At 39.8% G+C, this 57,355-nt stretch carries 52 protein-coding genes, 13 tRNA genes, 1 pseudogene and 1 riboswitch (1 of these 67 running past the window's edge); of the genes and pseudogenes, 15 read left to right on the forward strand and 51 right to left on the reverse strand.

Annotated features, from left to right (window positions below):
* Window positions 1-353, forward strand: the 3' portion of a protein-coding gene (locus tag IAE53_RS04430) for an aminoacyl-tRNA deacylase (RefSeq protein ID WP_148423345.1). Its footprint begins 148 nt before the window's first position; only the last 353 of its 501 coding nucleotides appear in the window; its start codon lies off the left edge, out of view; it ends in the stop codon at window positions 351-353.
* Window positions 346-894 carry a hypothetical protein gene (locus tag IAE53_RS04435; RefSeq protein WP_148423344.1) on the forward strand — a complete coding sequence of 183 codons (549 nt, stop codon included), beginning with the start codon at window positions 346-348 and terminating at the stop codon, window positions 892-894. The genes IAE53_RS04430 and IAE53_RS04435 overlap by 8 nt, the downstream gene beginning before the upstream one ends.
* A gap of 22 nt (window positions 895-916) precedes the next feature.
* On the opposite strand, the gene dnaB is transcribed toward IAE53_RS04435, so the two are convergent.
* From dnaB to IAE53_RS04520, 17 genes are all read right to left on the reverse strand, one after another.
* The gene (dnaB, locus tag IAE53_RS04440; protein ID WP_148423343.1) at window positions 917-2,380 is read right to left on the reverse strand and encodes a replicative DNA helicase; all 1,464 of its coding nucleotides are present in this window, start codon (window positions 2,378-2,380) and stop codon (window positions 917-919) included.
* A 1-nt stretch (window position 2,381) separates the two neighbouring features.
* Window positions 2,382-2,834: a 50S ribosomal protein L9 gene (gene rplI / locus IAE53_RS04445; RefSeq protein WP_139968541.1), complete on the reverse strand. Its 453-nt coding sequence runs from the start codon at window positions 2,832-2,834 to the stop codon at window positions 2,382-2,384.
* Window positions 2,835-2,843: 9 nt separating this feature from the next.
* A complete protein-coding gene (locus IAE53_RS04450) occupies window positions 2,844-4,871 on the reverse strand; it encodes a DHH family phosphoesterase (protein WP_188353358.1) in 2,028 nt (675 codons plus the stop codon).
* A gap of 126 nt (window positions 4,872-4,997) precedes the next feature.
* The gene (gene rpsR / locus IAE53_RS04455; RefSeq protein WP_139968539.1) at window positions 4,998-5,282 is read right to left on the reverse strand and encodes a 30S ribosomal protein S18; all 285 of its coding nucleotides are present in this window, start codon (window positions 5,280-5,282) and stop codon (window positions 4,998-5,000) included.
* A 32-nt stretch (window positions 5,283-5,314) separates the two neighbouring features.
* The gene (ssb, locus tag IAE53_RS04460) at window positions 5,315-5,878 is read right to left on the reverse strand and encodes a single-stranded DNA-binding protein (protein ID WP_148423341.1); all 564 of its coding nucleotides are present in this window, start codon (window positions 5,876-5,878) and stop codon (window positions 5,315-5,317) included.
* 31 nt (window positions 5,879-5,909) lie between these two features.
* Entirely contained in the window at window positions 5,910-6,206 is a 297-nt protein-coding gene (gene rpsF / locus IAE53_RS04465) for a 30S ribosomal protein S6 (RefSeq protein ID WP_004911142.1), read from the reverse strand.
* Between the two features lie 179 nt (window positions 6,207-6,385).
* On the reverse strand, window positions 6,386-7,831 hold the full coding sequence (gene pepV / locus IAE53_RS04470; RefSeq protein WP_188353359.1) for a dipeptidase PepV: 1,446 nt from the start codon (window positions 7,829-7,831) through the stop codon (window positions 6,386-6,388).
* Window positions 7,813-8,640: an energy-coupling factor transporter transmembrane protein EcfT gene (locus IAE53_RS04475; protein ID WP_010278733.1), complete on the reverse strand. Its 828-nt coding sequence runs from the start codon at window positions 8,638-8,640 to the stop codon at window positions 7,813-7,815. Before IAE53_RS04475 ends, pepV begins: the two co-directional genes overlap by 19 nt.
* Window position 8,641: 1 nt before the next feature.
* The gene (locus IAE53_RS04480) at window positions 8,642-10,318 is read right to left on the reverse strand and encodes an ABC transporter ATP-binding protein (protein ID WP_148423339.1); all 1,677 of its coding nucleotides are present in this window, start codon (window positions 10,316-10,318) and stop codon (window positions 8,642-8,644) included.
* Between the two features lie 37 nt (window positions 10,319-10,355).
* Complete coding sequence (locus tag IAE53_RS04485) at window positions 10,356-10,919, reverse strand: ECF-type riboflavin transporter substrate-binding protein (RefSeq protein WP_004911153.1); 564 nt, start codon at window positions 10,917-10,919, stop codon at window positions 10,356-10,358.
* Window positions 10,920-10,945: 26 nt separating this feature from the next.
* Window positions 10,946-11,809 (reverse strand): S-adenosyl-l-methionine hydroxide adenosyltransferase family protein, encoded by an 864-nt coding sequence (locus IAE53_RS04490; protein WP_200136069.1) that lies wholly within the window; start codon window positions 11,807-11,809, stop codon window positions 10,946-10,948.
* A gap of 406 nt (window positions 11,810-12,215) precedes the next feature.
* Window positions 12,216-14,024, reverse strand: coding sequence for a DNA helicase RecQ (recQ, locus tag IAE53_RS04495; RefSeq protein ID WP_200136070.1), 1,809 nt, complete (start codon window positions 14,022-14,024; stop codon window positions 12,216-12,218).
* Window positions 14,025-14,050: 26 nt separating this feature from the next.
* Entirely contained in the window at window positions 14,051-14,497 is a 447-nt protein-coding gene (locus tag IAE53_RS04500; RefSeq protein WP_148423338.1) for a Tellurite resistance protein, read from the reverse strand.
* A 34-nt stretch (window positions 14,498-14,531) separates the two neighbouring features.
* The gene (locus tag IAE53_RS04505; RefSeq protein ID WP_148423337.1) at window positions 14,532-15,887 is read right to left on the reverse strand and encodes a Na+/H+ antiporter NhaC family protein; all 1,356 of its coding nucleotides are present in this window, start codon (window positions 15,885-15,887) and stop codon (window positions 14,532-14,534) included.
* A gap of 311 nt (window positions 15,888-16,198) precedes the next feature.
* Window positions 16,199-17,341 (reverse strand): PLP-dependent aspartate aminotransferase family protein, encoded by a 1,143-nt coding sequence (locus IAE53_RS04510; protein ID WP_148423336.1) that lies wholly within the window; start codon window positions 17,339-17,341, stop codon window positions 16,199-16,201.
* A 112-nt stretch (window positions 17,342-17,453) separates the two neighbouring features.
* Complete coding sequence (locus IAE53_RS04515) at window positions 17,454-18,668, reverse strand: MFS transporter (protein ID WP_148423335.1); 1,215 nt, start codon at window positions 18,666-18,668, stop codon at window positions 17,454-17,456.
* Between the two features lie 93 nt (window positions 18,669-18,761).
* On the reverse strand, window positions 18,762-18,908 hold the full coding sequence (locus IAE53_RS04520) for a hypothetical protein (RefSeq protein WP_004911174.1): 147 nt from the start codon (window positions 18,906-18,908) through the stop codon (window positions 18,762-18,764).
* Between the two features lie 186 nt (window positions 18,909-19,094).
* On the opposite strand from IAE53_RS04520, the gene zwf reads away from it, so the two are divergent.
* On the forward strand, window positions 19,095-20,555 hold the full coding sequence (gene zwf / locus IAE53_RS04525; RefSeq protein WP_200136071.1) for a glucose-6-phosphate dehydrogenase: 1,461 nt from the start codon (window positions 19,095-19,097) through the stop codon (window positions 20,553-20,555).
* A 48-nt stretch (window positions 20,556-20,603) separates the two neighbouring features.
* Here zwf and IAE53_RS04530 read toward each other — a convergent pair whose 3' ends face one another.
* On the reverse strand, window positions 20,604-21,533 hold the full coding sequence (locus IAE53_RS04530; protein ID WP_233610673.1) for a D-alanyl-D-alanine carboxypeptidase family protein: 930 nt from the start codon (window positions 21,531-21,533) through the stop codon (window positions 20,604-20,606).
* 95 nt (window positions 21,534-21,628) lie between these two features.
* Between IAE53_RS04530 and IAE53_RS04535 the strand changes: the two genes are divergently transcribed.
* Window positions 21,629-22,066, forward strand: a complete 438-nt coding sequence (locus IAE53_RS04535) for a MarR family winged helix-turn-helix transcriptional regulator (protein WP_148423333.1) — start codon at window positions 21,629-21,631, stop codon at window positions 22,064-22,066.
* Window positions 22,063-22,953, forward strand: coding sequence for a metal ABC transporter solute-binding protein (locus tag IAE53_RS04540; protein ID WP_148423332.1), 891 nt, complete (start codon window positions 22,063-22,065; stop codon window positions 22,951-22,953). The genes IAE53_RS04535 and IAE53_RS04540 overlap by 4 nt, the downstream gene beginning before the upstream one ends.
* A 36-nt stretch (window positions 22,954-22,989) precedes the next feature.
* Here IAE53_RS04540 and IAE53_RS04545 read toward each other — a convergent pair whose 3' ends face one another.
* Window positions 22,990-23,730 (reverse strand): helix-turn-helix domain-containing protein, encoded by a 741-nt coding sequence (locus IAE53_RS04545; protein ID WP_233610674.1) that lies wholly within the window; start codon window positions 23,728-23,730, stop codon window positions 22,990-22,992.
* A 558-nt stretch (window positions 23,731-24,288) separates the two neighbouring features.
* On the opposite strand from IAE53_RS04545, the gene IAE53_RS04550 reads away from it, so the two are divergent.
* Window positions 24,289-24,492 (forward strand): hypothetical protein, encoded by a 204-nt coding sequence (locus tag IAE53_RS04550; protein WP_010278811.1) that lies wholly within the window; start codon window positions 24,289-24,291, stop codon window positions 24,490-24,492.
* A 421-nt stretch (window positions 24,493-24,913) separates the two neighbouring features.
* Here IAE53_RS04550 and IAE53_RS04555 read toward each other — a convergent pair whose 3' ends face one another.
* From IAE53_RS04555 to IAE53_RS04575, 5 genes are all read right to left on the reverse strand, one after another.
* Window positions 24,914-29,377: a glycoside hydrolase family 70 protein gene (locus tag IAE53_RS04555; protein WP_200136072.1), complete on the reverse strand. Its 4,464-nt coding sequence runs from the start codon at window positions 29,375-29,377 to the stop codon at window positions 24,914-24,916.
* Between the two features lie 406 nt (window positions 29,378-29,783).
* Entirely contained in the window at window positions 29,784-30,947 is a 1,164-nt protein-coding gene (locus IAE53_RS04560; protein WP_200136074.1) for a DUF2075 domain-containing protein, read from the reverse strand.
* Window positions 30,948-31,014: 67 nt separating this feature from the next.
* Complete coding sequence (gene ubiE / locus IAE53_RS04565) at window positions 31,015-31,725, reverse strand: bifunctional demethylmenaquinone methyltransferase/2-methoxy-6-polyprenyl-1,4-benzoquinol methylase UbiE (protein ID WP_010278821.1); 711 nt, start codon at window positions 31,723-31,725, stop codon at window positions 31,015-31,017.
* Window positions 31,722-33,167 (reverse strand): o-succinylbenzoate--CoA ligase, encoded by a 1,446-nt coding sequence (locus IAE53_RS04570; protein WP_148423329.1) that lies wholly within the window; start codon window positions 33,165-33,167, stop codon window positions 31,722-31,724. Before IAE53_RS04570 ends, ubiE begins: the two co-directional genes overlap by 4 nt.
* A gap of 48 nt (window positions 33,168-33,215) precedes the next feature.
* Window positions 33,216-33,824, reverse strand: a complete 609-nt coding sequence (locus tag IAE53_RS04575; RefSeq protein WP_234456350.1) for a GNAT family N-acetyltransferase — start codon at window positions 33,822-33,824, stop codon at window positions 33,216-33,218.
* Window positions 33,825-33,889: 65 nt separating this feature from the next.
* Here IAE53_RS04575 and IAE53_RS04580 point away from each other — a divergent pair, with 65 nt between their 5' ends.
* Window positions 33,890-34,753 (forward strand): aldo/keto reductase, encoded by an 864-nt coding sequence (locus IAE53_RS04580; protein WP_148423328.1) that lies wholly within the window; start codon window positions 33,890-33,892, stop codon window positions 34,751-34,753.
* A 126-nt stretch (window positions 34,754-34,879) separates the two neighbouring features.
* Here the strand turns inward: IAE53_RS04580 and IAE53_RS04585 are convergent, their stop codons facing one another.
* Together IAE53_RS04585 and IAE53_RS04590 are read right to left on the reverse strand one after the other, a co-directional pair.
* Window positions 34,880-35,713 carry a hypothetical protein gene (locus IAE53_RS04585; RefSeq protein ID WP_148423327.1) on the reverse strand — a complete coding sequence of 278 codons (834 nt, stop codon included), beginning with the start codon at window positions 35,711-35,713 and terminating at the stop codon, window positions 34,880-34,882.
* Complete coding sequence (locus IAE53_RS04590) at window positions 35,706-36,041, reverse strand: PadR family transcriptional regulator (RefSeq protein ID WP_148423326.1); 336 nt, start codon at window positions 36,039-36,041, stop codon at window positions 35,706-35,708. The genes IAE53_RS04585 and IAE53_RS04590 overlap by 8 nt, the downstream gene beginning before the upstream one ends.
* 326 nt (window positions 36,042-36,367) lie before the next feature.
* On the opposite strand from IAE53_RS04590, the pseudogene abc-f reads away from it, so the two are divergent.
* Window positions 36,368-37,854 (forward strand): annotated as a pseudogene (gene abc-f / locus IAE53_RS04595) (ribosomal protection-like ABC-F family protein).
* 59 nt (window positions 37,855-37,913) lie between these two features.
* On the opposite strand, the gene IAE53_RS04600 reads toward abc-f, so the two are convergent.
* From IAE53_RS04600 to IAE53_RS04620, 5 genes are read right to left on the reverse strand one after another with little or no spacing between them, the layout of a single operon-like run.
* Window positions 37,914-38,681, reverse strand: a complete 768-nt coding sequence (locus IAE53_RS04600; protein ID WP_148423325.1) for an ABC transporter permease — start codon at window positions 38,679-38,681, stop codon at window positions 37,914-37,916.
* Between the two features lie 3 nt (window positions 38,682-38,684).
* A complete protein-coding gene (locus tag IAE53_RS04605) occupies window positions 38,685-39,590 on the reverse strand; it encodes an ABC transporter ATP-binding protein (RefSeq protein WP_010278849.1) in 906 nt (301 codons plus the stop codon).
* 38 nt (window positions 39,591-39,628) lie between these two features.
* Window positions 39,629-40,456, reverse strand: coding sequence for a hypothetical protein (locus IAE53_RS04610; protein WP_148423324.1), 828 nt, complete (start codon window positions 40,454-40,456; stop codon window positions 39,629-39,631).
* The gene (locus IAE53_RS04615) at window positions 40,456-41,358 is read right to left on the reverse strand and encodes an ATP-binding cassette domain-containing protein (RefSeq protein WP_188353364.1); all 903 of its coding nucleotides are present in this window, start codon (window positions 41,356-41,358) and stop codon (window positions 40,456-40,458) included. Before IAE53_RS04615 ends, IAE53_RS04610 begins: the two co-directional genes overlap by 1 nt.
* The gene (locus tag IAE53_RS04620; protein WP_010278859.1) at window positions 41,355-41,720 is read right to left on the reverse strand and encodes a GntR family transcriptional regulator; all 366 of its coding nucleotides are present in this window, start codon (window positions 41,718-41,720) and stop codon (window positions 41,355-41,357) included. The genes IAE53_RS04615 and IAE53_RS04620 overlap by 4 nt, the downstream gene beginning before the upstream one ends.
* A 187-nt stretch (window positions 41,721-41,907) precedes the next feature.
* On the opposite strand from IAE53_RS04620, the gene IAE53_RS04625 reads away from it, so the two are divergent.
* The 4 genes from IAE53_RS04625 (at window position 41,908) to IAE53_RS04640 (ending at window position 46,065) form a co-directional block, all read left to right on the forward strand.
* Window positions 41,908-42,351 (forward strand): CopY/TcrY family copper transport repressor, encoded by a 444-nt coding sequence (locus IAE53_RS04625; RefSeq protein ID WP_010278861.1) that lies wholly within the window; start codon window positions 41,908-41,910, stop codon window positions 42,349-42,351.
* Entirely contained in the window at window positions 42,332-44,401 is a 2,070-nt protein-coding gene (locus IAE53_RS04630) for a copper-translocating P-type ATPase (protein ID WP_148423322.1), read from the forward strand. Before IAE53_RS04625 ends, IAE53_RS04630 begins: the two co-directional genes overlap by 20 nt.
* Window positions 44,402-44,514: 113 nt before the next feature.
* Window positions 44,515-45,243: an MIP/aquaporin family protein gene (locus IAE53_RS04635; RefSeq protein ID WP_148423321.1), complete on the forward strand. Its 729-nt coding sequence runs from the start codon at window positions 44,515-44,517 to the stop codon at window positions 45,241-45,243.
* Window positions 45,244-45,345: 102 nt separating this feature from the next.
* Window positions 45,346-46,065 (forward strand): MIP/aquaporin family protein, encoded by a 720-nt coding sequence (locus IAE53_RS04640; RefSeq protein ID WP_148423320.1) that lies wholly within the window; start codon window positions 45,346-45,348, stop codon window positions 46,063-46,065.
* Window positions 46,066-46,106: 41 nt separating this feature from the next.
* Here the strand turns inward: IAE53_RS04640 and IAE53_RS04645 are convergent, their stop codons facing one another.
* Window positions 46,107-47,000, reverse strand: coding sequence for an RluA family pseudouridine synthase (locus IAE53_RS04645; RefSeq protein ID WP_148423319.1), 894 nt, complete (start codon window positions 46,998-47,000; stop codon window positions 46,107-46,109).
* A gap of 67 nt (window positions 47,001-47,067) precedes the next feature.
* Window positions 47,068-47,156, forward strand: a riboswitch (TPP riboswitch).
* A gap of 69 nt (window positions 47,157-47,225) precedes the next feature.
* Here IAE53_RS04645 and thiT point away from each other — a divergent pair.
* Window positions 47,226-47,780, forward strand: a complete 555-nt coding sequence (gene thiT / locus IAE53_RS04650; RefSeq protein WP_148423318.1) for an energy-coupled thiamine transporter ThiT — start codon at window positions 47,226-47,228, stop codon at window positions 47,778-47,780.
* A 36-nt stretch (window positions 47,781-47,816) separates the two neighbouring features.
* On the opposite strand, the gene IAE53_RS04655 is transcribed toward thiT, so the two are convergent.
* The 3 genes from IAE53_RS04655 to IAE53_RS04665 form a co-directional block, all read right to left on the reverse strand.
* Window positions 47,817-48,287, reverse strand: coding sequence for a MerR family transcriptional regulator (locus IAE53_RS04655; protein ID WP_148423317.1), 471 nt, complete (start codon window positions 48,285-48,287; stop codon window positions 47,817-47,819).
* Window positions 48,288-48,371: 84 nt separating this feature from the next.
* Window positions 48,372-49,433, reverse strand: coding sequence for a glycosyltransferase (locus IAE53_RS04660; protein WP_148423316.1), 1,062 nt, complete (start codon window positions 49,431-49,433; stop codon window positions 48,372-48,374).
* 19 nt (window positions 49,434-49,452) lie between these two features.
* Window positions 49,453-51,648, reverse strand: coding sequence for an LTA synthase family protein (locus IAE53_RS04665; RefSeq protein ID WP_148423315.1), 2,196 nt, complete (start codon window positions 51,646-51,648; stop codon window positions 49,453-49,455).
* A 49-nt stretch (window positions 51,649-51,697) separates the two neighbouring features.
* On the opposite strand from IAE53_RS04665, the gene IAE53_RS04670 reads away from it, so the two are divergent.
* Entirely contained in the window at window positions 51,698-52,141 is a 444-nt protein-coding gene (locus IAE53_RS04670) for a GNAT family N-acetyltransferase (protein WP_148423314.1), read from the forward strand.
* 14 nt (window positions 52,142-52,155) lie between these two features.
* On the opposite strand, the gene IAE53_RS04675 is transcribed toward IAE53_RS04670, so the two are convergent.
* The gene (locus IAE53_RS04675) at window positions 52,156-52,947 is read right to left on the reverse strand and encodes a DUF6681 family protein (protein ID WP_148423313.1); all 792 of its coding nucleotides are present in this window, start codon (window positions 52,945-52,947) and stop codon (window positions 52,156-52,158) included.
* Window positions 52,947-53,339: a hypothetical protein gene (locus IAE53_RS04680; RefSeq protein ID WP_148423312.1), complete on the reverse strand. Its 393-nt coding sequence runs from the start codon at window positions 53,337-53,339 to the stop codon at window positions 52,947-52,949. Before IAE53_RS04680 ends, IAE53_RS04675 begins: the two co-directional genes overlap by 1 nt.
* 270 nt (window positions 53,340-53,609) lie before the next feature.
* On the opposite strand from IAE53_RS04680, the gene IAE53_RS04685 reads away from it, so the two are divergent.
* On the forward strand, window positions 53,610-54,386 hold the full coding sequence (locus tag IAE53_RS04685) for a TIGR01457 family HAD-type hydrolase (protein WP_148423311.1): 777 nt from the start codon (window positions 53,610-53,612) through the stop codon (window positions 54,384-54,386).
* 42 nt (window positions 54,387-54,428) lie between these two features.
* Here IAE53_RS04685 and IAE53_RS04690 read toward each other — a convergent pair whose 3' ends face one another.
* The 14 genes from IAE53_RS04690 to IAE53_RS04755 form a co-directional block, all read right to left on the reverse strand.
* A complete protein-coding gene (locus IAE53_RS04690; protein WP_148423310.1) occupies window positions 54,429-55,634 on the reverse strand; it encodes an MFS transporter in 1,206 nt (401 codons plus the stop codon).
* Between the two features lie 394 nt (window positions 55,635-56,028).
* Window positions 56,029-56,102: transfer RNA gene (locus IAE53_RS04695), tRNA-Ile, on the reverse strand.
* A gap of 22 nt (window positions 56,103-56,124) precedes the next feature.
* Window positions 56,125-56,195: transfer RNA gene (locus IAE53_RS04700), tRNA-Gly, on the reverse strand.
* A gap of 30 nt (window positions 56,196-56,225) precedes the next feature.
* Window positions 56,226-56,298: transfer RNA gene (locus tag IAE53_RS04705), tRNA-Phe, on the reverse strand.
* A 20-nt stretch (window positions 56,299-56,318) separates the two neighbouring features.
* Window positions 56,319-56,392: transfer RNA gene (locus IAE53_RS04710), tRNA-Asp, on the reverse strand.
* A gap of 2 nt (window positions 56,393-56,394) precedes the next feature.
* A tRNA-Met gene (locus IAE53_RS04715) sits at window positions 56,395-56,468 on the reverse strand.
* A 29-nt stretch (window positions 56,469-56,497) separates the two neighbouring features.
* Window positions 56,498-56,587: transfer RNA gene (locus IAE53_RS04720), tRNA-Ser, on the reverse strand.
* Between the two features lie 22 nt (window positions 56,588-56,609).
* Window positions 56,610-56,683 (reverse strand) — tRNA-Ile (locus IAE53_RS04725).
* A gap of 13 nt (window positions 56,684-56,696) precedes the next feature.
* Window positions 56,697-56,770 (reverse strand) — tRNA-Met (locus tag IAE53_RS04730).
* Window positions 56,771-56,799: 29 nt separating this feature from the next.
* Window positions 56,800-56,873 (reverse strand) — tRNA-Pro (locus IAE53_RS04735).
* 67 nt (window positions 56,874-56,940) lie between these two features.
* A tRNA-Arg gene (locus tag IAE53_RS04740) sits at window positions 56,941-57,014 on the reverse strand.
* A gap of 5 nt (window positions 57,015-57,019) precedes the next feature.
* Window positions 57,020-57,103, reverse strand: a tRNA-Leu gene (locus IAE53_RS04745).
* A gap of 5 nt (window positions 57,104-57,108) precedes the next feature.
* A tRNA-Gly gene (locus IAE53_RS04750) sits at window positions 57,109-57,180 on the reverse strand.
* Window positions 57,181-57,188: 8 nt separating this feature from the next.
* Window positions 57,189-57,261, reverse strand: a tRNA-Thr gene (locus IAE53_RS04755).
* Window positions 57,262-57,355 lie beyond the last annotated feature (94 nt).

The following is a 57,355-nucleotide window of genomic DNA, read 5'->3' on the forward strand; positions in this document are numbered from 1 at the left end:
ATATCTACAAGACGTTAGCCGCAGAAGGTGACAAAACCGGTCCAATTGTTGCTGTTCTCCCTATTACATCACATTTATCGTTAAAAAAATTAGCTGTCGCTTCCGGTAATAAAAAAGTTAGCATGTTGCCACTAAAAGTATTGCAAAAAACAACCGGCTACATTCACGGCGCCAATAATCCTGTCGGCATTTGGCAAAACAAGCACTTTCCAATTTTCTTCGAACAAACTGCTCAAAAAGCATCGTACATTTTGGTAAGTGGTGGTGAGTTAGGTCGCTCTGACAAAATTAATCCCGTAGATGTTGCATCGCTGGTTGGTGCCTCATTCGTAGATTTACTAGAAAATGACTGATTGGCTAAATACGGTGGGTGAGCACCTACTTTTTCTCTTTATCCTGCCAATTATTGTTGTTTATTTAGTAGGTATTCTCTCATCTTACTTAACGGATCAACTCAATCGGTGGCTAGGTTATACCCTCACAGCTATTTTAAGTTTTTTTGGCGTCGTCATACACGAATTAAGCCACTTGACTGTCGCCTTGATTTTTCGACATCACATTGTCAGCTTTTGTCTCTGGCAAATCAGTGATGATGGCATATTAGGCTATGTTAATCGCGAATATAATCCAAAAAGCTACTATCAACGACTGGGTAATTTTTTTATTAGTTTAGCACCAATTCTCGGAATATGCCTAACTATTTGGTTCTTGTTATCCTTTGGCTGGGTTACTGGTTGGCACATTAGAAATATCATTATTGTCTTCATTTTAGTCAGCCTGTTGTTAAGATTCCATCTTTCTCAGGCTGATTGGCAAAATTTTTGGCGAGGAACACCTTTCTATTTGGCTCTCATCCTTATCATTTCGACCGTTAAATATATATTTTTCCAATAAAAAAAGCGCAGATGCGCTTTTTTTACCAACCAGAACTCATGTCTGGAACGCCAGCATTCATATCATCACGATACAATGGTGCCATGGCATTAAATTTGAAAGTTGGCTTATTAAACATCAATGTTGCAGTCCCTCGTGCACCAGCACGATTCTTTTCAAAAATTACTTCAATTGGCACGGCTTCTTGTTCTTCACGTGGATCCCCTTCGCCATCTTCACCGTCATCGCGAGAATAATCATCACGATACAGAAAAGCAACAATATCAGCATCTTGTTCGATAGAACCTGAATCACGCAAGTCAGAAAGAATTGGACGTTTATCTGTACGTTGTTCCACGCCACGGCTCAACTGGGCAAGTGCTATGATGGGTGTGCTTAATTCTTTTGCTAATTTTTTAATCGATCTTGATACTTCAGAAACTGCTTGTTGGCGGCTCTCGGTATTATTTGACTCAATCAAGCCTAAATAATCAATGACAACAAGTCCGATTGGGTGTGGATTTAGCACACGATCTTCCGGTGACATTTCATTCAACAAATCCCGTTCAAGTTGATGTAATTTTGCACTAATTTGATTGATTTTAATACCTGCGGTATCGTCCATGTAGATTTGCATTTGTGCCAAAGATTGCATCGCCAATGTGAGTGCTTGCCAATCTTCTTGCGTCATTTGTCCTGTTGTCAAATGGTTAGAATCAATAGATCCTTCACCAGCTAATAACCGACCAACAATATCTGTCGCACTCATTTCCATTTCAAAAATAACGACAGGTACTTGTTCATTTTTTGCCACATTACGCGCAATATTAAGTACAAACGCTGTTTTACCAACTGCTGGACGAGCACCAAAAACAATCATTTGATCATTGCGAAAACCGTGTGTTATTTTATCCATTTCTGGAAATCCTGTGGATAAACCAACAACATCACTGTCATTTTTCACAGCCTCATCTAGATTAGCCTGATATTCGCGAATAACATCTTTAATTTTTCGAAAATCCTCACTACCTCTATTTTCGGCAATGGTATCAATACTACGCGATAATTGATCTAGTAGCTCTTCACTTGGTTCTGCTGCATCATAGGCTAACGACATGCTACGTGTTAACGTATCAATCATTTTGCGTAAAATTGCTTTTTCTCGAACGATATTAGCATAATGTTTTAAGTTGGCTGCAGAAGCCGTCGATTCAGATATTTCTGCCAAATAGGGCATGCCACCAACATTATCAAGTTGCTGCATGCTGTTCAATTTGTCCTGCAATGTCAACATATCAATAGGACGGTTATCCTCAACCAAGGATTGCATTGCCTTAAAAATGGTTTGGTTGGCTTGTCGATAGAAATCGTCCGGTGCCAAAATTGCACTTGCCTCAATCATGGCGTTCTCTGATTTGACATCAAAAAAGATGGCGCCAAGCACTGCTCGTTCAGCGTCAATATCTTGTGGCACCTGCCGATATTCATTTGATACCGGATTATCCATCTTAACCCTCGCTTACATGCACACGCAAGTTGGCTGTCACTTGACGATGAAGCTTAACAGGGACATTCGTATAGCCCAAAGCATGAATTGGTTGGTTTAGTACCATCTTACGTTTGTCAATTTTAATTTGATATTGCTTTTCCAGTCCGGCAGCAATTTGTTTGGTTGATATTGCACCAAATAAACGACCATCTGCACCGGACTTACCAGTCAATTCAACGACTGTCTTCTCGTCCTCGAAGAACTGAGCTAACTTTTGTGCTTCTGCTAATTCTTCCGCAGAGGCTTTTTCTTCTGCCTTTTGGCGGCCCTTAACTGCACCTAAATTCTTGCCCGTTGCCGGCTCAGCTTTTTTATTTTTTATCAAGAAATTATTGGCATAACCATCAGGAACTTCCTTGACTTCACCTTTTTTACCGCGACCTTTAACATCTTCTAAAAATACAACTTTCATTTTAAAACCTCATTCTTCTTTTTGTTCAGTCAATACGTCTAACAATTGTTGTTTCACTTCATCAGTCGTGACGTCAGCAATTTGTGTGGCAGCATTAGATAAATGACCACCACCACCGAGGGCCTCCATCACACGTTGAACATTACGCTCACCAGTTGAACGCGCGGAAATTCCAACACGACCATCTTGACGCTTAGTAATCACAAACGAAGCATCAACGCCGCTAATTTGCAACAGTTCGTCGGCTGCTTGGGCCGTAATCAGCCCCGAATAATTATTCTGGTTCTCACCGGTCACAATCGCATTACCATCCTGAATTTCTGCTAAGTTAATCAAGTGGGTTCGTGCTTTGAAATCCGTAAACTTTTCTTTCATAAACGATTGAATTAGATTACTATCTGCACCATTGGCGCGCAAATAACTCGCTGCATCAAAAGTACGTGAACCAGTACGTAAAGTAAAGTTTTTTGTGTCAATTTGGATACCACCAAGCATTGCTGTGGCTTCAATTTTTGTAATTGGCGCATTTGACTGATCTTGGTACTGCAACAATTCAACCACTAACTCCGAAGTTGATGATGCGTACGGTTCAATATAAGACATTAACGGCTTATCTTTTAGCCCTTGTTCAGCCAGACGGTGATGGTCAATGACAACAACACGGTTTCCTAGTCGCGCCAATAATTGAGGTGCACCTGATATATTGGTGTTAGCATGATCAACTAAAACAAGCAAGGTATTATCACGTACTAATTTAAGCGCGCGTGTTTCATCAATAATTGAATCATTAATATTTGAACCGGGAGCCACAAAGTCAGCAGGACTTTTTCTAAGCTCAGCCAGTAATAATTTGATGTCACTGTATACTTGCTTTTCGTCTATCACAATGAATGCTGGTTTATTTTTAGTTTGGGCCAGTCGCCATACGCCTAATCCAGCACCGACTGAATCAAGATCTGGCATCGCATGACCCGCAATCATAATGTTATCAGCCTGTTCAATTAACTCAGATATGGTCTGCGAAACCATGCGCGCACGAACACGAGTCCGCTTTTCCATAGGGTTGGTAGCACCACCATAAAAACGTGCTGCCGAATCCTCAGCCTTAACGACGACTTGATCGCCACCACGCCCCAGCGCCAAGTCAAGATTAGTTTGCGCTAGTTTTGCCAGCTGATTAATATCTGGCGTGCCATAGGCAATACCAATTGATAAAGTGACCGGTAAGTTTTGTTGGGCCGTTGCTTCACGAATTGCCTTCAAAACACTGAACTTGTCAGCTTCCGCCTCTTCCAAGGCAGATTGATAACCAAACATCACGTAATGCACTGTGTTTAGGCGCCGAATATAGATTTGATGATCTGCTGCCCAATCTGATAATGAGCGCGTGACAAATGTGCGTAACGTTGAGGTCTCTGATTCACTCATTCCCTCCGTTACTTCCTCATAATTATCCACCGAGACCAAACCGCTGAACAATTGATGATCCTCATATTGCTTAGCAATGGCAGCATATTCACTGATATCCATCAAATAAATAACCCGCAAATTTTGTTGGACAAACAATGAAAACTGTCGCTCTTGCCAAGTAATCGTGTTCGTTTCAGACGAATCAGCGTAACTGTTAATTTCCTGCGCAAGTGTACTATCAAGTTCAGATAATTCCAAACCTAGCACATCTCTTTTGTCCAAATAAGACTGCATGTAGGGGTTAATCCAGTCAATTTTTTGATCTTGGTTCAGCAATATGATACCGATTGGCATACGAATCAAAGCTTCTTGTTCGCTGCGGGCAATACGATAGCCTAAGCCTGATAAGTATTCTTGCGCGTTTTCGCTAACCTCTTTGAACGCTTGCCCACTGAAGACAAGTCCAATCACAACTACCACCAACCAAATTAAACCAAATATCCAGTTAATGATCACAGCAAAAACAACACTCATCACACTCGCCACTAATAGCAGCAAGGCAACCGTGCCTAATTTTGTATTCTGGAAAAAAATAGGTAAATTTTTAAAATTAAAAAATCGTTTCACGCGTTACTCCTCGTAACTTTCATATCTACTATTTTACCACAGGGTGGCCTGTGGTTAAAATGAGATAATCTCGTCAAAAATACAACAAAAAAAGCCCAAGAATCACTTCTTGGGCTTTAAGCTGAATTAGTCTTCCGTAACGAAAGGCAACAAAGCCATGATACGAGCACGCTTGATAGCAGTTGTTACCTTGCGTTGGTTCTTGGCAGAAGTACCAGTTACACGACGTGGCAAAATCTTACCACGTTCTGAAATGAAACGCTCCAACAATTCAGTGTTCTTGTAGTCGACGTATTCGATGTGATTAGCAGCGATAAAATCAACCTTACGACGACGACGTGGACCGCCTTGTGGACGACGTGAACGTTGTGGACGTTCAGAGTTTTGTGGACGTGAGTTTTGTTCTGACATAATAAAGCTCCTTTCTTAGTGTTTAATTTAATTTAAAATGGTAAATCATCATCTGATATATCAATTTCAGTGTTGCCACTAGCCGCAAATGGGTTAGGTACATCTTTTTCAGCGGCTGCTGACTTGTTAGCTGAACCTTGGTTCGCACTAGCAAAAGGATCAACACCACTAAATGAATTATCATTACCGCCAAATGAATGGTCATTTGAGCCATTATTATAGCCACCCGCATTGCTATTTGAAGAGCCGTTTTGTGCACGACGCTTTTCACTTTCAGCACGGGATTCTAGTAATGAGAAATTATCCGCAACAACTTCGGTCACGTAAACACGTTGACCTGCATTGTTTTCATAATTTCTTGTTTGCAAACGACCTTCAATCGCAACAAGTGCGCCTTTTCCAGTGAAGTTAGCAAAATTTTCAGCTGCTTTACGCCAAATAACTGCGTTAATAAAGTCAGCTTCGCGTTCACCACTTGCGTTAGTGAACTGACGGTTAACCGCCAAGCTAAACGTGCCGACAGCTACACCCGATTGGGTATAACGTAATTCCACATCGCGGGTCAATCGCCCAATCAATACTACTCGATTAATCATTTAAAAGCTCCTTTCCCAGTGGAAATTCAGATTACTCTGCGTCGCGCTTAACAATCATGTGACGTAAGATATCTTGTGAGATCTTAGCCAAACGATCAAATTCATTAGTAGCAGCATCGCCTTCAGCTGTAAAGTTGATAATGTGGTAAGTACCTTCACGGTAACCAGCAATTTCGTAAGCAAAGCGGCGTGTTGCCCAATCTGCTGACTTTTGAATTGTTGCACCGTTGTTTGTCAAAATGCCGTCAAAACGCTCAACAAGCGTCTTTTTTGCATCCGCATCCAAGTCAGGGCGAACAATATAAGTCAATTCGTATGATGTAGCCATTGTATTTCCTCCTTTTGGTCTCTGGCAGCCTTAGCTGCAAGGAGTGCACGCATAATTTTATGCATTCACAGGTATTAATGATACTACATATCGCCTATTATTATCAAGTGTTTCGCAAAATTATTTCCACAGGTAACTTATTTTACGTTTTGTACTCAATTTTTACTCATACCTCAATTTCATCGAGAAATTTCATATAACGCATGGGCAAAAATCGCTTGAGTCTTGGGAATATTGTCAATCAGAACATACTCATTAGGTTGATGACTCATGACAGGAACATCGGGAAATTGACCACCAAAAGCGACACCGCGCTTGAGCAAACGTGCATAAGAACCGCCATTAGAAATTTTGTATTGTTTGGCTGTGTGTGTATGTTCGGCGTAAACATTTTCTAGTGTTGTCACAATTGGATCGTTCAAATCGACCATGTGTGGTTGATTACCAAAAGACTCTTGCTTAAATGTTTTGCCGATCAAATCACCCATGTGTCGCTGCACCTGTGTTAAAATTGCCGTCTCAGTAATACCCATCGGATATCTGAAATTGATCCTGATTTCTGATTCAGCGTTTTCATTAAACGTCATCTGCCCAATGTTTAATGTCAAATCACCCATAATGTCATCGTGATACACTAGCCCCAACTTCTCACCAAAGACATTTTGGTGGTTAGCAATCCCTAAAAATTCCAGAAATGCGTGGGCTTGCTGGTTGAAACCATAATTAACCAAAAAATGGGCCAAGTACGTACCAGCATTCAATCCAGTTTCTGGATAAGCGCCATGCGCTGATTTTCCGTATAACGTTAGTAAGATATGCCCATCATCATACTGGCCAACACCAGAAATTATTGGGGTGTCATTCAAATAACGTTCGTAGGCGGCCAAAAAACCATTGATATCAACATGACTTGGTAGCTCAATATCAGCTGTTGCCATGCCTGGTACGACATTATCACGTTCACCAGCATGAAAATGATGCAATTGCCATGCGCTAGTGGTGACACCTTGAAATTTGGTCGCCAAAGTCAGCACACCCTTTTCACCTGGTACAACTGGAAATGCCCCGTCGGGTGAAAATCCTAATGTCGGCTCCCCCGCTTCCGTTAAGTAAGCCTGCATATCACGCCAATCTGACTCTTCATCACTACCGAAAATCAATCTAATCTTTCGTTTTGGTTGAAATTCCATATCTTTGAGCTGTTTGACTGCATAATAGGCAGCTAATAGGTCGGCTTTCATGTCGTGAGAACCACGCCCGTACAATCGATTCCCTTCAATTTTGGGACTAAATGGCAATGTTACCGTCCACGCATCCCCAGCGGGTACAACATCAACATGCGACAATACCCCAACAGTTTCCGACGCGTCTTCCGGACCATAGTCAACAACAACAATCATGTTATCAGCTACTCGATTGAATTTGAAACCGTCACGCTGCGCTATATCACTAATAAAATTGAGTGCCATATCAATGCCTGTGCCAAACGGGCGTTGGATATTAGCTGTTGTTGGATCAAGCACTGATGGAATAGCCAAAAATTGAAGCAAATCAGCCATTAAAGCTGGTTGATATTGTTGGGCATTTTCTTGCCACTGTGATGAAGTTAATTGAATGGATTCCACAAGCGCCCCCCATTTTGAAATACTAACAAAATACCAATCGCGACGATGATTAATGTACCAATTATCATGCCAAAGTCACGACCAGAAAATTTTTGATCTTGGTACCATGTACGTTTATTATAGCGACCAAAGCGTCGCAATTCCATTGCCTGACTGATCGTATCAATGCGATCTAAACTAGAAAAAACTAACGGCAAAATAATTTGCACAGCACCTTTCATGCGTTTTGTTAAAGATGCTTTTTTAGAAATTTCATAGCCACGCGCCTGTTGCGCCAAACTAATTGTGTGGTAATCGCTTTGAACATCTGGGATGTAGCGAAGCGTCAGGGCAACTGCATAAGACACTTTGTACGGCACCCCAATTTTGTTTAAGCCAGAGGCAAACTCACTTGGATTAGTCGTAAATAACAATACAATTGATAATGGAAATGAAAAAACATACTTTAATAGTAGATTTAATTCATAAAACAACTGCTCTTGTGTGATTGTCCAATAACCACTACCAAATAACACGTGTTTTGAACCATACAATTCTGCACCGTATTGTGGCGCTAAAACTGTAATCATAATTAAATTAAGGACCCCAATAAAAATCACTAATTTCAACAATAAGGCATATTCGCGATATTGAATGTGTGAAATTTTAATCAGTATAAAAGATAAAATAACCAGTGCCACCAGAAAACGCGTATCATAAGAAACCATACCAACTGTTGTCAACGCCAAAAAGCCAACTAGCTTAGCTGTGCCAGTTGTTTGGTTCATCCATGTGTCACGCGCTTTATATCCAAATAACGAATTGTTCATATTACTTCCTTATCGCAGCATTGAGTTTTTCCGGTTGCTTAATCGCCAAACGTTTCGCCAAACGATAGATACTCGTTGTCCGCAAGCTTGCTGCTGTGACCAGTTCTTCGTCAGCCAATAATTCAGCCGGTGTCGTATCTGCCAGTAACTGGCCGTCAACAATGACCAACACACGCTGGACAAAATTTGCCAGCAAATGCATGTCGTGCGTGATGATAATTATTGTAGTCTGCTGTTTGGTATTGATTTTCTGCAAAAAAGTCAATAATTGAGCCGTATGCGTCGCATCTTGACCAGCTGTTGGTTCGTCCAAAATTAAAATTTCTGGTTGTAAGACTAAGACTGCAGCAATCGTCAATCGCTTCTTTTGACCAAAACTAAGTGCGGAAATCGGCCAGTGGCGCATGCCATCTAAATCAACTAACTTGAGCATATCACGCACACGTTGTTCAATTGTGTCAGCATCGACTTGGCGTAATATCAAACCACTGGCAACTTCATCATAAACTGTTGATTTCGTAATCATGTGGTTGGGATTTTGGAGCACGTAGCCAATATTGTCAGCGCGTTCTTTAATGGATTGCCCCAAGACAGATTGGCCATGCAATAAAACATCACCACTACTTGGTTGTAAAAATCCTGTTAGTAAATGTGATAATGTCGTTTTACCAGACCCATTTTTGCCGACAATGCCGAGAATTTCACCGGTGTGGATTGTCGTTGACAACGCGTTGAACAATTGTTGTCCCGCACTGTAACCAAATGAAACATTTTGGATGATGAGTTGCGGATCGGCAAGTTTAGCTGGTATTACAGATTGACCAATAGCTGCGATTTGGTCGCGATATGGTGTCACATCAATTTGATTCAAATCAGACACATGTGGCAAATTGGTAATCGCCACACCAGCTTGGCGCAATAATTGCACATAAAGCGGCTCATCTAGCCCATTATTCACTAATACGCCAGCTTGTACGATCTCGTCTGGTGTGCCATTCGCAACAATTTTACCGTCAGACATTACAATCACACGGTCAATATCTGCCCCTAACACTTCTTCAATGCGATGCTCAATAATGACTACTGTCAAATCACGTTCAGCCTGCAATTCAGCAATCATTTTCATAGCAGCACGTCCAGCAGCTGGGTCCAAACTCGCCAAAGGTTCGTCAAATAACAGCAACTTCCCGTCGTCAATTAACACACCAGCCATTGCAGTGCGTTGCTTTTGCCCACCTGATAAATCTTGTGGTGCCAAATTCAGGCGCTCACCTAAACCAAAACGTTGTGCCCACTTTGCAACTTTTTGTTTGATACTGTTCACCGGTTGTGTATCATTTTCCAATGCAAAAGCGATATCTTCAGCCACAGTCATGCCAACAAACTGCGCATCTGCATCCTGTAACACAGTTCCAGCTTGTAACGAAAGTTCAAATAGGGATTGATCCAAAATATTTTTGCCATTTAATAATAATTGACCGGTCACATCTCCCTGATAAGCTTGAGGAATCAAGCCATTAAGTAACCGTAGCAATGTGGTTTTACCAGAGCCTGAGGCACCAGCAATCAAAACTTTTTCACCCGGATAAATCTGAAAACTTACATCATGTAAGGTTGGTTCGGCTTGTGCATTGTATTTAAATGTGACATGTTGAAAATCAATTATCGGTTCCGGCATGATGACTCCTATGTACGCGACAATTGCCGCATGAGAACTATTCGCTACGCAACGAACTCTTTTTGGGACGTGACTTTACATAAGCCACAATTAAGATTGAGCCAATGATTGCCACTGACAAAATATTCACAATTGCTGCCACAATGCCTTGCAAAAAGACCTTGTTGGCTGGCTGCTTATAAATTAAAATATCGCCAATTGGGGCAATCACTACCCATGACACAACGTTGGCAACAATTTGCCAAACGTTGAATTGAATCAGCTTTTTAGCCGTTAAATCCCCACCTTGCAAATCTAAAAAGCGCTTGCTCAAACCAAGCAGTAGACCAAAAACGCCATCTGCCAACACCCATGACCACCAAGGCGCACCATAAGTGGCGTCAGTCAACGTATGCCCGATAATCCCTACTAAAAAGCCAACTACTGGTCCAAATAACCCAGCTATCAAAGCCAACCAGCCTTCAGCCACGTTAACATTGGTGTTAGGAACACCTGTTGGAATCGCAATATACTTCATCAAAATAAAGAAAACTGCTGCACCGATTCCAGTTGCGACTACTGCCCGTACAGATAGTCCTGATTTTTTGCGTTGTTCACTCATCGTTTTTCTCCTAATTATTCTGTCATCTATTGTGCTTCTTTGGTCAGCACCACTGCCCAGTTTTGCCCAGCACCAACATGATACGTCTGCTCAAAACTACCAGTGTGGACGCCGAAGGCAACGGTATACACCGAGTCAATATAAATCAACGGTTCTCCCGAATTAACATCTGTAAAAGTATGCACATAAGGCAGGACCTCATCAAACAAAACATGATCATGATGCGTTATTTGAACACGCAAAGTATCACCATATACCAAGTTCAGCTTCTCAAACTCACTGATAGGAATGTTTGACCATAATGATCCGAAGTTAACATCAGTAATATCAATGTTACCAACAAGTTGTGGCTGTCCGTACTGCGTTTCTTGATAACGCCCCGGTGTAATTGGCAAACGAACTAAATCATCTACTGACACACTCTGACGATAATCCTCAAATCGTGTCTGCCCACTAGCTAATTTGGCCCCATTGAAAGCATAAATATCGCGACCGTGGAACGTCGCTGATTTTTCTGATCCCGGCAACCGTTGCGTTGTTTCGTCAATCACACGGGCACTTTCAATCAAGCCGTTAGTTAGTAAATGAGACAAGGTACCATTATCTGGTGTCACAATATAATGACCTGTCGTCGTCTTAGCAATGATCGATAACCGGTTGGACCCCACGCCGGGATCAACTACCGAAACAAATACCGTACCAGCTTGCCAATAGCGAAATGTCTGGAATAACCGAAAGGATCCTTCAAATATATTAAAAGGCGTAATGCCGTGTGTTAAGTCACTGACGACAATGTTATCTGCCACGCCATAGGCAACGCCACGCATTGAGCTTACCGCACCGTCTTGCAGGCCAAAATCAGTCTGTAAAACGAGATGTCTACTAATCATTATACTTCTTCTTTCTATTTTTAGTCGTTAAAAATGAAAAGTCCCTGTTAATCCTAAGATTAACAGGGACGTCAAAACGTGGTACCACCCAAATTCAGCACAATGTGCACTCATCACGATAACGGCGTTCACCCGGACACACAGCTTGCACCATGTGACATCATCCACGTTCATCTTCAATAAATTGCGTCATACCGGCTTTCACTATCCCGACTCGCTATATTGCCACGCCTTATCTACTCTTCGCTTCATTGATTTATTAACTTATCATTATTTTAAGACAAATCTTATTTATTGTCAATAATTTTGTTAGTATCAATGCTTTTTTAATCACAAATTATCATCATATTGATATTTAATCATCATACAATCAAAAACTCATGAAATTTGAACATCTCACGACTTTTTAGCTAACAACATAATCATTAATCACAGCGGCAAAATCATCATGGTAAATATCAAACTTTTTTTCACCAACACCAGAAATGGCCAAAAAGGCTTCGTCTGTTTGTGGCCGACTTTGAGCCATGGCCATGAGTGTTTTATCTGAGAAAATTAAGAACGGTGGAATACCGGCTTCGCGCGCCAATACTAAACGCTTTTCTTTCAACTGAGCAAACAAGCGATTATCATCATCTGACAATTTCAAACCCTCTTGCGTCGCTGATTGACGAAGAATGCGAACCTTTTCCAATCGTTTGGTAACATTTCCCTGCCCTTGAAGGACATCGGCGCCCAGTTTAGTGACCTTTAACACCGGATATTCTGCTCCTTCAAAACGCAAGTAGCCGTCAGCCGTCAAATAATCAATAAACTGAGTTAAATCTTTCAAAGTGCGCTCTTTCATCAAACCAAATGTGGGTAAATCACGCAAATACTCGTACTTTTTCACACTCGCATCATTAGAACCTTTCAACACTTTGGCAACCATTGTTTTGCCAAAGCGCTGATTCATGCGCATAACGTTAGCTAAAACCTTTTGTGCATCTACCGTCACATCAACTAATTCTCGCTCATCTAAACAGTTTGAGCATCGACCACAGTCTTGTGTTACTGTTTCACCAAAATATTGCAGCAAGTAGCGAGGGAGACACGTTTGGGTATTCGCATACGCATTCATTTCACGAATTTTATCGTATTCATTTTGCTTGTAGGCTTCGGAACCTTCTGATTTTTGCACGAAAAATTCTTGCAGATGGATATCCTGAGGGGCATATAATAATATTGCTTCAGCTGGCAAGCCGTCACGACCGGCGCGGCCAATTTCTTGGTAGTATGCTTCAATATTGCCCGGTACTGAATAATGAATGACGTAGCGCACATTCGGCTTGTTAATGCCCATTCCAAAGGCATTCGTTGCCACAATGACTGGGCTTTCGTCATAGAGAAAAGCTTCCTGTTGTTTTTGCCTTTCCTTTTCTGACAAGCCCGCATGATAACGAGCAGCGTGAATCCCAATTTTATTCAGATAGGCTGTCAACTCGTCGACTTGTTTACGCGTTGCCGCATAAATAATCCCAGTCTGGTCAGCGTTTTCACGCAGATATTTAGCAATATAATCACGTTTATCTTGGCTTCGGACTATTTTCAACGCTAAATTATCCCGCGCAAATCCAGTAAGTACAGTGTCATCGTCACTAACGCCCAAAAGCTCTTGTAAATTTTCACGGACACGTTTAGTCGCTGTGGCCGTCAAACCAAGAATTGCTGGATTACCGGGAATTTCGGACAATAAAGGCAAGATGTTGAGGTAACTTGGTCTGAAGTCGTGTCCCCATTGCGACAAAACGTGCGCTTCATCAATGGCAATTAAGTCCACCGGTAACTGTTGCACAAAACTAAAAAAGCTTGGTACTTCAAGGCGTTCAGGCGCAACATACAACATTTTATAAACACCATGACGTAGATCCGACATACGTTGGGCTTGTTCCTGACCATCGACTGTTGAGTTCAAAAAAGTTGCTGGAATCCCTAATGTATTTAGACCGTCAACTTGATCCTTCATTAAGGAAATGAGTGGTGAAATTACTAACGTCAATCCTTCAAACATCATGGCTGGTAACTGGTAGGTGATTGATTTACCACCACCGGTTGGCATGATGGCTAAGGCGTGCTTGTGCGCTAATACCTTGTTAATGACTGATAATTGACCAGTTCTGAATTGGTCATATCCAAAAGTTTCTTTTAAAATTGTTTCCGGCGTTTGATTCTGCATACTTTCCATTATAGCATGTGCTACCATCACTGATTTTTACTGGGATTAAGCTGGAATTCGATTGGTGAAACACGCCTGAATAGCCAATTCATCACAGCCAGCACAGCAGAAATCACAACCAACCACCAGAATGTTTGTGCTTGAAAATCAATCACTTGTAGAACGATAAAGCCAATCGTAAACCAACCAAAATAAGCGGCCATCAGATTACCACCAATTCGTAACACGATATCAATCAACGTTTCTTGTCCATCTTGCGCAAATTTGTGGTGCAGCCAATCAAAAAAAAGCATAATGAAGACAAAACTAATGAGATCCATGGCCACAAACTTGGCAATTGTTGGATAATCTTGTGCCCGCACAAAGTGGCTGTGATGGGCAATGTTAATCCCGTAGGTCATCATAATATCTGACCCAACAATGAATAATAACCAACTAATTGGCTTAGCGCGCACCATATCTCGAATTAACATTTTATACCCCCATCAAACAGTTACCGCAATTATATCATTTTTCAAGTTGCTTCAAACCAATTCCTGTCACAGCCGAAAGCAATGACATAACGGGTGAAAATAGCGCAAAGAACGTGAATGGCGCAAAAGCAAGCACTGATACACCCAGTGTTTGCGCTGCAAAAGCGCCGGCAACGCCCCACGGCACCAAATAATTCATTACAGTACCACTATCTTCAATCGTACGACCTAACGCTAGCGGTGATAAGCCAACACGTTTAAAACTATCTTTGAATAACTGCCCCGGCAAAATGGTCGCGAGATACTGCTCACCAACTAAAAAGTTCGCCGCAATCCCTGTTAACAATGTCGCCACAATCATCGCACGTTGTGTTTTTAAATAGACAACCACCGGTGCCATGACACGCGACAAAATTCCTAAGCCACTGAGCAAACCACCAAAAGCCAAGGCAAGCATGATCATCATCACTGTTGGCATCATGGCAGACATGCCACCACGATTCATCAAAGCCATCAAAGTATCGTTATGGCTACTTGTTTTGAAGCCATTAACCAATAAATCAGCCCAAGTCATCAAACTATGTTGCGTCAGAAAAGCGATACTTGACACCAAAATATTAATCATCAAAGCTGGAATCGCCGGTATTTTTTGCCAAGCTGTGATGACTAACAAGCCAAGCGGTACAATAGCCCACCAAGTAGGCGCTAGTAGTGGTAATAAACGGCTAATTTTAGCGGTCGCATCCCCACTTGTTTGATGACCAAATCCCAATATAATAGTCATCACAAGTGACAAAATCAACGCAGGTAAGGTTGTCCACATCAAGTTTTTAATATGTGCAAACAGATCTGTTTCAGAAATCGCGCTGGCCAAATTAGTCGAATCTGATAGCGGCGAACTTTTATCACCAAAGATTGCCCCAGATAATACTGTTCCAGCAATTAAAGCGGGATTAAATCCCATCAACGTTCCCACACCCATTAGTGCAACCCCAACTGTCGATAATGTCGTAAAAGCACTACCAATCAATGTGCCAACAATTGCTGTTGATAATAAAGCCGTGGGTAAAAATAGTTGTGGACTAAGTAATTTAAAGCCAACCCAAATCATCGTTGGAATCACGCCAGTTGCTAACCATAATGCAATTAACGATCCAATCAATAAGAACAAAAATAACGGTGCAATACCAGATGACACACCGCTTAACAATGCTTTTTGACTGGCTTGCCAGCTCACGCCAAAACACCGTGCAACAACAATAATGAGCCCAATTACCAACATTAACGGCGCAATCGGAGATAATCCGAATCCAATCACACCCACTGCTAAAATTGCGACCGCCACAAGCAGCAGCGTCACAGAAATTTTAGTCTTCAATTTTGTAACCATAGTATTCTCTCCATTTTATGTCAAATAAAAAACGTCCCTGCCGTCACAATGACAAAGGGACGAATTGACATTTCATTAAGAATCCGTGGTACCACCCAGCTTATGCGTCATAAAACGCATCACTTTGGCATTTGTTAACATGGTGCTGCCACGCTTAAATGGATAGCTGTACTTCAGATTATGACACCTGTGCAGTTTTCACCAACCACTGCTTCTCTTCACGCCGAGTGTCGTCTTACTTATTAGTGCTAATTTCAAGTAAATCTAGTGTAACTGATTCAATTACTTTTTTCAAGTGGTACATTTGAAGGTTAAAGTTGTGCCAAACCTTGTTGAAAATCCGCAATTAAATCTTGGCTATCTTCAATACCAACTGAAATGCGGATTAATTCATCAGTGATACCGTGTTCATGACGTATGTCAGCCGGAATAGACGCATGTGTCATCACTGCAGGCACTTCTACCAAGCTTTCTACACCGCCAAGACTTTCAGCCAATGTAAAAATTTTGAGACTTTCCACAAATTTTTTGACATCTAATCCTGCCTGTAATTCGACTGAAATCATCCCACCAAAACCACCCTGCATTTGTTTTTGCGCAATCGCATATTGCGCCGATGACGCGTCACCCGGATAATAGATTTTAGCCACTTGAGATTGCGTCTGCAACCAGTTGAACAAAGCTTGCGCGTTATCATTGTGTGCTCCCATACGCAGGGCAAATGTTTTGAGACTACGCAAGACTAAATAACTATCTGACGCACCCAAAGTTGCCCCAATTGACATTTGTAAATGTTTGATTTCAGCTGAATGTCGATCGTCATTTGTCACTACAAAACCACTCAAGACGTCCGAATGACCACCGATATATTTGGTCCCAGAATGCACGACAAAGTCTGCACCAAGGTCAAGGGGTACTTGATTATAGGGCGTCGCAAATGTGTTATCGACTGCCAAAGTGGCCTGATGATTATGAGCAATTAATGACAACGCTTGAATATCGGCTAACTTCAACAAAGGATTCGTAGGTGTTTCCAAAAAAATCATCTTCGTATTCGCTGTAAACGCGCTAGTGACTGCTGGTAAATCCGCCATGTCAACCTGATCGTACGTAATACCTAAGCGTGCTAATATCGAATTAACTAACCGAAAAGTACCACCATAAACATCATCAGCCAATAAGATATGATCGCCTGCTGACAAGGTGCTCATTACTGCATGAATGGCACTCATACCAGATGAAAAAGCAAAACCAGCAGTGCCATGTTCCAAGCTAGCAATTAACTCTTCCAAAGAGGCGCGCGTTGGGTTTTCTGACCGTGTGTATTCCCACTTCGCGCCACCTCCTAATTCTGTTTGCTTGAACGTTGTCGTTTGATAAATAGGCATATTAACGGCACCTGTTTGTGGATCAACTTGATGCCCGCCATGAATTACCTGCGTTCTAATATTCATATTTTTGCTCCTTATTACAATAAATTACCAGTTATTATTGTACCTTGTTTTACCTGTTGTATGACAAAATACGCTTAATAAAAAAGCAGATTGCATTGCTACAATCTGCCTTTTAAGATGTTTTAACATGTTTGCCCTTGAAAATAGTCCAAGCTAGACTTGCTGTGATGAGCAACATCATCACAAACACAGACAAAAACATCATATTCATCAAACCACTATCCATCATAATACCGGAATAAATAGGACCAATCACACGACCTGAGCTAATCATCATTGAGACAAATCCTTGTGCCTGCCCAGCCACTTCTTTTGGTGTAATCTTAGCAACCCATGCCGGAACTTGCGGACTTTGTAGCATTTCACCAATCGTCAACAGTTCAAACACTAGCACAATCTGCCAAAACTCTTTGACAAACATCAAAAAGAAAAAGCTCGAAGCAAAAATCAGGCTACCAAGAATAACAGAAATTTGGTAAGGATGCTTATTAGCCCAACCGGACACCACTTTTTGCAACAAAATAATCGTAATGCCGTTAATCATCCATAAGTCTGCATAATTCCGTGTTGGCATACCCAATGCTTTCATGTGTGGTGCCATCACCGTTTCCCACAACATATAGGAAAGATAAGTAATAAATAATAAGGCACCAATCCCCACTAATAAGGGCGTCAAACGAAAAGTCGGGCGTATTTGGTTCGTCTCTACGGTAGAAGTTGCGGAATCCACAATCACTGTTTCTCCGCGCACATGAGTAATCGGTACGTTGAACTTAGTCGCAATAATCAACATTAGGAAAAAATATAACACAGACGAGATAATCATCAACAGACTAAAGCCGTAATCAAACAAATAGCCCACAGCCAATGTTCCCAAAACCACACCAATATTGAGCACGACGTACATGTTATTGAACACAATCCGTGTTTTTTCACCCGGAATAGTGGTGGCAAAGGAATTGACTAGCGTTTGCTCAACACCCATGCCAAAATTAGCCAACCAAATTAAGCCGGCAAACGCTGGCCAATCATGCCACACAATCAAACTAGATACCGCAATTAAAATGATGAAGCTAGTTATCAGCAAGGCCTCATAAGGTCGCCAGTGATCAAATAATTTACCACCGACAAACGAGCCAATCATGCTGATAATTGAGCCAATCATCAAAACAATGCCTGCGGTCGTAAATGTCTGGTGCAATGCGCCGGTCATATACAGCGTTGTCACTGGCCAAATCATTGAGTTGCCAGTATTTGATAGTAATGTTCCAAAAAGCAGCCACTTCTCATTAAGTGGCCGCGGTCTATCAGTTAAGTCAATTTGCATAAATTCTCCGAATATTGAGTGCTTTTACAATATCCAATTGTACCATGAAAAGTTGCTATCAGTACACGCAGTACCTACTGGTTAGGCAATTTATTAGCGCCGTGAGTCGCGCCCGTTAGCCATCAGTTTAATAACCACATAAATCATGCCAGCGACAATTAAGCCGGCAAATGCCCAACCAATACCCACAGTAAATGTCACAATCAAAAAGGCAGCTAATCCTATCCAAAACCATTTCATTTGTTGTACTCCTCATTTGCTTTTTTATTATTGTGTAACGAACAGGTGATAAGGTCAAGTGCAAAATTTCACGACAGATATCCAATTTTAGATGATAAACGTTTAAAAAACGCTGAAAACGGTTACTTTTTCCGCTATTTTGCGCTATAATGAAAAGTGAATTTAACTAAAAATAAGGGGTACATCATGGTTTCAGAAATCAAGACGTTAGTAACTTTCTTTGGTGGCACTGGTGACTTGGCCAAGCGTAAGCTTTACCCATCAGTTTTCAATCTTTATAAAAAAGGCTACTTGCAAAAGCATTTTGCCATTGTTGGAACGGCCCGTCAAGCCCTCAATGATGACGAATTCAAACAATTGGTTCGTGATTCAATTAAAGATTTCACTGACGATCAAGCACAAGCTGAGGCGTTCATCGAACATTTCTCATACCGTGCACACGACGTAACAGATGCTGCTTCATACGCTGTTTTAAAAGAGGCGATTGAAGAAGCTGCCGACAAATTTGATATCGATGGCAACCGCATTTTCTATATGTCAGTCGCACCACGTTTCTTTGGTACAATTGCCAAATATCTTAAGTCAGAAGGCCTATTGGCTGACACTGGTTACAACCGTTTGATGATTGAAAAGCCTTTCGGTACATCATATGACACAGCTGCCGAACTCCAAAATGACTTGGAAAACGCATTTGATGATAACCAACTATTCCGTATTGACCACTACCTTGGTAAGGAAATGGTTCAAAACATTGCTGCCCTTCGCTTTGGTAACCCAATTTTCGATGCTGCTTGGAACAAGGATTACATCAAGAACGTTCAAGTAACATTGTCAGAAGTCTTGGGTGTCGAAGAACGTGCCGGCTACTATGACACAGCCGGAGCATTGCTTGACATGATTCAAAACCACACTATGCAAATTGTTGGTTGGTTAGCCATGGAAAAACCAGAATCATTCACTGACAAAGACATTCGTGCCGCTAAAAACGCTGCCTTTAATGCTTTGAAGATCTATGATGAAGCAGAAGTTAACAAATACTTTGTTCGCGCACAATATGGTGCCGGTGATTCAGCTGACTTCAAGCCATACCTTGAAGAATTAGACGTACCTGCTGATTCTAAAAACAATACCTTCATCGCCGGCAAATTACAATTTGATTTGCCACGTTGGGAGGGTGTCCCATTCTATGTCCGTTCAGGTAAGCGCTTAGCTGCTAAACAGACACGTGTTGACGTCGTCTTTAAGGCTGGCACGTTTAACTTTGGTTCAGCACAAGAAGCACAAGAAGCTGTCTTGTCAATTATCATTGATCCAAAGGGTGCTATCGAATTGAAGTTGAACGCCAAGTCTGTTGAAGATGCCTTCAACACACGTACAATTGACTTAGGTTGGACCGTATCTGACGAAGATAAGAAGAACACGCCAGAACCATACGAACGTATGATTCACGACACTATGAATGGTGATGGCTCTAACTTCGCTGACTGGAATGGCGTTTCAATCGCTTGGAAGTTCGTTGATGCTATTTCAGCCGTTTATACCGCAGATAAAGCACCACTTGAAACTTACAAGTCGGGCTCAATGGGTCCTGAAGCATCCGATAAATTACTGGCTGCCAATGGTGATGCTTGGGTGTTTAAAGGTTAATTGAAACAAAAAACGATCGATTATGATCGTTTTTTTTTTTTGAACAATTTACACAGCTTCATCAAGAATCCGTTTTGTTTCACGAAAAACAGCCGCTAAGTTTTTGTACTGATCCGCATGCAGCACAACAGTCACATAGTGATGCTTTTTGTACGTAAAGAACCCAACAAATGACACACCAGATTTGACAGAAACACCTAGTTTACCACCCGTGACCTGATATTTTGTCTGACTAAAATAGTTATTCATTAGTGAAAAATTTGACGCTTGAGTTGTGCCATTGAAAGTACTAGTTGTTTGACCCAATATTGCTATTATTTTTGGCTGATGCTTCAAAATTTGCTCGCTCATTTTGGCAACATCAATTGCAGACATCATGTTTTCAGCATTATTTGGTGCGTTGACTTTGTCATCTTCCATTTCATCATTACGTATGCCCGCAGCATTATACCATTTTGCTGTTTTAATATCCCATTGTTTGGCGGTTGCTGTCATTAACTTTGCAAAACGTGCCTGTGAACCGCTTATTTCATCTCCTAAGGCAATCGCGGCATCATTAGCAGATAATTGCAAGGCTGCATTGAGTAAATCACCAGTCCGATAAGTGGTTCCAGCGTCCAACGGAACAGCTGCTAATTCAGGTTCTTCACCAATTTTAACTGTATTAGCAGATGGTTTAATCATGTCTGTCATTGCTAATTTCTCCAACGTTAAATACCCAGTCATTAACTTGCTAATCGAGGCAATTGCTAATGGTTGCGTACCGTTTTTAGTCCCTACTAATTGGCCAGTATCACGATTTAGGACAACTGCTGCTGAAGCAGTTGTTGTCAATTTTTTGACCTTCCGTTGTTTCATTTTTTTAATTTGTACTGCTCTTTTGGGTTCATCATGAGGTGTTTGATTGACCACATTAGTGATCCAAAAAACACCCATTATGCCCACCATGACAACGATTATTAAGCCTACTTTTTTCATAAGTCTAATTGTACTCAAAAACTGATGATTGACAATCTTTAGTCGGACAAGATATACTTAACTAGTTAATTAACCGGTTAAGCATTGGAGAATATATGTCTGAAACAAATGAAATCATGACGGCACTTAATCATTTCGTACAAGAATATGCTAGTCACCCAGAAGTCATTACAAGTACAGCGGGGCAAAATATCAACGCGACACAAGCTCATTTGCTCATGTTATTACGCACTCAGTCACTGACTAACACACAACTTGCCGCAGCGGTTGAATTATCACGTCCGGCCATCACAAAAGCCATCAAAAATCTCATCGCTCATCACTATGTCATTGCGACAATCAATGAAACAGATAAACGTAGCACTTTTTATTCATTAACACCAAGTGGTGAAAAATTAGCATTGCGCCATGAGTCTGCCCATCAATCCATGTTAGATCACCTCAATACAATTATGACCAATTTCACCCCTAAGCAACAAAAGACCATTACGAAATTTTTGAAACAACTTAACCAGATTGGAGACAACCAATGAAAAAAGTTATCGCCTTATTGGCTACCATCATGATTATTGTTATGGGCTTCGCCCTTATTAAAGGACAACACCCATCCTCAAAAAACAGCACGCATCGTCAAATTACAATTGTCGCATCTACTGATTTCTATGCCGAATTAGCGCAAGCAGTTGTCGGATCGCATGGTAAAGCCACCGCTATTATTAAAAATCAAAACATTTCACCCGAGGATTACGAGCCAACAACAGCAGTCGCAAAACAAGTCAGTCAAGCTGATATTGCTTTGGCAAATGGACTGGGTTACGACACATGGCTCAATAAGTTAGCCAAGGCTTCTGACCAAGCAGCGCTCATTCGCGTTGGTGAGACCGTTTTGAAGCAAAAAACTGGCAGTAATCCTCATCTTTGGAATAATCCAGAAACCATGATTAAAACAGCACAGTATCTCGCCAAACAACTCGGCAAAGAAGATCCAACCCACAAAGATGATTTTCAAAAAAATGCCAAAAAATATATTGCCAGCTTAAAGCCAATTCAATCATTAATCACCCAAATCTCACAAGACTCTAACGGTCAATCAGTTGCGCAAACAGAACCTGTTTTTGAGTACATGCTAAAAGCACTGGGCTATCACGTCATGGATTCAGATTTTTCTGAAGCAATTGAAGCGGGTAATGATCCTTCCCCCACAACATTAGCGTCACTTAGATTAGCTATTGAGAATCACCAAATCGCTTTTATTGTTAACAACAAACAAACCTCCAGCACGACTGTCAGTAACATCATTAACCTAGCTAAAACACATGACATACCAGTTGTGAACGTCACTGAAACACTCCCTAATGGCGAAAATTACGTGTCATGGCAGTTGTCTGAACTGCAACAAATTGCCAAAATTACGAAATAAAATTCAGCAACGCTAAAAGCAGCAGTTGCTGTTTTTTTATAACCATTGGTTAATATTATTTCCGGTTAAGCTCCTCATACGACTCTGAAATGCTTTCAGCGATTCTGGATTAGGTTGGCTGAGCCAAACAGATATAAAAGCTGTTAAAACTTCAATTAAATACTCTAATGCCAATCCTTCTTGCTCGTCCACTTGATGATGTGCTAACAAAATTCGTTTATACTTTGATTTAATAAATGCCAGCCAAATCCCTTTAATGTAAGGTCGCGTATATAAAACGTGCAATGGCACTCGCTTAGCATAAAGTAAAGGTGCCATATTATTGACAAAAATAGTAATCAAATCATGGTGTGAGGCAACTTGTGCTTCAATTTCAATTTTGATATTACGATCAACTTCGTTGAAAAATTCATAGATTAATTCATCCGAATTAGCAAAATAAAGCGCCACATGTTCGGGTTCCAATGCAGCAACTTGTGCAACCTTGTTGATAGTTGGTTTCTTGTCATACGAGGCAATCATACTCTCTAAAAAGGCATTTAAAATTCTCTCTCTTGCTGTATGTTGCATTTGCTGGGTCACTGGGTCCCAAAAAAAATCGAAAGGTAGTTGATATTTATCGATAATCGTAAACATCATTTCTGCCGTCGGTTCACTCAGGTTTCTTTCCCACTTTGACACTAGCTGATAAGAAACAAATATTGTCTTTGCTAGATCTATTTGGGTCAATCTTTTTGTTTTTCTCAATAACTTGATGCGTTCTCCAATAATCAACATTGTTCTCCCAATATTCTAATTACCTTTATGCCAATGAACGGCATAATTATCAATCACACTAATAAACGGCAACTATTTTATTCCTTAAATGATATCATTTTATTAATATAAATTCTTGCATAAAACGTACCTATTTATCGGACAAAACCTAATAAATAGCCGATTCAACGCTTTTGATATTCCAATATAGTTTGTCATAACAGCAAATCGCTTAATTAAAATCGTTATTTTAGAACATTAATTATCGTTTCATGACATATATAGTTGAATTATGATATTAGTAGCTATACAATTAAATTGTAAGCGCTTCCCATGATTTTTAAAAACATGAAAAACTAGCGCAACAGTGTAGGATAAACATTATGAACACTAAAAAAATTGACTATGTTAACATCATTTTCTTTATAGTAACGGCGGTAATACCTTTTGTTTTCTTATTGGGCAGTATAAAATAACTCATCGGGACAAATTCATGGTTGTTGACAACAGGTCACGGCAATATCCACGGCTCCGTTTCACCCAATTAACATCACTTTTATTAGAAGGGAGGTGTTATTTATGTGGCAATTAATTGTTGGTCTGTTACTGCTGTCGGCCGCCGTTTGGCAAGGTTTTGCCTCACGCAAAGCGTTTATAACCTATCGCACATACGCCGCAAAAACAGATAGTCCTTTTAGAGTGTTTGGATACTTGTACGGTTTCTTTTTCACAGCATTGTTAGCTGTGTTTGGTATTGTAGAAATTCTAACTTTTTTGGGCTAAAAAGACGACTTAATTTCACCCAAAAGGGTCAAAACAATTAAATTTGTTTTGACCCTTTTTCATTATTATCTGGCAACTCGAAAACAAAAAAACAACTTACCCAGCAACAATATTCCTCAAGCCAAGTGCCTGAGCAAATATTATTAATTTTCAAACTAGCCAGAATGCACCGTTATTGTCATAGTGGTACTAACTAATTTTCACTAAGTAAGTCGCTCCTAGATTGAAAGAAATCCATTCCTGCCATCGTCACTGACGGCGTCAACAAATCTGAATGTTATTAGGATCTCCTCCTAATCTCTATTTAAATTATAGCATGTCTCTTCTATATTTGCAAGCGCTTACATGTATTTGATTGAAAAAAGGTAACAGCACATTCCTACTGTTACCTTTAATGTTTAGTTAAGTCAGCTATAGTGATTCAGTCACCTTGCTGTTCAACCAGTGAGAGATTACCATCTTGATCAGCATAGTACCATGTTTTACCTTGGTCTACTGTGACAAAATTATTTTTAACCAAATTGCCTGAATCTGCGTCGTAATAATGCTGTTTATCACCATCAGAAATAATTTGGCCCTTTACTTGGCGACCATCTTCACTAAAATATTGTGTTTCGCCATTGATAATTTGTTGACCTGTTACAAGAACGCCTATCGCGTTAGCGTAATACCAACCATCATTGTAACTGATGTAGCGATTTGTGACTAAATCACCATTATCACCTTGATAGTAATATTGTTGACCGTCATTTGAGATGATTTGGTCTTTGATTTGTATCCCATTATCATCAAAATACAGCTTGTGACCATTAACCTCTTGCGCACCTACCACAAGATTACCATCTTGATCGGCATAATACCAAGTTTTACCTTGATCCGGTGTCAAAAAGTCATTTTTGATAAGATTTCCAGTGTTTGCATCGTAATAACTTTTCTGATTACCAGTCACAACAATTTGACCTTTAATTTGTTGCCCATTGCTGGCAAAATATTGAACGTTACCATTAATACTTTGAACACCAGTCACTAACTCGCCCTTGGCGTTGGCATAGTACCAGCTGTTGTTGTAACTGACATATTGATTCGTTGCCAAATTACCGTTTCCAGCTTGATAATAGCGTTGCACACCCTCAAGTGTAATAATAGCCCCCTTGGTTTGAACACCATTCACATCAAAATATTGCGCATGTCCATCAACTGTATAAGTACCAGTTATCATTTCCCCATCACCATCAAAGTAATAACTATTACCTTCTGTGTCGGTCACGTAGCTATCCTGAACCTGTGCCCCATTAGTCGCGTAGTAATTGACGGTCCCATCCGCTGTTTGTAAAAAGGATCCCCGCAACTCTACACCATTTGGCAAAAACATATAGTTTTTACCATTAATTGTCTTACTACCAACTGTCATCAGACCATTTTTATTGAAATAATAGTAATTGCCAGAAACATCATCTTTGACGAATTGATTTTTAGCCTGAATACCACTCTTAGAGTAATATACAATACCCTTACTTGTTTGTTCAAAGCCTGTCATTGTGGGTTGTCCAGTCAGCTGATTAGGCAAAAAGTCATCATCTGTACTGTTCGAAATCACTTTAAAGTAATTCTGCGTGTCACCATCAGATAGCACATATCCAAAACCACGTCCTTGAATATTTGAACCATTAAAGTATTTTGCCGACCACTCTTTAATCTTAGTTGAATCATCAATTGGTAGTCCTGTCGAAACCTGAATTGTTTTGAATAAACTTGGATATTTAGACTTAATAATCGCTAAGAACTCACCACCATATTTACTTTGATATTCGCCACCACCAACTGTGTGAGATACATACAACACATTGGCTGCATTTGAATTGGCTGACTGATTACCAAGACTATCGGTGCGTGATACAGAAACCAGTTCTGTTTGAGGCAAATTATAAATCTGGTCTGGCACAAAGTCAGCCATTGCTTGTATGCCATTAGCATGCAATGCTTTAATCGCATCACGCAATTGCTCATCGGTCCCATACTTCGTTGGCGTTTCAAATCCCAAATCGTAACGGTCAGTGAAGGCATAACCATTTTGAATAATGGAATCCAAAAAGCTTGTATCTGTGCTCGAGCGATATTGCGGTGCCATTTGAAAACTCGTGACACCCCAAGATTTGAACAGATTAACATTAGCAGCTATTTTGACATTTGCAAATTCACTTTCTGACTGAGGTGTTGATTGAAAGTTTGAAAAGCCTTCATAAATTAGGTTGGAATCTAAAGCAGCATTTGAATGAAGCGTATTGCCATCATTAGAAGTCGATTCACTAGCAGCAGTACGTACATCTTGATCATCCGTAGCATCTTTAGGCGCCCAAACTGATAAGAAGCCTGATACTTGAACATTACTATAGCCATGAATTTCAGAAGCAGTGAAAATCAAGTCCCCATTACTGTCTGTTGTTTTAAAAATATCGGTATTATTTGCAATACCGTTGTCGGTTGTCTCAAGTATCTCACGATAAACTTGATTTGCATGTGCAATGCCCATATGGAGCACGACTGTTTCACCAGACGCCAACGAAAGATTGGGATTATTAGAAACAATGACACCTATGCCTGAGTTAATACTGGTTAAATCATCTGATGTCGCATTAGCGTCAGCCAAATTTTTGCCATAACGCACACTTGTTAAAATATCATGTTGATCAACCGCCATTGACTGTCCACCTGCAACATATTTAACGCGAGACTGCAATAAATTAACGATAGCATCATAATAGGGGGTTTGCGTGCCCATATACTCCCCATCATCTGTATATAAATCACCATAATACACACGTGGAATCGTATCTTTATTGGTCAAAAGCATGGCATAAGCACTTGGCATATTGTATTGGGTATATTGTTTATCCACCCGATTCATATCAGCGTTATACACGGCAAATGCCTCTTCTAGTTGCGCTTGAGTTGGCGCAAGACTATTCACCACATCGGGATGTAAATCTTTAATTATCGTAGCAATGACCGTTTGAACTTCACTATCATGCGCACGAACAAATGAGTAATTTGGTGTTGCCACATTTTCAGTGGCATCGTTAGCACGATTAATCATAAAGTATTCTAGGAAACGTCGCATGTCAGCACGATTATCAACTTGTTTTGTCAATGAAAAGAGTAATTGTTGCTGCGTATACGTGTCCATTGTCAATTGATTACTACCCGTTTTTGACATGTATTCCGCATCATTAGCAGACCAATCTTCCAAAATAGATAAATGTTGGTTAGCATTAGTGTCAGATAAACTAGTGCCATACGCTAATTTAAAGTAACCAGAAGCGATCTGCAACAAATCAGCGTCCACGTTATCAACAGCATCAACTCTAATACCATCGAAATTAGCCGTTGGATCATTAGCTGTAATTGAACCAAAATTCATTAAATAGTACAACCAGTTAAGTTGCTCAGCTTGAACTACTGGATTGGAATTATCAACATCGTTGGCTAATAATAATTCAAACCCGCCTTCAGATTTATCAGTGTCATAACGCGTTGTACCAGATTGATTAGTCGGGGTTCGATTAAGCAAGCGAAAATTCGAATTAGCATCTGGCGTCAATGGACTATTAACATACGTTAATGCGCCGCCTTGTAAGTGATCATTGCTTGGTGATTCACTCACCTCGTTCCACTGTGGTTGTGTATTAATAAACTGAGTCATCAGTGTTCTTAACCAATCAGTTGATTTTTCTTGGCTAATTCGCATCTCAATATTTTTTTGAACAGCTCTCACAGCGTCATTCATAATGGCAAGATCACTAGCGGTTGTAAATGGTGCGTTAATCGAGAGCAAACCATTTGCAGCCATCATATTGAGATAATTGACCTCGGTCACAATATCCGGTTGCCAAGTGATTAAAATGGGACGTTTATCCTCAGCAGTAGATGGCCTCCATGACTCACCATTTTCCAATATTTCTTTAGGTCTGTACCAACTTTCTGCCGTCAGATAGCCATTGATATTATCAAAGCTGGCGGCTGTATTATCATAGGCAGCATTATGAGCTGTGTAATCCGAGTTGTCGATTGTAACGCCAGTTTTAATGGTTGAGGCATCAGTATTATCTGCTTCACCAGTTGTGCTATTGAAGAAAGTTACGACACCATTTAATACTGCTGTGTAACCCTTCATTAATTTACCAGTGCTGTCAAAATAATAGGTCTTGCCATTAATTTGTTGCACCCCGGATACCGCATTACCGTTGGAATCAAAGTAATATTTATCTCCGTTGGCTGCCGTTAAATAATCCCCTTTGACTTGGGCACCATTAAGACTAAATCCCTTAATAGTGTCTCCAATTTTGTGTAGCCCTACCAGTGCATCGCCACTGTCGTCATCAAAATAATAGGTATTACCATTAATTGTTTTGTATGCGCCTTTCAAAACTGTGCCATCAGGATTAACGTATCTGATCTGATTATTTGTTGTCAATAACCCTGTCTCAATCGCTGCATCACTATTTTGTGTTGTTTCTACGTCATTATTAGTTTGAGCTGTTGTTTCCTGAGTGTCTGTTGATTGGCTATTCGTTGTATCGCCTGTTTCAACTTTTGGCGTGGTGTCTTTTGACTCATCATTTTGATCTGTTGGCGTCTGAATATCGGTGTTATCAGCTTGAGTATCATCCAAATTTGGATTAACTGTCGTCGTTACAGATGCATCCATACTAGTGCCCTGATCTGTTGCTACATCCTGCGTCGTTGTTGTAACCGATGGATCATTTACATTTTGATCAGCACTTACACTAGCTTGATTCACCATCAAAAAAGCAGTAGTCAAACCAGCAACCACCCAACTTTTTTTTGACTTATAAAGCTTCTTTCTTGCCACGGATTTCTCTCTCATAATACTCATTCTCCATAATTTTTTAACCACGTTTTCATTTAACGCGATTTGTAAATTGTATCACATTTTTTGGCAAACGTTTGTCAAAAAATCGTAAAAATTAATTTCTTTATGGCTTGATTATTTTAAATCAAGGCATCCGTCAATCCCTTATTTAGCAGCATTTTAGATTTTATTTTGATAATTGTGTCAGAAGCGGTCACAATATCGTCGGAAAAAAATAACGATATAATTCGTTAATATCGTTGTTATATTCACAATGTTTATTCGATTTTTCGAACTAACTTCAGGCTTTTTTTATGAGTTATTTTACACCAAAAATGAGTGATATTAAAAATCGCTGATGATATTAATTCATCAGCGATTTTTGTGTCGTTCTTAAAAATTTGTGTTACGTCAAATGTCATTAGTCACGATACAATTCTAACAGTCGTTGACGTAAAGCATCATCATAAGCCGTTAGGTATAAACCATATTTACCACGTTTCATCAAAACATTTAAAACGTTGGCAATGAAAGCTTTAAATTCGGCTTTTGTAAACTGCTTATCCTGACGTTTCTTAAATATTTCCTTGTGTGAATATTTCTCTGGCAAAATAGTCATGCTGTCTGTTTTTGCATCATAGCCAAACGATGGTCCAATAATCATCCCCACAAAATTCAAATCAAAACCCTGCAAGGTATATATTGTTCCAACTTGCTTAATAGAGTATTCACGTTTAGCCCAGTGTGTGCGTTGTGGATCCCATTCATCCCAAGGCAGTGAAAAGCTATCCATTTCAACGTTATGACGGCCATCAATCCTTGGAAATCCTGACGTTGCAACAACTCGGCTTAACCCGACTGACTTATTTTTTTGGATAATGTTATCATAGAGTTTCCCAGCTTTATCAAAAACTTTAAACTCGAAGTCACTATCATTTGGAAATGGATATAATGGTTTTTCAGCTGTTAGATCGTCCATCCATTTTACTTGTGACTCACTGGCAATCATGCGGTACTGAAAATTCATATCAAACAACTTATGTGGCCGATTGCCGATTGTTTTGTATAAAAAGTCTTTTGACCAATACATTTTTGATTGAAAAACTTGTGCAAAATCATAAACAACTACCACAATTTTAGCTAAATCCATTAAATCAGTTAGTTGATTGTTGCCGTTATAATGCATATAAGGTTCGGGCTTGGACAATAATAAATGCGCTTCATCCACAAAAATAACATCATATCGCCAATGGTTTTTTTGAGCATGATTAATCAGTGGCGTCGGGCGCGTAATATCTCGCTCTCGCATACCCGGAATACTTTCCGCAATGTCTTTATAGGCTTTGAAGAGTTCAGGATGATTAACCACCAAGGCTGTTTTATAACGCTTATCAGTCATATATTTAGTGACAAGATCCATCAACACAACAGACTTGCCTGTACCAGCTGCCCCCTGAATAATCGCAACAGCGTGGTTGTTATTTGCAACACTAGTGCCGATATAATCATTGATATCGCCAATGACACGTTCTTGATCTTGTGACAATTGATCGACAAAAAATTGTTTTTTGAGTTGTTCGTTCATTTCAGCCATGGTTTATTTCTCACTTTCAACACCATCGTTGTTAAATCATTATCCGGCACAAATGCAGTTATTTTGTAGCATAATGCACGGCCGCGGCTCCCAAATTAAATCTAGAAATAACAACTTTTTGAAACTTTAATCGCAGCATTACTTGACCCAATGTCATATAATCCATAAAGTTTTCAGTCGTTTCATCTAAATATTTATAAGCCGAGTATTTACCATTGGCAAAATATTTTCCCAGCAATGGCATCACTTGTCCAAAATATAAGCGCCAAAAGGGCTTAACAATAGGATTATCTGGTTGAGATGTTTCAAGAACGACGAGTTGTCCACCCGGCTTAAGCACTCTATACATCTCACGTAACCCTTGAATTGGATCAGGCAAGTTTCTAAGACCAAAACCAATAGTCACAATATCAAAATGATTATCTTCAAATGGCAGTGACATAGCATCGCCTTGCACTAGTGTGATCTTATCTGCATAGTCACTCAAGTCGACTTTATGTTGCCCAACTGTGAGCATTTCCCGACTAAAATCCAACCCCGTTATTTTTGCTGTGGGGTCGCTTTTTTCTGCCAAGGCAATTGCCCAATCAGCCGTTCCAGTTGCTAAATCAATAATTTCAGCACCTTTTGGAAAAACCATTTTTTTCATAACTTTTTGTCGCCAATTTTTATGCGTTCCCAAACTAATAATATTGTTCATTTTGTCATATTCTGGCGCAATGGTATTAAACAGGGATTGTACATCAGTATTTTTAGGTGATAGGGTCATGTTAGCTCCTTCAATCGTGTGATTTCTGCTATGAATTTGATGCGCTGCGTCTTACCACTGGCAGTTCGATGCCAGTCGTTTGCAAAATAAAACCGTTTGGGTACTTTGTAATGTGCTAGTTTTTCGCGTCCGTAGGCTTTTAAGTTGGCTAAGGATAGTTCGCTACCCGCCACAATCGCCACTGGCACTTGTCCCCACTGTTCATCAGGAACACCAACCACCACAATGTTGTCAATCTCTGGCAACTTTAAATAAACTGATTCTATTTCATCTGGAAAAATATTTTCGCCACCAGAACTGATCATATCACCTTCACGACCCTGCACAAACAAGAATCCATCATCATCTAGATAACCAAAATCTTCAGTGTTAAACCACCCGTCATGGCACTTTTCTGCTAATTTATTTGGCTGATTAAGGTAACCAGTTGTCAACGTTGGTGACTTAATCCAAATATTACCCATTCTAACTGGCACGCCAAGATGATCAGCAATTTTCAAGCTCACTGGAAATAATGGTTTACCGACCGATCCTAATTTTTCATCGGCGTATTCAGCGTCTAAAGCAATCACTTGCGAGGCAGTCTCAGTCATGCCATAAGACTGAATGATTGGAATATGATGGGCCTGTGCTCGCTTTAATGTTGCGCGATCCGTGGGACCGCCACCTAATAGCATCGTACGAAATCCACTATTATAAGACACATTTTCCGGCAAATCGTTTAACAGTTGTTTAAGCATCACAGGCACTACCGACATAGTCGTAATATGACTATTAACGAGCAGCTCGTTCGCTTGATGCGCATTAAATTTTGGTAACAGCACCACGCGCATGCCATAAATCAGACCCCGCATTAAAATTGAGAAGCCACTAATGTGAAAAATAGGCACAGCTGTTAACCAAGCGTCATCAGCAGTCAACCCCAAATTTAGAGCACTGCCCATAGCTGAAAAAAAGTGATTATTGAAGGTTTGCATCACACCTTTTGGTTTACCAGTAGTGCCAGAAGTATACATAATACTGGTAACAGCATCATCAGGAAAATTTTTAACCAAATCTAGTCGTGTTGATTTTTCAGTTGACAACGCACTAATAGTTAATTGTTTATCCACATTTAACTGATGCTGATAGTCTTCATCTGTGATCAAAAGCGAAATATCAGCATCTGTCAATTGATAGTTAATTTCATCAACTGACAAACGGCGATTAATAAAAACAATCGTTTTGCCAAGTTGCTGTACTGCCATAATCGTCAAATAACTCGCAATTGTGTTCGTGACAATTAAGGCAATCCTTGGTTTTGTTCCCGCCACTACCGTCAATCGCTCAGCAATTTTTTTTGTTCGATCAGCAACTTCTTGAAAGGTCAGTTGCTGCCCTTTTTCCTGCACAGCAACGCGATTAGGCGTGAGTTGTGCACGTTTTATCAACCAGTTTTCCATTTTTCTATCATACCGCAGAATGCACTAAAAAAAAATAGACGTCATCGTCTATTGCATTGTAGTCGTTAGCCCTAAAATATCAATGGCTTTTAAATAATCTGCCACTGTAATTTGCTCACTGGTTCTTAGCAAATGAAAAGTCCCACCCATATTTTGAGCGACAAATCCTGAATCCAAGACACCATTTCTTTGATAAAAATGATAACGTTGCAACCGTTGTTGTTCATTGTCTGCATCGGTACCAATAATTTCAGATTCCAAAATAATGCCACCCGTATACTGTTGTTTCAAAAATGATAGCATTTGACTACCAATTCCTTTACCGCGAATAGTTGCATCAACGGCGAAATATAGAATAAATGCTTTATCATCTGCCAATGTCACTAAAAATAAGATACCAGCAACACGATCATCACTTTTAAACGTTAACATTTTAATCTGGTTATTGTCATTCACCTTTTGCTTTAAGGATTTGAACGGCAAACGTTCATGGGCTGGAAAAGCGTTTAAATAAATATTTTGCCAATTTGTTTCATCAGTGATATTGAAGTTTGTTAATGTCATATCGTTATCCTTTTGATAAAATTCATGCGTCATCTCTATTTTATCATAGTTATAATAGCCAGTTGCTTGCGCGAACATTTGTTCCGTGTTCATGTTATAATGACTGTACCGGGCAAATGATTTTTTCATTCGCCAAATAAAAAAATAGAGGTACTCTTATGACTTCTCAAAATGATACATACACACTTGCAAATGGTACTAAAATTCCTGTTATTGGATTTGGTACATGGCAAAGTGCTGACGGAGATGTTGCTTATCAAGCTGTTCGTTGGGCATTAAAAGCCGGCTATCGTCATATTGATACTGCAGCAGCTTATGGTAATGAAGAATCTGTTGGTCGCGCTATCAAAGATTCTGGCATTAACCGTGAAGACCTATTTGTCACAACTAAGCTTTGGAATGACGCACATTCATTTGAAGCAGCTCAAAAAGCTTTAGATATCTCCCTACAAAAGTTAGGGCTAGACTACGTCGATCTCTACCTGATTCACTGGCCAAATCCTGCAGCAATCAAAGCTCAGGGTCAAAATGCTTGGGAAAAGGCCAACGCTGAGACATGGCGTGCCTTTGAAACTGCCTACGAAGCTGGAAAAGCCAAAGCAATCGGTGTTTCTAATTTTCAAATTCATCATCTCGAGAGTTTGGCAAAAACACAAAAAATTGCACCAATGGTTAATCAAAACTTTTTGAACCCTTCTGACACGCAGGACGAACTTGTCGCTTATGACAAAGCACATGACATTGTCAGTGAAGCCTATTCGCCACTGGGCACTGGACGTTTAGTAGATTTGCCACAAGTTACGACAATTGCGGAAAAATATCACAAATCCGTCCCACAAGTGCTCATTCGATGGTCTCTGGAAAAGGGATTTTTGCCACTGCCAAAATCAACGCATGAAAACTACATTAAGGCTAATTTAGACGTTTTTGATTTTGCCTTAACTAATGATGAAGTGTCCGAACTTGATTCGCTTGCTGGCGTCGGTGGCACACATACCAATGCTGACACGGCTAATTTTTAGTCCTAAATGTCATCACTGACTGCTATCACCGTTTAATGGTCCGCTGAATATTCAGCGGATTTTTTTATTGTTAATGTTTGATACACGTAATGATTGTCTACTTTAAATGTTCGAAATAACCGTCAATCACTCTTTATTTTTATGCGCGATATGACTAACAACATAAAATGACGCCAAAGCAACTATGATAATAATCGCGTAACTATTTTTACCAAACTGGCTCCTAAAAATTATGTCTTGCACACTCGGTATTCTAATAATCAGTGACAGTATGCCAAAAACCAAGGCTGCAAACAGCATTGGAAAGTTAAATTTTCGATCATTTGAACGTAACCACCAAACGATGAAGCCCGCCATAATCAACACAGACACCATAACACCAGTAAGACCATTTAGTGAAAAGATCAAGGGCGTTTTAACAAAGAAAAGAATCAAATACACAGGTGCCAGTATGGCGCTCGCTAAAACAAAATAAGTCACATATCTGACCACTTTGTTTGACATAAAACGGTTAATTACATAGATTGACCGCGCTATTTGCTTCAAAATTAACATGCTTGCTAGGCAAGTATAGATGCCTGCCAAAATCATATTTCCCAAATCAATCTTTGCATTAGGATTTGCCAGAACTGGCAATAAAGTCATAATTGCAAAACTAAACAACCCCGTCATGGCTAGCTTAACTGTATCAGTAATACAATTAGGAATCGATTTTAAAATATCATCCGCTACCATTTTCGGCGACTTACCAAAATACTTGTTCGCATCAATGTTTTCTCGTTGTGCATCAAGAATATCTTCTAAAATTTCAAGTAATATATTTTCCACAACAGTTTCTTTTTTGGTAATACTGCCAAGTCTCATGTATATCAAAAAATCACTATAAAACACCTCATTTTTTAGATTGAGTTCTTTTCGCAAGCTATTGTTCTTTTCAATCAATTTTTGACTACTATTCATTTTCTTCCCCCAAAATGCTATTCATACTGTGACTAATGCCCAGCCACTCACGACTAAAAACTTGTTTTTCTGCTTTGCCGGCATCGGTTATGTAATAATATTTTCTCGTTCTCAAGCCATCAGAGGCTTGAATTTGGTATTTAATCAAGCCTTTTGTTGTCATATTGGTGAGCAACGGATAAATCGTGCCTTTAGGAACATCCCCTAGACCATATTCCGACATTTTTTTCATGATACCATAACCATAATTTGGTTCTTTATCAAGTAGAATGAGCAAAAAGCCTTGTAAAATACCTTTTCTAAGTTGACTAGCTATATTTTCTGACAAGTCACTAATTCTCCATTCTATTCATGGTTTGTTAAGCATACCATATAACATTTGACAATTCAAACAACAAAATAATGACTCTGTCGGTTTTGTACTTGATATCATGAATATTCAATGATAAAATTAAAATAATTTATGAAAAGATGAGGGACTTACTGTTGAACAAATAAGCTATTTACCGAAAATGACGGAAACACTTGTTAGCGGTGTAGGCAAGTGTGTTGATTTTCGAGATTTGGTTTAATCGTTCATAGGGTGGGTCTTTTTAGTTGCCATCAAATTTACCATCTCGACAATCAATGAATAAATTTTTGATGAGGTGATTTATGGTGGATATTGAGATAAAACATTTGTATTTTGGATTTGATCAACAGGGTACGCAACTTTTTTCAGATATCAATTTGAGGCTATCTACCCAATGGAAGTTGGGTTTGATTGGTCGTAATGGACGTGGTAAAACAACGCTTTTACGACTACTGATGGGAGACTATCATTATACTGGCGACATTAGTCAAGACAGCAAATTTACGTATTTTCCCCAGACAATTAAAGACCCACAGCAGTTAACTTATAACATTTTACAGGCGCTATCAAACTTCGATTTTTGGCAAATCTCACGTGAACTCACCTTGTTAGGATTAACAGATGATATCCTCTGGCGCAAATTTTCAAGCTTATCTGGTGGTGAACAAACCAAAGTTTTACTATCACTTTTATTTGTCGACGATATCAGTTTTCCATTAATTGACGAACCGACTAATCATTTAGACCAAGCATCACGACAACAAGTTGCTCACTACTTAAAGGAAAAGAAACAAGGTTTCATTGTAGTCAGCCATGACCGCAAATTCATTGACGAAATTGTTGACCATACCTTATCAATTGAAAAACATAAAGTTTTGTTGCAAAAGGGTAACTTTCAAGTATATGATGACCAAAAAAAGCAAACAGACGCCTATGAAAAAGAGCAAAATGATCAGTTAAAAAAAGAAATTAAACATATCAAACGGGTATCAAAACTGTTGCCACATGGGCTCTCCAACGTGAAAATGAAACGAATGATTCTGCTGCACGCCGTCTCGCCAAGAAACAAGCAAAACGATCTAAAGCGATTGCTAAACGTTCTGAAAGCAAAGTTGATGCAAAAGCGGCGCTTTTAAAAAATATTGAATCAGTATCACCACTAACGTTAAATTTCACCCCAACAGCTCACCAACAGTTACTCAAAGTAGAAAATCTACAATTAAACTATGACAAACCATTATTTGAACCAATTTCGTTTGAACTTAATCTCGGTGAAAGATTAGCTATTCAGGGTAACAATGGTGCCGGTAAATCATCTCTTGTACAATACTTACAAGATAATTTTTCTGGTACTGCAACTGGGAAAATGCATCACCCAAAAAGCCTAACCATCAGCTATCTCAGACAGAATTATGATGATAATCATGGCACACTAGCTGAGTTTGCCTTGGCAAATCATTTATCCTATGAAGATTTACTCAATAATCTTTTCAAACTTGGCCTTGAACGTCACGTTTTTCAAAATCGAATCGAGCACATGAGTATGGGACAACAAAAACGCATTGAATTGGCTAAGTCCCTTATGACACCAGCCGAATTGTATATTTGGGATGAACCTTTAAATTATCTTGATGTTTTCAATCAAGAGCAAATTGCTAACATTATCAACCAAATACAGCCAACGATGATAATTATCGAACATGATACTAATTTTTTGGCAAGAACGTCGACAAAAACGCTTCATTTAGAGACGACCGCACCAAAAAAGCCTAACATTTTAGACAACTAATATTGTCTAAAATGTTAGGCTTTTTGAAAAATGAGAGCATGTTTGTTTCACGTGAAACATTACACACTACGCTTTTTGAAAATCAGATATGCAATACCATACATCAGTGCAATGTAGATCAAATAAGCTACAATTAACTCATTTTGTGATATGTGCATCGCTTGTTTCAATATGTTTGGTGACAACATTCCTATGTTAGACATACCGAGATAAATATTAAATGGATTCCATTTTAGAAACGGCGCTAAATCAATTAATTTTAATGAAATAGCACTTAATATTGGTGTTGCCACAATCATCACAACACCTAATCCAATTGCTGCTCCAGAACTTTTAACTAAATTCGTAATCATCAACACTAACGCAGCCACAAATATCATTTGGATGGCTGTATCAAGCATGCCAATCCCCATAGTTTGCCAGCTATTACCTGTATACCCGAGAGATTTACTGAAATCATACTTTGGTATAAACAAAGCAACCGCTAAGACAGTCCCAATAAATGCTGTGACAAACAAACCAATATAGACACTCAAGTTCAACAACAGCTTACTTACAAAGACACTGCCGCGACTAAAGCGACGTGATAACAATGGTCGAATAGTGCCAAAGCCAAATTCTTGAGATACTGACAAAGCAGTAATAATAATACCGGCCATTTGTACGTACAGTAGTGCTTGGCCCAAATTAATTACTGATGCCATAGTTCTTTGTGATTTAAAAATACCAATAATAGCTATCGGAAAAGCAAAGCTCAAAATTAACCAAATATATAATTTATTTTGCTTAAAAGCTTTATAATACTCTTGTTTCATCAATGTTAACACGACTTATTCCCCCTTATCGTCTGCTGCCAGCATATCCAACAACGACTTTTCCAAATTCCCAGTGATGGTATTAAGTGTTAAAATTTTAAGATTAGCTTGATTAATCGCTGAAATAACTTCTTGCAAACTTTCCGCCCCAGTAATTTGCAGGTGCCCATCATCAATACTTGCCTGCCAATTATGCTCTTGAACAACTAGCAATGCTGCCTCATTGTCATTAGTATCAACTGTCCAGCGCACTTTATCGTGGCTAAAGAAATTAGACATCGTGTCTTTTTCGATAATTTTGCCATGATTAATAATCACAACATCATCAACCAACTTTTGCAATTCATCTAACAAATGACTTGATATCAAGAATGCTGTGCCTTCATCAGCCAAAGAGCGAATTAATTCACGCAAATCATGAACTGATTGTGGATCTAATCCGTTCATTGGTTCATCTAAAATGACCAGTTTTGGATTTCTAATCAGCGCAATTGCAATACCAAGACGTTGTTTCATCCCCAATGAAAAGTTTTTGGCCTTTCGTTTTCCAAAGTTATCGCCATCGATTTGTGTTTTATGCATGAGCATTTTAAAATCTGCAGGTGATTTTGTATCCATTGCATACAACTTCAAATGTTCTAAGGCTGTCAAATTAGGATAAATTGACGGATACTCAATCAAATTACCAATTTTATCCAATGCTTGATGATTACTAAACGTCACAGGTTGTCCATCAAACGAAATTGTACCTGATGAATAACTCATTAATCCAGTAATCGCACGCATTGTCGTTGACTTTCCAGCACCGTTGGGTCCAATTAATCCAACAATATGGCCGGCTTCAACCTCAAAACTAACTTGATCCATTGCGGCACGTGCCCCATATTTTTTGCTAACGTTTTTTACTTCTAATAATGCCATTATTTCCCCTCTATATTTATGCAACTAATTTGAATGTATTATCTTTCCCAAGATAACTTAGGTTTAAAAACAAAAATGAACGTGGTGATGCTGAAAATTGCTGGAAACAACAGTTTGTCTAGCAAACCACCACTAGCATTAAGCTGTAATATCAACATTGATAGAAAAACAAATATCACAACCGGCCATTTAAGATAGGTTAATCGTACCGGTTCATCTTCAGTATCAACACCAACATGATCAACCAAGTAATAACTAATCGTCAGTGCCACTAATGAAATACCGATAATAGCCAGTACCGATGTCATCAAATCGTTAATAAAATACTGTCTTGATAACATTTGATCCGCAGACGTGTGGGTGATAGCTTCAAACACAACGATAAGATAGATACTTCCTGCAACTTTTTGCCAGATAGGACCTATAACCAAACTGACACCAAGAACTAGGCTAGCAAACAGTAAACTAAACGTACCATTGATAATATTACTTCTTAACGCATGCGCCCAATCGCTAGGTTGCATGGTAATCGTTAAAAGCAAATCAATCATAGCTGCAAATGCAATCGGTGCGATTATCAGCCAAAATACTTTACTCAACAATATTTGTCGACGTGACATATTTTGTGTGACTAACCAAGCATCAAGATGCCGTGTTTTATCATTATAAAAGGAAAGTAGTGCCGCAAATTGCAAAATAATCATTAATTGACTGCTAAGTTCACTTGCATCATCGCCAACAGAAGCTGTACCAGAATCAATAAAGCTTGTACCAATAATAATTGCAGACACTGCAATGCCCAAAAAAGCAATTAATATCAACTGAGGTGCTTTCATTTTGCCATAAATTTTTATCGCACGTAACATTACTCACCCTCCAATTCTTTTTGCCAAGCATGGGCTTCACTTGCAAAGCTAGCACGGAAAATGTCTTCACTACCAATAGGCAATTCTTCAATAAACTTAAAATCTGATCCGGCTAGTTTGATCCCAATGCTCTCATCGAAATCACTAAAGACAACCGTTACGATATGACCAACGTGAGCAATAATTGTGCCATTGTCACGCAAAAACGCCAACATTTCATCATTGTCATAGGCTACTTGATACTTTTTGATGTTGTTATTGTTTTCAATAGCAAATGTCATATTAATGCTACCGTCTTTCAATAATAAGATACGATCAACTAATGTATCAAGCTCTATTAAGTTATGCGAAGCAATCAAAACCGTCGTGTTATTTTTGTTCACACGATCGATAATCAACTGCTTAACTTGATCTCTTATTAAAACATCTAATCCATCTAACGGCTCATCTAACAAAACGTAGCGGGCGCGGCTGGCAAAACCCACAATGATTGTAAACAGTGCACGCATACCCTTAGAATAAGTTTGTACACGTTTTTTACTATTCAGATTAAATTGCTTAATGCGCTCATCATACCAATCAGAATCAAAGTCTTTGTAGGACAACGACAAAATTGATTTAATTTTGTTTGGTGTATAATAAGCCAACCAATTTTCAGGCATATCAACATAGAATAGCTGATCATGCGCACTAGTCGTCCGCACATAGTCTTGATCATCAAGTCCAATCCGTCCAAAATCAGCTTTCATTTCACCGACAATTGTTCGAAAGAGTGTCGTCTTTCCGGCACCATTACGACCAACAAGACCAACAATTTCACCTTCATTTAATTCAAAGCAAACATTTTTTAGAACTTGCTGATGCTGTATTTTTTTTGAAATATTTTCCAAAATCAATGTCATTGTTTCTCTCCGTACAATTCATCAATCCAGCTGTGAAGCTGATTCGGGCTAATTGAAACCCGTTTGGCTTCAATTGTTACTTCTGTTAGCTTGTTTTTGAGCTGTTCAACAAGTTCATTATCCGCATTTTCCCCATTTCTGCGAATAAAAGTCCCTTTTCCAGTTACAGTCTCGATTACGTTTTGCGCTTCAAGTGCTTTATATGCCTTGGCTACCGTGTTTGGATTTAATCCCTCAATTAATGCCATTTCACGGACCGATGGTAATTTTTCACCAATCACTAACACGCCGGCAGCAACTTGCGCTTTGATTCGCCACATTAACTGCTCGTATAGTGGTTGGTTTCTTTGTATTTGCGCCATTTGTGAGCTCCCGATTAAGATTTGGTGCTTTAAGTAACCGCACCACTGTCATGTTTAACTGAGTTTCATTCCCCATGTCCCCAAATGTACTACGTGTACTATGTTACACGGTACACTTAAATCTGTCAATTCCTTTTGCTCACCATACTGACTTGTTTTTTTAAGTTTACAGTTGTAGACTATAGATATGAACACAACAATATCAACAAGTGAATGGCAAATTATGCGTGTCATTTGGACGTTAGGAGAAGCAACTAGCAATCAAATTATCCGTATTTTGTGCGCGGAAACAGATTGGCAACCATCAACCGTTAAAACCTTGATTACACGTCTAATCAAAAAGGGCATTATTAGCCACAATGGTGCCGCCAGAGACCGTATATATACTGCAACTATTACAGAAAAAGTAGCAATGGTTGACACATTATCTACGACATTGCACGAAATGTGTGCCATGTGCGTTGGTGATGCACTAGTCAATGCCTTAGCCGATACGCCATTATCTCAAACAGACATTAGCCACTTACAAGCTTTGCTGGCAAAAAAATCAAAAACTGCTCCGCCAACAATAGCTTGTAACTGCATACCAAAAGGTTGGGAGGCCTGCCACGATGACAGAGAAAAAAAATAATCACACAATGTCACAAATGACACATGAACACCACATGGATCATGACCATAATATGTCAATGATGTCCGATTCTGAGATGGATATGTCAGCCATGCCAATGCACCACCATGATGCTGATATGGGTATGGCAGGCATGGACATGAACGATATGAAAAGACGCTTCTGGATATCATTGATCTTAATGATTCCGATTCTCTTTATTTCGCCATTTATGGGTGTCAATCTACCATTTACCATAGTGTTCCCAGGCAATGCTTGGGTTTCTGCCTTGTTGTCCGCCATGTTGTACGGTATTGGCTCACAGCCATTCTGGGTAGGTGCGCGTCAAGAGTTACAAGCTAAAAAGCCAGCAATGATGAGTCTCATCACAATGGGCTTAAATGTCACATTTTGGTATTCTATCTACGCTTTGATTGCCACACAAGTCTTTCATCATCACGTAATGGATTTCTTTTGGGAATTTGCAACGCTTACCGTAATCATGCTACTGGGTCATCGGATTGAGATGTCAGCAACCATGAAAGCAGGTGATGCCACCGCTAAACTGCGAGAACTTCTACCCCAGATTGCTCACGTTAAACATGGCGATCATATAATGGATATGCCAATTACCACCCTTAAATCAAACATGGTGGTGCGCGTTTTGGCAGGAGAATCTTTCCCAGCTGATGGTATCGTGATAAATGGCAATAGTCAGGTCGATGAATCACTAATGACAGGTGAAAGCCAGCTCATTGATAAATCAACCGAGGCTACTGTATATGGCGGTACTATAAATGGTAATGGTACGCTAGAAGTTAAACTCACCACGGTAGGTGCGCAATCATTTATTGGTCAATTACAACAAACTTTGCTCACATCACAAGATAAAAAATCACAAGTCGAAACGATCGCTGATCGTGTCGCCTCTTGGCTGTTCTGGGTAGCGCTTGTTTTCGCACTTGGTGCCCTGATTATTTGGACGCCATTACGAGGATTTGGCTTTGCAACAAATATTGCTGTGACGGTCCTCGTGATTGCATGCCCACACGCACTTGGGCTGGCGGTTCCCTTAGTCATTAGCCGTACAAGAGCAATTGCTGCAGCGCAAGGCATCCTGATCAAAAACCGCAAAGCATTGTCGGCATCTAATCAACTCCAATACGCGTTGATGGACAAAACCGGTACATTAACAACCGGCCAATTCACTGTGCAACAACTTGTAGCCTATCAAGATAATCAATCTCATGTTTTGGCAATTATGAGTGCACTCGATCAACAATCAACACATCCGCTGGCGCAATCAATTATTAGCTATGCGCAATCTCAAGGCGCACCAACACTGTCAGCACAACACGTTGAAAACATAGCAGGATATGGCGTTTCAGGTATGATCGAAGACAATCACTACCTATTGGTGTCCGCACGATACTTAACTGAACATCATATTGACTTTGAACCACTAAACACAGACGGTTCTATTTCATATTTGCTTAACCATGATAAGGTGATAGCTGCCATTGCACAAGGCGATAGTGTTAAAGAATCAGCACGTCAGTTTATTGATGATTTACATGCGCAACATATTATTCCAGTTCTTGTCACGGGTGATAACGAAAAATCGGCAAAACGTGTTGCCCATGAATTAGGCATTGAAGCCATTCATGCTGGTGTGTCTCCTCAAGAAAAGATTGCCCTAGTTGCTGAATACCAAAAGCGTGGCGCTGTCATGATGATTGGAGATGGCATTAATGATGCACCAGCACTAGCGCACGCTGATTTAAGTGTTGCCATTGGCGCTGGTACCCAAGTTGCCCAAGCCTCCGCTGATACCGTCCTTATTACTAATCATCTGCCAAAAATCATCGACTTCATTCGTTTGGCAAAACATGGCAATACAAAGCAAGTCCAAAACTTATGGTGGGGTGCAGGATACAATATTATTACCATTCCGTTAGCCGCGGGTGCTTTATCTTTCATTGGTCTTATGCTCAATCCAATGATTGGTGCTATTGTTATGTCTTTTTCAACCATTGTCGTTTCCTTAAATGCGCTGACACTTAAAGGGTAAAATATTAACTATTTAATCAAATATTAAAAATTACCATTTCTTTAATAACCACTTAATATAAACGTGTAGAATAGTAAGTGTTGATAATTTTATACCCATAAGGAGAATCTTACATGCGTAAGTATATCGCAGAATTTCTAGGCACATTCATGTTGGTTGGGGTTGGAACAGGTAGTATCGTCTACTCTGCTGCATCCACACAATCACCATTGACAGTTGCACTAGCCTTTGGCCTTGCTTTAGCAATTGCCATTTACACATTTGGTCCAATTTCTGGCGGCCACTTTAATCCAGCTGTTTCGTTGTCAATGGCTATCCAAAAAAGACTCTCATGGGTTGATTTTGGTGGTTATATCGTGGCACAATTCCTCGGTGCAATTGTTGCTTCAGCAGCTGTTTATGGCGGTGTTGCCGCTTACTTGAAGTCTTCAACTGTTTCCACAGCATTATCTGGACAAACAATGACCGTCAGCCAATTCGTTTCTTATGTTGGTTTGGGTCAAGCAAACTATGCCACTGGTGAACGTCTTAACGCTTTTGCGTTTGAGTTCGTCTTGACATTCTTGTTCGTACTTGTAATCTCAATTGTCACCAAGTTGACTAACGTTCCAGCCCCATTGGTTATTGGCCTTTTCTTAGCCGTTTTGATTATTGTAGCCCTACCAATTACAGGCGGATCATTCAACCCAGCCCGTTCATTGTCACCAGCAATCTTTGTCGGTGGTAAAGCACTCAAGCATTTGCTAGTCTATATTCCAGCACAGCTAATCGCTGGTGCATTGGCAGCATTTGCCGCTAACTACTTCAACAAAGCCAGTGACGAAAAAGCCGTAAAAGCCTAAAGTTTATAAAGATTGACTAACATTGTCAATCTTTTTTTGTTTCTAGAAATAAACGTGTATAATGGAATTTATTGGTAATATTACACACAAGGAGAATTTTTCATGCGTAAGTATATCGCAGAATTTCTAGGAACATTTATGTTAGTGTTCTTTGGAACTGGTAGTGTTGTTTATTCAGCTATTACGACACAATCACCTATCACAATTGGTTTGTCATTTGGTTTGGCATTGGCCGTTGCCATTTATGCTTTTGGTCGAGTTTCTGGTGGACACTTTAACCCAGCCGTATCACTTTCGATGGCAATTCAAAAGCGTTTGTCATGGGTCGAATTTGTCGGCTATGTATTAGCACAACTGATTGGTGCTATTGTCGCTTCTGGTGCTGTCTATCTTGGCGTTACAGCTTATCTAAAGTCACCATCAGTTACAACTGCTTTGTCAGGTCAATCAATGACAGTCAAACAATTCGTCACTTTGGCTGGTCTTGGTCAAACAAACTTTGCTGATGGACAAGGCTGGTACGCTTTCGCCTTTGAATTGATTTTGACTTTCTTGTTTGTTTTGGTCATTTCAATTGTCACTAAATTGGCTAATGTACCGGCGCCATTGATTATCGGTTTGTGGTTAGCTGTTCTAATCATTGTTGCATTACCTATTACAGGTGGTGCTTTCAACCCTGCTCGTGCCTTAGGTCCTGCAATCTTTGTTCAAGGTAAAGCACTTGGTCACGTTTGGGTTTACCTAGTGGCTGATCTACTAGGTGGTGCTTTGGCAGCATTTGCCGCTAACTTCTTCAACAAGGGTGTTACGAAAGAAGCATAATGTTTTTACTAAAAAGAAGCTCATCACGAGCTTCTTTTTTATTATCGCAATTGCCGTGGAAAGTCATGAGGCAATGGACCTGTAATCGTTTTAACGCCACCATCAAAGGGTAAAGGTAGTTCAATGGTAGCTGAATGCAGCATCAATCTTGGCATATGACGCCCACCATATAGGTCATCCCCAACTATTGGATGACCTATACTAGCTAAATGAACCCTAATTTGGTGCATTCGTCCAGTATCCAAACGAATTCGTAATAGTGAATTTTGATAAACTGTATGTACATTAGTCCAATGCGTTACAGCAAATTGTGCTTCGGCGCCATTGACAGCACGTTTCCTGTCGTCTTTTGCATCAATGCCAATTGGTGTTTTAATTATTCCCTGTTTTGTCGGCATCACACCACTCACCCATGCCAAATAAGTCCGCGTAATTACCTTAGCAGATAATAGCTGGTCAAGTATTGGCACTACTAAAGGCGTTTTTGCAACAATAACGGCGCCGGAGGTAGCCCGATCAATTCGATGTACCATATAAGGCGACGCTTCTACATGGCGCCTTTGAAAATCACCGGCAACGTAATTCAGCAAAGTATCATCTTCTGTGGGTGAATGCGGATGCATTTTCATCCCCGCTGGTTTATCAATCACCACAAGATAATCGTTCTCAAATAAAGTTGTTACCTGCTGATTATAATTTGGTCGATAATTAGAACTACTCGTTCTAAAGTCGTCCTGATCAAACGTCATCACTAAGACATCGTTAGTTGCCAAATAGTAACTAGTCGGGACCATTCTGCCATTCACAGTGAAATGACGCTTAATTCTGAGAGCGCCACGAATACGCTTTGGAATGAGCCATTTGGTCCATAAGGCTTTCACTGATTGTCCTGCGTTATGCGGTGATATAATAAATTGATATTGCCATGTTGTCATAGGATAAGTGCCCACACCTTTAGTTGCTTAGCCCCTTAATTTGACTTTATTGTCATTTTAGTTATACTTAAATTATCTGGGGTGCCTTTTGGCTGAGATATACCCACTGAACCTGCTCATGATAATGCATGCGAAGGGAGATACCACATTGTTTAGCTCATTAATGGCGCAACCTGTAAATTCTCTTGACGGTTGCGCTTTTATTTTTTTGGAGATATGAAGTCTATGCAAAATTCTCGTTCCCGCGTCATCGCTGAAGTGGCTATATTTGCCGCCTTGGCTGTTGTTTTCGATTGGTTGACCCTATTTAAAATGCCACAAGGTGGCGCTGTAACCTTGTCACTGGTCCCAATATTATTTGTTGCATACCGTCACGGTGTAAAAGCCGGTATGATTACTGGATTAATTGTTGGTATAGTGACTTTTATTTTAAATCCGTACTATTTAAATCCATTACAAGTATTTTTTGACTATTTCTTTGCCTACACGCTAGTTGGTCTCGGCGGATTGTTCGAAAGCCAATTAAAATATGCACTCCGTCGAGATGCAACAAGGCAAGCAATGATACTCATATCAATTGGTGCCCTATTAGGTGGTTTGGGTCGCTTTTTTGGTTCCTTTTTGGCTGGTGGTTTCTTTTACGGCGCATTTGCCCCTAAAGGACAAAATCCGTGGCTTTACTCACTAATTTACAACGCAGCTTATGTTATCCCACAAATCCTGTTGACGATTGTTGTACTGATTATTTTGCTTCGCGTTCAACCAAAAATGTTCAAATAAAAAGCCAGTTATTATAACAATTCTGAAGGGAAGCTGTTATAATAACTGGCTTTTTCTCGTGATTGGAGACTCGCGTTTATCAACAACCCGATACTTTACTTTGCCAGATTCCAGATAGACGTACAACAATTGTGTCTCATCGTCATCAAAATAACCCAAATTTACAACAACACGACCCTCATATTCTTCAATACCTTGAAAGGCTTTTTTCATAATGTGATGAATAATCATGGCACTTTCAAGTTGTTCATTAGCCTTATCAACAGCGTCATGTAGACTGTCACCATCATCTAAGTTTTGTTTGATTATCGCAACCTTAATAAACGCTCGAAAGCCATATAACCGAGATTCTTGTTCATCTTCTCGATCGATCGCTTGAACATATCCTTGCTTTTCCCAATAACGAAGTTGCCGTGTCGAAATATTTGTCATACGTGCTAACTCGCCAATACGGAATTGTAAATGATCAAGAGACGGTTTTTTAAAATTTTCTTTGTCAAAATTCATGTCTGTGCCTCTAGAAATAGTGTTCTTTGTCAACTAAGTTGCTAAACACCCCTAATATCTATTTAAATATAGCACATTCCTTTGTTAAAACAAAGCCTGCCACTGTTCTAAAATTGGGCCCATTTCAAAATCTTCTACTCGTTGTAATGAAATATTAGCATAGTATTGTCGCTCTTTTTGAGTACTTAATAGTGGTTGAATAGCTGCTAACAAACCATCAACATCGCCATTCTCGACTAAAATGCCGTATTTACCACCGTCTAGTACCTCCGCAGAACCGGTATTTTTCATTGCGACAATTGGTAACCCAAAGCTCATCGCTTCAGCCAAAACCAATGGCAATCCTTCCCAACGAGACGTCTGTAAGAAAATACTAGCATCACGGTAATGTTGTCGTAATGCCTCATCTTTTAGCCCACCACGGTAAATAATTTTATCGTGCGCCGCATATTTTTCAATTAAGCCTTGAAAAGTTGCCATATCTTCTGGTAGTCCATTACCTGCAATTGCCAGGCGCCAATCATTTGGTAATTTTGAAGCCAATTTCACAGCAAAATCGATGCCTTTATGCTGAATCGCAATTCGAGCTGTAAAGGCAATGATATGCTGTGACAAATCAGCACGACCATTTGGTGTGATAGTCAACGGATTCCATATTTTGACGGCGTGCTTATTGTAGGATTTAAAGCCGGCCAAATCGTAGTCTGTTAACACAACAACAGTATCAAGTGCCCGCAAACCTGCTTCAAATTCAGGCTGCATATCAGCATAGTACTGGCTTTTGTAGGTCGTCACATTATTATGCATCCAACCAATTAACTGTGTATCAGGTAATTGTGGTTTCATAACAGCAGCAAAACTAGACAACAAACCACCTGCTAAAATAACCACCTCGAATTCCCGTGCAAGATCAATAAAATCTTGAATTTGTTCAGCATATTTAATATAAGGCTGTGCATCGTTGGCTAAAGTTAACGGTCTCTTTGCTATGCGTAGCTCCGCTGATAGGGCATAAAAGGCTGGTAAATCAGAAAAGCTGTAATACACAACGTTGTGTTGTTGTGCTAAGGCGTTACCCACGACGGTTGTGGCACGCTTCATGCCCCCAAGACCAATGTTTTCAAGGGCAATGAGAATTTTGGTCATATTTTTACTCCAAACATCATTAATTTCCACTCCAATCATCTGCGTTTCGTGGTAACAATCTCGTGGTATCTGTCGCTTTATCGCGCGACTCTGGTGCGTCAGTAATGTAATCACTTAACGTTGATTGATTGCCATTTTTAGACAGTAAGCTTGTAGATTTTGTCCCTAATTCTTGGTTAATTTTTTTCAATCGTTTGACCGTACTATCTTTACTATAATCATATTTAGAAGGATCAACAGCTTTAAATCCTTTTGGTGTGTAGAAGCGCAGCAAATTTTTCTGATTCAAGTTATCTGACATATCTAATTTTTTGTTCACATAACTTTGAATCTTGTTGACTTTAGCCTGCAACTTTTTATCAGGATATTCAATCAACTGATTCGTTTTCGTATTCCAAATGCGTCCTGACAGACTGGCGTATTCAGGTGTTATCCAGTCTTTATTGCGGAAAGCAACAATTTGCACGTGCTGCTTACTTAATAAGTCCTGTCCAAATTGAATATATCGCTTAGTACTAATACCAAGTAAATGCTCCAAGGTAGGTGCAACATCAATTTCACCACCATAAGTATGATCAATATAACCATTTGTCATGCCCGGTATATGAACAATCAATGGCACTCGTTGCAAATTAGCATTATCTAAATCGTTCCAATTACTCTCACTTTTGCCAAGCACCGACGCCAAATAAGGCGCGTCAGTATTAGAAATACCGTAGTGATCACCATACAAGACAACAGCAGTATTATCGTACAACCCTGATTTTTTGAGATAATTAAAGAATTCCTTCACGGATTGATCAAGGTAGTGATTGGTGATGAAATAGTTGTCCACTAATGTTGAACCTGTATTCGACGTCTGGAAATTAGGATCTTGGTCCTGTGCATCTAGCGTATAAGGTGTGTGGTTTGTCACTGTCAAATATTTAGCATAAAACGGCTGCTGCAAACGTTCTAGATAAGGAATAGAGTTTTGAAATAATAATTTATCTTTCAGGCCCCACGATGTCGCTTTTTTACCAGTTAAATCAAAATAATCACCGGAAATCCAATTTTGGTAGCCCATATGTTTGTAAACTGTGCTACGATTCCAAAAGCTACCAATGTTACCATGAAATACTGCGCTTGAATAACCAGCACGTTGATTCAAAATAGCAGGCATTGCCTGAAAGGTTTGATCATCTCCTAGTTTGGAAAATAATGAGCCTTGTGGTAATCCAAAAGTAGAAGTCTCTAGCATATTTTCTGCGTCAGATGTCTTACCTTGTCCAACTTGATTAAAGAAATTATCAAACGAAACACTCGACTTGCTATGGTATAAGCTATTCAAAAACGGTGTTACTTCTTGGCCATTAATTTTCAAATCAAGTGACATTTGTTGGAAGCTTTCCAAATGAATCACAATGACGTTCTTGCCTTTCGCTTTGCCATAAAATTCTGGATTAATCGCCGCATAATTTTTCTTAATATATTTCTGAACAGCTGTTAATTCAGATGGTGTTGCACTTTTACGAACCTGACTAGTTTGGTATGTATTAATCGCATCATAAATTGTGAATGGTCCAATACCCAAATACTTCACCATATATTCACGATCAAACTGACGTGTTAATAACTGTGGTCGATCAACATCTGCAAAAAACATATTTGCCACCAATACAAAAACACCAATGGTAAAAAGTTTAAATGGTTGCCAACGTTTTAATGGTCGCTGATCGAATTTAATTTTTCGAATAATCATCAAGCCAATTAAAATGACTAAATCAATCCAAAATAAAAAATCATGTACGCCAAAAGAAATGGCGCCTGCTGCTTTACTACCTTGGTTAACCGTATTGTACCCCAGCATGGTATTAATGGACATGAAATCTGAAAATTCTCGAAAATAAATGACATTCAAATACAACAATGTTGTCATCGCTGTATCAATGAGTAATAGTGCCCCATAATAAATTTGTTTGGGCTTGATGAACAAGACCAAACTAAACAAAATCATGGTAAATCCGATTGGATTCAATAGCATGAGAATTACTTGCAATGGATCAGAAACGTGTAACCAATCAAAATCAGCACCATACGCCAAAATAGTTTTTAATGTGAATAAGACGACTAACCATGTAAAAAAACCAAGTCGTGTATTCAGTTGTGCTAGCCAATTTTTTGGCGCCAGCGTCTGGTGCCAAAATTTTTTCAAAAATTTTTTCATAAGTTTCATTATACCAATTTATATGGTCACTCGCTCTAAATATTGCTATACTTGTATCATGACAATAGAAATAAAACATCAAAAAGGGCTCGGTCCAATTCAAATAGACGCCCTAACAATCAGAAAAACCGTGTTTGTCATCGAACAAGGCGTTGACATCGCTGACGAGATGGATGATCCGTCGGCCGAAGAAGAGGCAATTCACATCGTAGCATATGTTGATGGCAAACTCGCAGCAACTGCTCGTGTTTTACCTGAGTCAACAGCTACTTGGCATGTTCAGCGTGTAGCCACGCTCTATCCTGCGCGTGGCAAGGGTCTTGGTAGCAAATTATTTGCATATATTGAACAACTTGCCCCTGAATACGGTATCAAAACATTAGTACTAGGTGCACAAGTGCAGGCTCGCGGTTTTTACGATCATTTAGGTTTTTCAGCTTTTGGCGAAGCGTTCATCGACGCTGGTATTCAACATATTCACATGAAAAAAGCGCTGTCATAGGCGCTTTTTTTGTGCTAAGAACGCCTCATGTAAGCAATTTCAACTTTAATTTGATAAGGCTGCTGATCGTCAATGAGTTCACTTCTCGTAGCAACATGACTTAATCCGCCAGTCAGAACTACCGAAGCAACAGCCAAACGATAATGTGACAATGCTTGATCCGTTGGTGTCAACCCTACCCGAGAAACAATCCCGAGTTCGCGAGCCTGCAACTGATTGATGCCACCAAATATTGTCAATGTGCCGCCAGTTTCTTGCATATCAAAATAAGGCAATATTGTCCCTGGATGATTGGCGTTAATCACTCCTTTTTGTGCAATAATTTGTCGTTGCGCCTGTTCACCCAAGTGACCATAGTCTTGTGCGATTAAATTTAAATCATTCATTTCATGAGCAACGATGTCAATGTTGGTTCTTTGCTGCAAATTACTGTCAATAACACCATTCATAACGTCTTGACGTTCATATAGCCCGTTTGCCGGAATAATCACATTCGCTACGGCTGGTGTCGTTTCTTCATGAGGTTGTCCGACAATTTGTTCTATTTTAGGCGAAATATCCCATTTCGTTGTTTTTTTTGTAAAAAAGTACAACACATTTAAAATAACAAAATACAGTAAAACTAAAAATATTGCTACTAGTAAACTACCCCTTAGAATACGACCATTTTCAAAAAAACGATATGCCAGATATAGTAAGTACCATACGCCAATGGCACCTACTGCTGTGTAAATACGGCCTTTTACTTTAGAATTGGTAGTAAAATAACCAAGATAATGATTGACTAAGTCAAGCAATGTAAACATTATTGGCTGTCCTCCGAACTACTGGTAGACGTCGCATTAGAACTCGAACTTTGACTCGATGAAGAGCTTGAAGATGATGAAGATGTTGTTGTGCTAGAAGTTTCCGATGAAGTTGAGGTTGAGGACGAAGAAGGTGTAACGGATGATGACACGTCACTACTCTCAGATGATGAGGTCTCAATAGATGAAGTATCGCGACTGGTCGTCGATGTATTTTTGCTTGTATCCATTGATGACGAAGACGTTGTACTAACCGCCCGTGATGATGCTCGCCCACCTTCTGTTGTACCTGTTGCAACGTTAACAGCCAAGTTTGCCGCACTAATAGCAACAATCAGCGACACAATTGCTGATGGTGTCAAAAAAGGTGGTGTTCTATATTTTTTTGCCATAAGCTCCCCTCTATGCTGACGTGATTAACACCTAATAATAGGTCATATATCATTAACAGTATAATTACATTTTACCCGCTTTCCATCAAATAAACATAAAATAAATCCATAATTAAAACGAAAACCCGCAATCTCTTGCGGGCGGACGATATTTAGGAGATTTTATTTTAGGGAGATTGAGATTGGAGAGAAGTCCGTTGATTCGTTGTTTGATATCAACTACTGTTGATGTGTATAATATAGTCATTCAATGTTAAATGGAGATTAAACATGTCAAAATACAAAGCGTATTTTATTGATCTTGACGGTACAATATATCAGGGATCTAAAAAATTTGCATCGGGGAAACGATTTATTGATCGCTTAAAAGCTGCCAATATTCCTTACTTATTTGTCACAAATAATTCAACCAAAAGTCCGGCTGATGTTGCTGCCAACTTAACGATTAATCATCAGATTGACACAACTACCGACCAAATTTATACTAGTGCCATGGCCACTGCCGATTATTTGAAAGCGTTAGCAACCCCACAACAAACACGCGTTTTGGTAGTTGGCGAGATCGGCCTTGAAGAAGCACTTTTAGACGCCGGATTTAGTTTGGTGCAAGACGACCATGCGGACTTTGTAGTAGCAGCATTAGATCGAACATTTACATACGATAAGTTAATGTATGCAACTTTAGCTATTCAACATGGCGCTAAATTTATTGCTACCAATCGTGATACTAATTTGCCAAATGAGCGCGGTATGATTCCTGGAGCTGGCGCGATCGTAGCAGCCATTGAAACTGCTACTCAGGTAACGCCAACTGTCATCGCAAAACCTGAAACACCAATTATGACAGGTGCGTTGCAGAAACTATGGGTTGCCAAAGAAGATGTTGTTATGGTTGGTGACAACTATAATACAGATATTCTCGCGGGTATCAATGCTGGTATCGATACCCTCTTAGTTTATTCAGGCTTATCAACGCACGAACAAATTAACCAAGTTGCAATCAAACCAACCCATGAAGTCGAAAATCTAGACGATTGGCTTGTTTAATTGAAAATAAAAAATCACATCAAGATTATGATGTGATTTTTTTTAAGCTAATTCACGTTTAGTAACTTTTTGGGCCACTTTTTTTGTTTTATTTGGGTGATAGAATAATAAGTAAAGAATTGCCGAAACAATCGGAATAACTGCTGATACCAAGTACAACTCACGGAATGACAGTGCATTATGCAAAGCACCTAATACGTATGGACCAACACCCAGTCCCAAATCCAAACCAATAAAGTAAGTGGAAAGAGCTATACCAATTCGATGACTAGTGACAAGTTTAAGTGTGACCGCCTGTCCGTTTGACATAAATGTACCATAGCCTAATCCGATAAATGCACCAGACAATAGTAATACAAAGCCATTATTCGCAAACGCTAAGATTACTAATCCCACCGCCAAAAACAAATAACTAGGGTACATGACATAATTTTCACCAAAACGGTCAAAAATTCTACCAGACATAGGACGCGTCAACGTGACGATACCAGCATATACTACGAAGAAAAACGAGCTGATAGCCACTAAATGTAATGTCTCTGCATAAGAAGCTAAGAATGACAAAACTGATGAATAAGACAATCCCATTAAAAAGCCAATGGCAGCAATTAACAAAACTTTAAATTCAATAAAACTAGAAATTTTCCAAGATTTTAATTCAGCCAGATGTGCAGCGGACAAATTAACATTATTAATTTTAACTGCAAATAACGCAACCATCGATACGCCAATTAATACTGTTGACAGAATGACGATAAATTGAAAACTTGTTGCGTTTAGTAGCAACAACCCGATGAAAGGTCCAATAGCCGCTGCCAGACTTGTACTCAAACCATAATAGTTTATTCCTTCGCCTTTGCGTTTTTCTGGGATAAACTCTGTAACAATTGCATTCAATGCTGTTGAAGTCATACCGTAAGCAAAACCATTAAGCAATCGAACACCATCTAGAACACCTATCGTAGGAACAGCCAGGTAAGCAACTGTTGTGATTAAATAGAGAATAGCACCCCATCTGGCCACCCGCTTGCGTCCAATTAATTCGAGCTCTTTCCCCATAATTAAACGCGCAATCAGTGTACCAATAATATATATTCCTGATGCAAGACCAGCTTGCCCAAAGGACGCATGCAATTGATCATGTGCTACCACAGCAATGATGACCATCATGAGATAATACACCAAATAGACAATAAAGTTGATGATCGTAATCGTTAAAAAGCCTTTGTTAAATAATTTTTCTTCCATTTTTCCAATCTCATTATACCTCAACACCTAACGACAAAAAAATGTCACTAAGTGGGCACAAAAATCGGACCGGATATTATATCATTCATGTCGCGCGAAACCTCGTTATTTTAACACCGCGCGCGTTTGCATGAAAATAATGTAAGCGTTAAGCCGTTGATTTAAGATTACCACGATTTCACAAAGTATGCAAAGTTTTTTTTATTTTCTTATTATATTGTCAAATAAGTTGACAATACAATATTTGATAATAAGAAAAGATAAAGATAGTTTGTGAAATTAATATTTTAATCCGCAATTTCTGAAAATAAATGAAAAAGTTACATTGTAAATCATCAACAAAAAAATAGTGAATGTTATGTTCACACAACATTCACTACCATCATCTTATTAGTGGGCCATCCAGGACTCGAACCTGGGACCTCTGCGTTATCAACACAGCGCTCTAACCAACTGAGCTAATGGCCCATATTTTGATGCTCTAACATCAAGCGAATGACGGGAATCGAACCCGCATAGCCAGCTTGGAAGGCTGGAATTCTACCATTGAACTACATTCGCAAGTAGTTCCTGTCGGAAGTCTCCTCCCTATGGCGCTGGACGGAATCGAACCGCCGACACATGCAGCTTCAATGCATTGCTCTACCAACTGAGCTACAGAGCCATCTCATTGTTCCCAATGAACGGTCACAGCGGGGCTCGAACCCGCGATCTCCTGCGTGACAGGCAGGCGTCCTAACCAGCTAGACCATGCGACCAATTGCGGGAGCAGGATTTGAACCTACGACCTTCGGGTTATGGGCCCGACGAGCTACCAGACTGCTCCATCCCGCGATAATTTTATTGCGACATCTTCATGCCTAAGGAGAATGTGGGATTCGAACCCACGCGCCGGTTTCCCGACCTGACGGTTTTCAAGACCGTTCCCTTCAGCCAGACTTGGGTAATTCTCCATTATCTTTGCTTCGTCCTGCATGGACCATGTTGGACTCGAACCAACGACCGGACGGTTATGAGCCGTCTGCTCTAACCAACTGAGCTAATGGTCCTTTTTCGAGCCTATCGCGGCGGGGGGAATCGAACCCTCGACCTCTCGGGTATGAACCGAACGCTCTAGCCAGCTGAGCTACACCGCGATCCTCTTCGGCTAAGTTCCCTTAACCAATCGGGATGACAGGATTCGAACCTGCGACCCCCTGGTCCCAAACCAGGTGCTCTACCAAGCTGAGCTACATCCCGAAAAAGTCTTCCTGAGCTTTCGCCCTTCTTATACTTAAAAAAAGAGTTTGAATTCCTTCAACCTCTATGCACCTAGCAGGAGTCGAACCTGCAACCTCCTGATTCGTAGTCAGACGCTCTATCCAATTGCGCTATAGGTGCATATATGCCGGCGACCGGGATCGAACCGGTACGATATTTCTATCGCAGGATTTTAAGTCCTGTGCGTCTGCCTATTCCGCCACGCCGGCATAAAAGCGGAAGACGGGATTCGAACCCGCGACCCCCACCATGGCAAGGTGATGTTCTACCACTGAACTACTTCCGCATAATTCATGCCGACTAAAGGACTCGAACCTTCGACCCCCGCTTTACAAGAGCGGTGCTCTACCAACTGAGCTAAGTCGGCATCGCTTATCCCGACGTGCCGGTTTCTTTCTTGACCCTGAAGTCAATGGACGCTACAGGGATCGAACCTGTGACCCCCTGCTTGTAAGGCAGGT

The sequence above is a fragment of the Leuconostoc sp. S50 genome (assembly GCF_016624925.1).
Lineage (GTDB): Bacteria > Bacillota > Bacilli > Lactobacillales > Lactobacillaceae > Leuconostoc > Leuconostoc pseudomesenteroides.

Excerpts from the sequence above, each read along its gene's own strand:
- IAE53_RS04675 (WP_148423313.1), bottom strand. The coding sequence starts at position 52,947 with ATGTTTACATTGCTTGACTTAGTCAATCATTATCTTGGTTATTTTACT.
- IAE53_RS04570 (WP_148423329.1), bottom strand. The coding sequence starts at position 33,167 with ATGGAAAACTGGTTGATAAAACGTGCACAACTCACGCCTAATCGCGTT.
- IAE53_RS04480 (WP_148423339.1), bottom strand. The coding sequence starts at position 10,318 with ATGCCGGAACCGATAATTGATTTTCAACATGTCACATTTAAATACAAT.
- IAE53_RS04500 (WP_148423338.1), bottom strand. The coding sequence starts at position 14,497 with ATGTTAATTCGAGATATGGTGCGCGCTAAGCCAATTAGTTGGTTATTA.
- IAE53_RS04435 (WP_148423344.1), top strand. The coding sequence starts at position 346 with ATGACTGATTGGCTAAATACGGTGGGTGAGCACCTACTTTTTCTCTTT.
- IAE53_RS04520 (WP_004911174.1), bottom strand. The coding sequence starts at position 18,908 with ATGAAATGGTTTTGGATAGGATTAGCTGCCTTTTTGATTGTGACATTT.
- IAE53_RS04505 (WP_148423337.1), bottom strand. The coding sequence starts at position 15,887 with ATGGTTACAAAATTGAAGACTAAAATTTCTGTGACGCTGCTGCTTGTG.
- IAE53_RS04530 (WP_233610673.1), bottom strand. The coding sequence starts at position 21,533 with ATGAAAAAAGTAGGCTTAATAATCGTTGTCATGGTGGGCATAATGGGT.
- zwf (WP_200136071.1), top strand. The coding sequence starts at position 19,095 with ATGGTTTCAGAAATCAAGACGTTAGTAACTTTCTTTGGTGGCACTGGT.
- rpsF (WP_004911142.1), bottom strand. The coding sequence starts at position 6,206 with ATGGCTACATCATACGAATTGACTTATATTGTTCGCCCTGACTTGGAT.
- IAE53_RS04660 (WP_148423316.1), bottom strand. The coding sequence starts at position 49,433 with ATGACCAAAATTCTCATTGCCCTTGAAAACATTGGTCTTGGGGGCATG.
- dnaB (WP_148423343.1), bottom strand. The coding sequence starts at position 2,380 with ATGGATAATCCGGTATCAAATGAATATCGGCAGGTGCCACAAGATATT.
- IAE53_RS04490 (WP_200136069.1), bottom strand. The coding sequence starts at position 11,809 with ATGATTAGTAGACATCTCGTTTTACAGACTGATTTTGGCCTGCAAGAC.
- IAE53_RS04635 (WP_148423321.1), top strand. The coding sequence starts at position 44,515 with ATGCGTAAGTATATCGCAGAATTTCTAGGCACATTCATGTTGGTTGGG.
- IAE53_RS04645 (WP_148423319.1), bottom strand. The coding sequence starts at position 47,000 with ATGACAACATGGCAATATCAATTTATTATATCACCGCATAACGCAGGA.
- IAE53_RS04680 (WP_148423312.1), bottom strand. The coding sequence starts at position 53,339 with ATGGCAAAAAAATATAGAACACCACCTTTTTTGACACCATCAGCAATT.
- IAE53_RS04560 (WP_200136074.1), bottom strand. The coding sequence starts at position 30,947 with ATGAACGAACAACTCAAAAAACAATTTTTTGTCGATCAATTGTCACAA.
- IAE53_RS04690 (WP_148423310.1), bottom strand. The coding sequence starts at position 55,634 with ATGGAAGAAAAATTATTTAACAAAGGCTTTTTAACGATTACGATCATC.
- IAE53_RS04540 (WP_148423332.1), top strand. The coding sequence starts at position 22,063 with ATGAAAAAAGTTATCGCCTTATTGGCTACCATCATGATTATTGTTATG.
- IAE53_RS04545 (WP_233610674.1), bottom strand. The coding sequence starts at position 23,730 with ATGTTGATTATTGGAGAACGCATCAAGTTATTGAGAAAAACAAAAAGA.
- ubiE (WP_010278821.1), bottom strand. The coding sequence starts at position 31,725 with ATGACCCTATCACCTAAAAATACTGATGTACAATCCCTGTTTAATACC.
- IAE53_RS04555 (WP_200136072.1), bottom strand. The coding sequence starts at position 29,377 with ATGAGAGAGAAATCCGTGGCAAGAAAGAAGCTTTATAAGTCAAAAAAA.
- IAE53_RS04630 (WP_148423322.1), top strand. The coding sequence starts at position 42,332 with ATGACAGAGAAAAAAAATAATCACACAATGTCACAAATGACACATGAA.
- rpsR (WP_139968539.1), bottom strand. The coding sequence starts at position 5,282 with ATGTCAGAACAAAACTCACGTCCACAAAACTCTGAACGTCCACAACGT.
- IAE53_RS04580 (WP_148423328.1), top strand. The coding sequence starts at position 33,890 with ATGACTTCTCAAAATGATACATACACACTTGCAAATGGTACTAAAATT.
- IAE53_RS04615 (WP_188353364.1), bottom strand. The coding sequence starts at position 41,358 with ATGACATTGATTTTGGAAAATATTTCAAAAAAAATACAGCATCAGCAA.
- ssb (WP_148423341.1), bottom strand. The coding sequence starts at position 5,878 with ATGATTAATCGAGTAGTATTGATTGGGCGATTGACCCGCGATGTGGAA.
- IAE53_RS04655 (WP_148423317.1), bottom strand. The coding sequence starts at position 48,287 with ATGAATTTTGACAAAGAAAATTTTAAAAAACCGTCTCTTGATCATTTA.
- IAE53_RS04610 (WP_148423324.1), bottom strand. The coding sequence starts at position 40,456 with ATGTTACGTGCGATAAAAATTTATGGCAAAATGAAAGCACCTCAGTTG.
- recQ (WP_200136070.1), bottom strand. The coding sequence starts at position 14,024 with ATGCAGAATCAAACGCCGGAAACAATTTTAAAAGAAACTTTTGGATAT.
- thiT (WP_148423318.1), top strand. The coding sequence starts at position 47,226 with ATGCAAAATTCTCGTTCCCGCGTCATCGCTGAAGTGGCTATATTTGCC.
- IAE53_RS04485 (WP_004911153.1), bottom strand. The coding sequence starts at position 10,919 with ATGAGTGAACAACGCAAAAAATCAGGACTATCTGTACGGGCAGTAGTC.
- IAE53_RS04670 (WP_148423314.1), top strand. The coding sequence starts at position 51,698 with ATGACAATAGAAATAAAACATCAAAAAGGGCTCGGTCCAATTCAAATA.
- IAE53_RS04605 (WP_010278849.1), bottom strand. The coding sequence starts at position 39,590 with ATGGCATTATTAGAAGTAAAAAACGTTAGCAAAAAATATGGGGCACGT.
- IAE53_RS04640 (WP_148423320.1), top strand. The coding sequence starts at position 45,346 with ATGCGTAAGTATATCGCAGAATTTCTAGGAACATTTATGTTAGTGTTC.
- IAE53_RS04620 (WP_010278859.1), bottom strand. The coding sequence starts at position 41,720 with ATGGCGCAAATACAAAGAAACCAACCACTATACGAGCAGTTAATGTGG.
- IAE53_RS04550 (WP_010278811.1), top strand. The coding sequence starts at position 24,289 with ATGTGGCAATTAATTGTTGGTCTGTTACTGCTGTCGGCCGCCGTTTGG.
- rplI (WP_139968541.1), bottom strand. The coding sequence starts at position 2,834 with ATGAAAGTTGTATTTTTAGAAGATGTTAAAGGTCGCGGTAAAAAAGGT.
- IAE53_RS04585 (WP_148423327.1), bottom strand. The coding sequence starts at position 35,713 with ATGAATAGTAGTCAAAAATTGATTGAAAAGAACAATAGCTTGCGAAAA.
- IAE53_RS04515 (WP_148423335.1), bottom strand. The coding sequence starts at position 18,668 with ATGCAAATTGACTTAACTGATAGACCGCGGCCACTTAATGAGAAGTGG.
- IAE53_RS04685 (WP_148423311.1), top strand. The coding sequence starts at position 53,610 with ATGTCAAAATACAAAGCGTATTTTATTGATCTTGACGGTACAATATAT.
- IAE53_RS04575 (WP_234456350.1), bottom strand. The coding sequence starts at position 33,824 with ATGAACACGGAACAAATGTTCGCGCAAGCAACTGGCTATTATAACTAT.
- IAE53_RS04475 (WP_010278733.1), bottom strand. The coding sequence starts at position 8,640 with ATGAACAATTCGTTATTTGGATATAAAGCGCGTGACACATGGATGAAC.
- IAE53_RS04665 (WP_148423315.1), bottom strand. The coding sequence starts at position 51,648 with ATGAAACTTATGAAAAAATTTTTGAAAAAATTTTGGCACCAGACGCTG.
- IAE53_RS04535 (WP_148423333.1), top strand. The coding sequence starts at position 21,629 with ATGTCTGAAACAAATGAAATCATGACGGCACTTAATCATTTCGTACAA.
- IAE53_RS04625 (WP_010278861.1), top strand. The coding sequence starts at position 41,908 with ATGAACACAACAATATCAACAAGTGAATGGCAAATTATGCGTGTCATT.
- IAE53_RS04510 (WP_148423336.1), bottom strand. The coding sequence starts at position 17,341 with ATGAATATTAGAACGCAGGTAATTCATGGCGGGCATCAAGTTGATCCA.